The organism is Streptomyces sp. CB02009 (assembly GCF_001905825.1).
Lineage (GTDB): Bacteria > Actinomycetota > Actinomycetes > Streptomycetales > Streptomycetaceae > Streptomyces.
In genome coordinates this window covers 1016017-1073687 of record NZ_LIVV01000002.1, presented here as the reverse complement: position 1 = coordinate 1073687, position 57671 = coordinate 1016017, and the positions used below count along the sequence as shown (strand labels likewise).

Genomic DNA, 57671 nt, shown 5'->3' with positions numbered 1-57671 from the left:
TGGTGCGGCTCGCCGACGACGACCACGTCCTCCTGCTGCTCGTCCACCACAGCGTGAGCGACGGCTGGTCGAGCGAGGTGCTCCTCGGGGAGGTGCTGCGGAGCTACGCGGCCAAGGTGGCCGACGCACCGGACCCGCTCCCGGAACTCGCCGTGCAGTACGGCGACTTCGCGCTCTGGCAGCGTGAGCGGCTGAGCGGTGAGCGGCTTGCCGCCGAACTCGCGCACTGGGGACGCGAGCTCGGCGGGGTCGAGCCGCTGGAGCTGGCCTTCTCACGGCCCCGGCCGCCCCGGCAGACCTTCGAGGGCGCCGGCTACGCCTTCTCCGTGGACCGGCGGCTGCTCGACCGGCTGACCGCCCTCGGCGACCGTCAGGACGCCACCCCCCACATGGTGCTCCTGGCCGCGTTCCAGGTCCTGCTGTCGCGCTACGCCGGGCGGCGCGACTTCGCCGTCGGATCACCCGTCGCAGGCCGTCCGGAGCCCGAACTGGAACCGCTGGTCGGGATGTTCGTGAACGTGCTGGCGCTGCCCGCGCGGCTGGAGGGCGACCCGTCCTTCTCCGAACTGGTCCGCCGCACCCGCGAGACCTGCCTCGACGCGTACGCCCACCAGGAGCTGCCGTTCGCCCAGCTGGTCAGCGAGCTGAACGTGCCCCGCGACGTCTCGCGGCCCCCGGTCTTCCAGGCCGTCCTCGCCGTGCAGAACTACGCCGTCCAGCGTGACGACACCGCTCTCGCACTGCCCGTGGACGTCGAACCGTTCGGCGTCCGAGCCAGTGGCACCCGCTTCGACCTCGAACTCTTCCTCCAGGAATGGCCGGAGGGCCTGTACGGCTCCTTCAACTACAACACCGACCTGTTCGCCGAGGAGGACGTCGCCGTCCTCGCGTCCCACCTCGGACGGCTCCTGGCCGCCGTGGCCACCGCGCCCGACGTCCCCCTCTCCGGCCTCGACGCCGTCACCGACGAGGAGCGGGCGTTCGAGACCGACCGGTTCAACCGCACCGCCGTCGACCGGCCGGCCACCACCCTGACCGCCCTCTTCGCCGAGCAGGCCGCCCGCACGCCGGACGCCGTGGCCGTCGCCGTCGAGGACCGGCCCGCCCTGACGTACCGCGCCCTGGACGCCCTGGCCGGCCGGATCGCCGCCCGCCTCGCCGCGGAGGGCGTCGGCCCCGGCGACCTGGTCGCCGTGAGCGCCGAGCGCTCGCCGGAGCTCGTCGCCGGGCTCCTCGGGGTGATGCGCACCGGAGCCGCGTACACCCCCCTCGAACCGGACTACCCGGCCGAGCGCCTGGCCTTCCTGCTCGCCGACAGCGACGCCCCGGTCCTGCTCACCCAGCGCGGGCTCGCCACCCCCGACGGCTGCACCGCCCGCGTCCTGCTCCTCGACGACCCCTCCGAGTGGCCGCGCGCCCGCGCCGTGCCCGCAGGTCCGCGGCCGGACGACACCGCGTACCTCATCTACACGTCCGGCTCGACCGGTCGTCCGAAGGGCGTGCCCAACACCCACCGGGCCATCGCCAACCGCATCCAGTGGATGCAGGAGGCGTACCGGATCGGGCCCGACGACGCCGTCCTGCAGAAGACGCCGACCGGCTTCGACGTGTCGGTCTGGGAGTTCTTCTGGCCGCTCACCACGGGCGCGCGGATCGTGCTCGCCAAGCCCGGCGGCCAGAAGGACAGCGGGTACCTGCGCGACCTCATCGTCTCCGCCGGCGTCACCGTCGCCCACTTCGTGCCGGCCATGCTCACCGCGTTCCTCTCCGAGGAGGGCGTGGAGCGCTGCACCGGGCTGCGCCGTGTGGTGTGCAGCGGCGAGGCGCTGCCCCCGGACGCCGCCCGCGAGCTGACCTCGCGGCTGCCCGGTCTGGCGCTGGCGAACCTGTACGGCCCCACCGAGGCCGCCGTCGACGTCTCCGCCTGGGAGTGCGCGGGCCCGATGGAGACCGTCCCGATCGGTCTTCCCATCGACAACACCCGCCTCTACGTACTCGACGAGCGGCTGCGCCCGGTGCCGCCGGGCGCTCCCGGAGAGCTCCACATCGGCGGGACCGCCGTCGCCCTCGGCTACCACCGGCGTCCCGGTCTCACCGCCGCCCGCTTCGTGCCCGACCCGTACGGCCCGCCCGGCTCCCGGCTCTACCGCACGGGCGACCTCGCGCGCCGGCGCCCGGACGGCACGCTCGAACACCTCGGCCGGATCGACCAGCAGATCAAGCTCCGCGGTCTGCGGATCGAGCCCGGCGAGACCGAGGCCGCGCTCCGCGCGCAGCCCGGCATCGCGGACGCCGCCGTCGTGCTGCGTGAGGACCGTCCCGGCGACAAGCGCCTCGTCGGCTACCTCGTCGCCGCCGCGGGCGCCGACGAGCCCGACCCGTCCGCGCTGCGCGCCACGCTCCGGCGGAGCCTTCCCGACCACCAGGTGCCGAGCGCCTTCACCGTCGTGCCCGCGCTGCCCCTCACGCCGAACGGCAAGCTGGACCGGCGGGCCCTGCCCGTCCCGACGGTCCACCGCGCGGCGGGAGCGGCCGAGCCGGAGACACCGGCGGAGGTCGTCCTCGCCGAGATCTGGGCGGAGGTCCTGGGGCTGCCGCGGGTGGGCGCCGACGAGAACTTCTTCGACCTCGGCGGTCATTCGCTGCTCGCCACCCAGGTCGTGGCCAAGGCCCGCAAGCGGCTGACGGAGGCCGGGGCCCGCCCGATCAGCGTGATGGACCTGTTCACCCACCGCACGGTCCGCGAGCTCGCCTCCGTCGCCGCTCGGGACGAGCGGGAGAGCGGTCCGCGGTCCCTGCTGCACCGGCTCACCCGCGCGGTCCCCGCCGAGCGGCGGCGGCTCACCCTCGTCTGTGTCCCGTACGGCGGCGGCAGCGCCGTCGTCTACCAGCCCGTCGCCGACGCCCTGCCGCCCGACACCGAGTTGTGGGCCGTCGCCATCCCCGGGCACGACCTCGGGGTGACCGAGGAACGGCTCTCCTTCGACGACCTCGCCGAGGGCATCGCGGCAGAGGTCGGGGAACGGGTGGAGGGCCCGCTCGCCGTCTACGGCCACTGCGCCGTGGGCACCGCGCTCGCCGTCGCCGTCGCCCGCTCCCTGGAGGCGTCCGGCCGCGAGCTGGAGGGCGTGTACGCCGGCGCCCAGTACCCCTTCGCGAAGCCGCGCAGCCGCTTCCTCACCGCCCTCGGGAAGATCGCGTCGCTGGAGCCGCTGGTCGGCGACCGGACGTACGCGAACTGGCTGACCGGCATGGGCGTCGACACCTCCGAGCTCGACGAGGAGCAGGTCCGGTTCGTCATCGGCAACATGCGCCGGGACACGATGGCCGCCGAGGACTGGTTCACCCGGGCCATCGCGGAGGTCGCCGACGGCGCGCCCCGGCTGCGGGCGCCGGTCGTCTCCCTGGTCGGCGACCGGGACCCGGCCGCCGACTTCTACCAGGAGCGTTACCGGGAGTGGCTGCTGCTCGCCGAGCGCTCGGCCGTGGCCGTGCTGGACGAGGGCGGACACTTCTTCATCACCTACCGGGCCGTCGAGGTCGCGGAGGCCGTCACGCGCGTGCACCGTGCCGTCCTGGACGGCACGACCGACGAGTTGCCCGCGGCGGATCCGGAGAACTCCTGGTGGTTCCACGGCGAGACCGGTCCAGCCGTCGACGACGCCGCACCGGTGACCACCGCGTCCGCGGCCCTCGCGAAGGCCTCGGGGACCGAGGCCGCCGACGGCACGGGGGCCGCCCCCGGCCCCGCCACCGCGGTCGGCGACGGCCCAGCGCCCGGTACGGAGCCGGACGGCGGCCCGCAGCCCGGGATGGGTCGGTTCCTCCTGGTGGCGGGCGGTCAGCTCGCCTCCATCACCGGCTCCGCGCTCACCGAGTTCGCCCTTCCCCTCTGGATCCTCCTGGAGACCGGGTCGATGGCCCGGTACGCGCTGTACGCGGTCATCGCCATGCTCCCCGGCATCCTCGTCGGCCCGCTCGCCGGGGCGCTCGTCGACCGGATGGACCGGCGCAGAGTGATGCTCGTGGGCGATGTCGCCGCCGGCGCCACCCAGGCCGGGCTGCTCTTCCTGCTGCTCACCGGCCAGCTGCGGTCGTGGGAGGTGTACGTCCTGCTCGGGGTGCTCTCCGTCGCCCTGACCTTCCAGCGGCTCGCCTACGCCTCGGCCGTGCCGCAGCTCGTGCCCAAGCGGTACCTGGGCCATGCCAACGGCATCGTCCAGCTCGCCTTCGGCACGGCTCAGTTCGTCGTGCCGCTGGCCGCCGTCGCGCTGATGGCGGCGATCGGGCTGCGCGGCATCCTCGTCATCGACGTCATCAGTTACGCCGTGGCCATCGGGATCCTGCTCGTGGTGCGGTTCCCGCGCACCATGCCCTGGACACGGCGCGAGTCCCTCGTCGCGGAGATCCGCAACGGCCTCGCCCACACGTGGCGGCACCGCGGATTCCGCTCCATGCTCCTGTGGTTCGCCGGGCTCAACGTCTTCCTCTCTCCGCTCTTCCTCCTCACCACCCCGCTGGTCCTCTCCTTCGACGACCTGGGCGGAGCGGCCCGGGTCGCGGTCGCGGGCGGCGCCGGCGCGCTCCTCGGCGGCGTGGCCATGGGTTTCTGGGGCGGGCCGCGTCGGCATCGCCTGCGCGGCATGCTCGCCCTCGCCGGGCTCCTCGCCCTGGCGGGCGCCGTCACGGGACTGCGCGCGAACCTGTGGGTGGTCGCCCTCGGGGCGTTCGGCATGTCCTTCGCCCTCGCCCTGGTCAACGGGATCTACGCGACGATCGTCCAGACCAAGGTGGCGCAGCGGTTCCACGGACGGGTGTTCGCCCTCAACACGCTGGTCGCCTGGTCCACGATCCCGTTGGGCCATGGAGTCGTCGCTCCGCTCGGCTCCGCGTTCTTCGGTCCGCTGATGGAGCCCGGCGGCGCCCTCGCCCCGGTCTTCGGGCCGCTCATCGGCACCGGTCCCGGCCGCGGCATCGCCCTGATGTACGTGCTGTTCGGACTCGCGATGGCAGGACTGGTCGTCCTCGGGCTCCGGCTGCCGACCCTGGCCCGCTTCGACCGCGACGTCCCCGACGCGGAGCCGGACGACCTGGTCGGCCTACGGGAACGGGCTCGGGCCGCGGCCGACCGCCGGGCGAAGGCGGGAGGCTCGGACCACGAGAAGGAGACAGGCCCCACGGGCCTCAGGGAGAAGGCGAGAGCCGCGGCCAGCAGCGAGGAGCCGGACGCCGCGAACAGCCGGGCGAAGGCCGGTACCCGGTGATCCGCCGCCCCGGGACCGGCGCGCCCGCGGGCCCTCCCCCGGCCCCGCCCGCCACCCTGCCCGCGCTGCTCGCCCACCGGGCCGCCGTCCACGGAGGCCGTTCGGCGATCGTCAACGGCCCGGCGCGGCTGTCCTTCGCCGACTGGCGGGACCGCAGCGGCGCACTGGGCGCCGCCCTGCGCGCGGCCGGGCTCGCCGCCGGGGACCGGGTCGGACTCTGCTTCGGCACGGACCGGTGGGTGGAGTACGCGGTGGCGTTCCTCGCCGTCCTGCGGGCCGGCGGCGTCGCCGTCCCGCTCTCCGACCGGATGGCGCCCGCCGGCCTGGGACACGCCCTGACGGACTCCGGGGCCCTCCTCCTCGTGCACGCGGGCCCCGGACTGCCGGCCGGCACGCCGCCGGGCGTGCGGGGGCTCACCGAGGAGGACGCGAAGGGGCACCCCGCCGACCCCGGCCTCCCCGAGCCCGGTCCTTCGGCCCCCGCCCAGATCCTGTACACCTCCGGCACCACCGGGGTGCCCAAGGGGGTGGTGGCCTCGCACGGGAACCTGGCGCACGGCTGCACGCGCGACGAGCGGCGCCGGCCGCTCCGCCACTCCCGTACCTTCCTGCACGCGTTCCCCGTGGGCAGCAACGCGGGCCAGACCATGCTCGTCAACGCGCTCAACGCTCACGCGACCTGTGTCACCGCGCCCCAGTTCACCGCGGCACGGTTCCTCCGGGCGATCGCCGAGCACGGCGTCGGCAGCGTCTTCGTGGTGCCCGCCATGGCGATCGAACTCCTCGGCTCACCGGCCCTGGAGACCGCCGCCGAGGCCGGCGCCCTCGGCACCGTCCGCCTCGTCGGCTCGACCGCGGCGGCCCTGCCACAGCAGGTGGCGCTCGGCCTCAGCCGGGCCTTCGCGCCGGCCCAGATCGTCAACTACTACACGTCGACGGAGGCCGCCCCCGCCCAGGTCACGCTGCTCTTCGACGCGGCCCGGCCGTGGTCGCCCGGCCGGCCGGCGTCGCTGGCCGAGCTGCGCGTCACCGACGAGGCGGGCCGCCCGCTGCCGCCGGGCGAGCCCGGCGAACTGTGGCTCCGCTCCGCCAAGGCTCCACGCGCCTACCTGGGGGACGGCGACGACGGGGTGTTCCACGGCGGCTGGACCCGGATGGGCGACCTCGGCCGCGTCGACGAGGACGGCTTCCTGCACCTCCTCGACCGCGAGCGCGACGTCGTCAAGTCCGGCGCCCACAAGGTCTCCACGCTTCAGGTGGAGAACGCGCTGCACGCCCACCCCGACGTCGTCGACGCCGCCGCGGTCGGGGTCCCGCACCCGGTCCTGGGGACCGTCGTGGCCGCCGCCGTCGTCCCGCGCGGCACGGACCCGGTGGGCAGCGGCGGCGACCGCGACGGTCTGACGGCGACCGCCCTGCGGACCTTCCTCCTCGATCTGCTGTCCGCCCACGAGCTCCCCGCCACCGTCCTGTTCCTCGACTCGCTCCCCCGCAACGAGGGCGGCAAGGTCCTCAAGCGGGAGCTGCGCCGGATCCTCACCCACGACCCCCGCGAGGCCACCCCATGACACAGCTCAGCCCGGCCCAGCACGGCATCTGGCTCACCGAGCAGACACGCGACACCGGCGGCGCCTATCACCTGGCCATCACCCTCGACCTCGCCGGCCCGCTCGACACCACGGCCCTCGACCTCGCCTGCCGCGCGGTGACGGCGCATCACCCGGCGCTCGCGAGCCGGCCGGGACCGGACGGCCGCGTCCACTCCTGCGACGTGCCGGCCCCCCGGCGCGCCGACTGCGCGCCCGAGGAGCTGGAAGCCGCCCTGGCCCGGGAGCGCGCGGCACCGTTCGACGTCGACGCCGGTCCGCTCTGCCGCTTCACCCTGCTCCGTACGGGCCCCGAGCACCACGTCCTCCTGATCACCGCCCACCACCTCGTCCTGGACGGCGAGTCCAAGGACAGGCTCGTCGCCGACCTCGCCGCCGCCTACCGGGGCGAGGACCTCCCGCCGGCCGCCGGAGCCCCGGCGGACCCGCCCGCGCCGGAGGCGCTCGCCGCCGCCCGCGCGTACTGGGACGAGAAGGGATACGCCCCGGCCCCACCCGTCCTGCCCGGCCTCGTGCCGCCGGCGGACGGCGGCCTGGTGGCCGCGCTCGGCGCCGAGGTGCCGTTCCGGCTCGACGCCCGGCGCTGCGCCGCGCTCGAGGAGGCCGCCCGGAAGCTCGGCGTCACCCGCTTCGAGCTCCTCATGTCCACCTGGCACGCGCTCCTCGTCCGGTACGGGGATCCCGCACCCTCCACGGCGATCGAGTTGTCCCTGCGGACGCCCGGCGCGCCGGTGGGCGTCGGACTCGCGGTCAACGAACTGCCCCTGCGCGTCGACCCCGTGGAAGGCGGGAGCGCGGTCCGCCTGCCGTTCGAGGACTGGGTGCGCGCGGTACGGGGCGAGCTGCGGGCGCTGTACCCGCACCGGGCCGTCCCTCTCGGACAGGGCGTCCGCGGCCTCGCTCCCCGGACGGCCGTCGCCCCCCTGTCGGTCAGCTACCGGCGCCGCCCGGACGCGCCCGCCCCGGACTTCGGGGCGGTGACCGCCGGGGTGCGCTGGATCGGCTTCCCCGGCACCGTCCGCAACCTCCTCCACCTCCAGCTCGTGGACAGCGGGCACGAGATCCAGGGCAGCGCGCAGTTCCGGACCGCGCCGCCCTTCGAGCACACGCCCGGTGACGACGGCCCGGCCGCGGACGCCCCCGCCGGCGGCGACGGGTGCCTCACCGCCGACACCGTCCGCCGGATCGTCGGCCACTGGACGCGACTGCTCGACGCGGCCCTCGCCGACCCCACGACCCTCCTCGGGGAACTGCCGCTGCTCGACGAGGACGAGCTGCTCGACCAGCTCGCCGCACCCGCCCCGCGCCCGGAACTCGCCGCCCGCACGGTCCCCGCGCTGCTCGCCGCCCGCGCGGAGGAACGCCCCGGCGCGGTCGCCGTCGTCGCGGACGGCGAGCACGTCACGTACGCCGAGCTGACCGACCGGGTCGCCCACGCCGCGGCGGCGCTCGCCCGGCACGGCGCCGGACCGGGCACCCTCGTCGGCATCGGGCTGCCGCGGGGCCTCGACCAGCTCGTCGCCGTTCTCGGCACACTGGCCGCCGGGGCCGCCCACCTGCCGCTCGACCCCGCCTATCCGGCGGAGCGGCTGGCCTTCGTCCGGGAGGACGCCGCCCTGGTCCTGCGCGTCACCCGCTCCCCGGAGGGGGGCGGCGACCTCACTCCGGCCGACCTCGCCCCGGCGGTCGGCGCCGCCACGCCGTCCCTCCCACTCCCCGATCCGGGCCTCCCCGCGTACGTGCTCTACACCTCGGGCTCGACCGGCCTCCCGAAGGGCGTCGAGGTGCCGCACTCCGCCCTCGCGAACGTCCTCGGCAGCCTGGCCGAGTACCTCGGCTCGCGCCCGGAGGACCGCTGGCTGGGGCTGACCTCGCTGTCGTTCGACATCTCCGCCGTCGAACTGCTGCTGCCCCTGACGACCGGCGGACGCGTCGTGCTCGTCCCCGAGGCCGTCCACCGCGACGGACCCGCGGTGCTCGACCTGATCCGCCGCGAGGCCGTCACCCACGTGCAGGCGACTCCCAGCGGCTGGCGGCTGCTCCTCGACGCCGGCCTCGACGGCACCGCCCCCGTCGGCACCGCGCTCACCGGAGGCGAGGCCCTGCCCGCGCCACTGGCCGCCCGGCTGACGTCGGCGGCCACGCGTCTGGTCAACGTCTACGGCCCCACCGAGACCACCATCTGGTCCACGCTCGCCGAGCCCGCCCTCACCGCCGAGGGCCGCGTCTCCCTCGGTTCCCCGCTCGCCAACACCCGTGCCTACGTGCTCGGTCCCGACGCGAGGCCGGTGCCGTACGGGGTCGCCGGCGAACTGTACCTGGGCGGCGCCGGGGTCGCGCACGGCTACCGGGGGCGGTCGGGGCTCACCGCCACCCGCTTCCTGCCCGATCCGTACGGACCTCCCGGCAGCCGCATGTACCGCACCGGCGACCTGGTCAGGCGCGGCACCGACGGAGTCCTGGAGTTCCTCGGCCGCTCGGACAGCCAGGTGAAGGTGCGGGGCCACCGGATCGAGCTGGGCGAGATCGAGGCCCGGCTGGCCCGGCACCCCTTGGTCGCCCAGGCGGCGGCGGCCCTGCACGGCCCGGAGACCGACCGTCGCCTCACCGCCTACGTCGTCCCGGCCGGTTCGGCCCCGCACCCCGACGCGCTGCGGGCCTTCCTCGCCGGCTCCCTGCCCGCGGCCGTGCTCCCGGGGACGTACGTCGTCCTGGACGCCTTCCCCCTGACGCCCAACGGCAAGCTGGACCGCGCCGCACTGCCGGAGCCGGAGGCCGTCCGCCCGGAGCCGACCACCGCACCACCGTCGGACGAAGCGCTCGATCCGACCGGCGCCGCCGTGCTGGACATCTGGCGCGAGGTGCTGGAACTCGACGACCTCACACCGGACGAGGACCTCTTCGACCTGGGCGGCCACTCACTGATCATCACAGCCATCGCCGCCCGCATCCACGAGCGCCTCGGCGCCGTCGTCCCGCTGGACGTCTTCTTCGACACACCCACCGCACGCGACGTCGCCGCCGCCGTCCGTGCCCTGCGCGAGGAGCAGCCATGAGCAACGAGATCCGATACACCGTCGTCGTCAACGACGAGGAGCAGCACGCCGTCTGGCCGGAGGACGCGCCGCTGCCCGCGGGCTGGCGGCCCGAGGGCTTCGCCGGCACCGAGGAGCAGTGCGTCGCGCATGTCGACCGCGTCTGGCCCGACATCCGCCCGCTCAGCCTGCGCCGCCGACTGGCCGCCGAGCGCTCCGGCGACCGGACGGAGACCCGATGAACACGATGAGCACGCCGGAGCACCCTCGATCCCTGCCTGTGCCGGAGGCGCAGCCGTCGGACGAGAGAGTGCCGGACGCGCCGCCGTCGGAGGGGAGGGTGCCGGACGCGCCGCATCCCCCCGTTCCCCACGACTGCGCGGAGGCACTCCTGCCCCAGGTGGCCGCGCTCGTGTCGCGGTCCACCGACGGGCTGATCGGCGTACGGGCGCTCCTCGACTCCACCGAGCCGCTCGCCGCCCTCGGCGTCAGCTCGCTCTCCCTGCTGCGTCTGGTCGACGCCGTGGAGGAGACGTACGGCGTCTTCGTCGACCTCGGCGACCGCAGCCTGCACACCGACGGCCTGCGCGGGCTCACGGAGCGGCTGATCCGGCTCGGCGCGGAGGCCACCCCGTGAGCCCCTCCGCCACCGGCGCCGCTGCGGAACAGCAGGCCACGCCGAGGGAAGGCCATGTCCCGGACGAGGTCCTGGAGGTCCCCTTCGCCGGCGGCCGGTCGGGCGACGCCCCCCTCACATGGGGGCAGCGCGCCATCTGGCACGCGATCGGCCGGACCGCCCCCAACGACCACTACTTCAACCTCGGCCGGGTCCTGCCCCTCGCGGACCGGGGCGCCCCGGTGGACACCGACCGCCTCTGCACGGCGCTCTCCACCCTGCTGGTGCGGCACGAGGCACTGCGCACCCGGGTGGTGGCCGAGGAGGGTGAACCGGCACAGCGGCTCCACCCGGAGGGGCGGGCGGAGCTCGTCGTGCGCGACGAGCCCGACCCGGACCGGACCGGAGAAACGGCCGCGGCGCTGCTGGCAGAGCTGTCGGGGCACCGGTTCGACTACGCGCGGGAGTGGCCGGTGCGGCTGGGCGCGGTGCGCAGCGGCGGGCGGATCACCCACGCGGTGCTCGCCCTGTGCCACCTGGCCGCCGACGGGCATGCCGCCGAGATCCTGGTACGGGACCTCCGGCTGCTGGTCCGGCGCGGGGCGGCCGGGCCGGTCTGTCCGGAGACCCCGCTGGACCTCGCCCGGCACCAGCACGGTCCGGCAGGGCGCCGGGCGAGCGATGCCGCGCTCGCCCACTGGGAGCGTGGGCTGGCGCAGGTGCCGCCCACGATGTTCGCGGACCGGGTGGCGGAGCCCCTCAGGCCGCGCTTCTGGACGGGCCGGCTGGTCTCGGCGGCCCTGCCGCGCGCCGTGGACGCGCTGGCGGTCGCCCACGGGGTGAGCGGTTCCACGGTGCTGCTGACCGCGGCCGCTGCGCTGGTCGCGGCCGGCCAGGGACACCGGGCCGCCGCGGTGATGCCGATCGCGGGCAACCGGGCGGCGGAGCGGCGGCGGACCCTGGTCAGCACGCTGTCGCAGGACGCGCTGTTCCTCCTGCCGCTGCCGGAGGACACGACCGGCGAGGCGGTCTTCACGGATCTGCTGGCCGATGCGTGGCCCGCCGCGCTGGCCGGCTACCACGCCGCCGCCTACGATCCGGTCGGCTGGGACGCGCTGCTGGAGCGGGCGTCCCTCGACCGGGGCGCCGAGGTGCATCCGTACTGCTGCTTCAACGACATGCGCCTGGTGGACCGGGCCGTGGCCGCCGGCCCGGCACCCGCGGCCACGGAGCTGGCGGAGCTGCGCCGCCGCACCGTCATCGACTTCCCGGCGACGCAGGAGCGGGTGGCCTGCCGTTACTGCCTCCACCTGACCGGCGACGCGGCCGCGCTGACCGTCACCCTCACGGCCGACACGGCCTATCTGCCGCCGGAGGCGATCCACGCCCACCTGCGGGGCATCGAGGAGGTCGTGGTCGCGTCCGCCGCCGGCACGCCGCCTCGGCTCTCCCGGCTGGCCGGCCTCCTCGCGGGGCCGGAGGTCCGCGGGTGAGCGGCCGGCGGGTGCCCCGGCCGCTCGCCCACGCCGACACGACGTCCTGTGCGCAGGGCGGACGGATGAGGTTCCACGTGGCGGCGGGAGACGGGGCCCCGTTCCGGGGCCGGGTGGTCGTCACGGACGTGGTGGGGCAGCGGGTCGTGGCAGAGGCGGGAGTCACGGGGTCGGGCTGGACCCTCGACGTGCCGGAGACGTGGGCGAGTTCGCTGTACCGCGCGTCCTTCCACGACGCCCGTCCCGAGACGCCCGCCCCGGAGCGGGACGCCGAGCACGAGGTGTGGTTCGTCGTGCGGTCCGCGAGGCCGGGCGCCGCCTCCTCCGTACTCGTCTCCATCCCTTTCCCGACGTGGCGGGCGTACCACCGGGCGGGCGAGCCGGGCCGGAGCATCTACTACGCGGAGCAGCCCACCCGGGCCGCACGGGTGTCCCTCGACGCGCCGGGCGGCGGGCCGCCTCCGGAGCGGTGGGAGGAGCCGCTGCTGCGCTGGCTGCACCGGACAGGGCGCCCCGTCGAGTACTGCTCCGGCTTCGACCTGCACGAAGGGGGCGGACTCCTCGCGCCCTACCGGCTCCTGGTCGTCAACGGGCACGACGAGTACTGGACGGCGGAGATGCGGGACTCGGTCGAGGGGTTCGTGCGGCGCGGGGGGAACCTCGCCGTCTTCGCCGGGAACACCGCCTGGTGGCAGATCCGGTTGGAGGACGGGGGCCGCACGATGGTCTGCCACCGCGACGCCCTCGCCGATCCGGTCGCCGCCGTGGACCCGGCGCGGGCGACCGTCGAGTGGTCCAGCTCCCCCGTCGACCGGCCGGAGAACACGATGACCGGCGTCAGCTTCCGGCAGGGCGCCGGGGCGTGGGGCGACGGCATGGCCCTCATCGGCCGCGAGGCGTACACGGTCCGCTTCGCCGACCACTGGGTCTTCGAGGGCACCGGGCTGCGCGACGGGGACACCTTCGCGCGCGGGGCGCTCGGATACGAGACGGACGCGGCGGAACTCGACTGGTCGGCCGGGGTGCCGCGGGCCACCGGCCGTGACGGGACGCCCCGGTCGTTCGCCGTGCTCGCCACCGCCGACCTGCGGCACTGGCGGACGTACGGGCAGGGCGGTTGGGCGACCATGGGCGTCTTCCGCGCCGGGGCGGGCACCGTCTTCAACGCCGCGACCATCAACTGGGGTCGCGCACTGCACGATCCGGTGGTCGACCGCGTCACGCGCAACGTCCTCGACCGGCTCTCGGGCGCCGCCCCGGTCCCGCGCTGGCACTCCATCGGCCCGGCGCCCCGGCTGCGGGCGCTCACCGCGTGCGAGGGGTTGCTCTTCGCCGTGGCCGAGGACGGCCGGACGCTGCTCCACCGCGAGCCGTCCGAGCAGAACCTCCCCTGGACGCCGTGCCCGCCGGCTGACGGCTCTTCGCCCGCACTGCGCTGTCTGACCGCCCCGCGCGAGGCATCCCACCCGATGCCGCTGGCCCTGCTGGCGGTCACCGCGGACGACCGGTTGGTGCACCGGGCACCGGTGCCGGGCCCCGCCCCGTGGCTCCCCGCCGGTCGGGTGCCGACGGGGACGACGGCCCTGGCGATGTGCGACAACAGCCTGTTCGCGGTCACGCCCCACGACGACACCCTTCACGGGCGCCCGGCCGGCGACTTCGACGCGCCATGGCGACGGCTGGGCCCTGCGGGCAAGGCGTCGACGCTGACCGTTCTCGGGGCCCGGCTCCACGCGGCGACCCCCGACGGCCTCTTCACCCGTCCTCCCAGCCTCAGCGAAGCACCGTTCACCCCCGCCACGCCTCCGGTGCCCTTCCCGCCCGTACGGGCCCTCGCTGCCTACGCGGGACGCCTGCTGGCGGTGACCGAGGACGACAGGCTGATCAGCCATCCAGGGAGGTGAGAAGGGGGACTGATCCCGAGATGAACGTCGGCCGTACGACGACGGCCACGTCCTCGGCAGGAGATCCGCCGAGGATACGGGGCTACCCGGCGGGAACTCAGGAGGTGGGCCAGTCCACCTCCTGCTTCAGCCGGACCTCGGTCACGCTTACGTGCTCAGCTGCTCCGAACGCCCGGACCATGACGCTGTTGCCGATGTCGGTGACCTCCAGGGCCAGGTGGCCGGATCCCACCCGGAGGTCGAGCCTCACGACGGGCCTGCCGGCGAAGTTCGGCATGCGATGGATGCGGGCTTCGGGGTATCGCAGGACCGTCAGCCTGTCCCGCAGGCGCGCATACGTGCCCGTCTCCGTCCCGGAGAACGCCTTGCTGATCCGCAGCTGGTGCCTCTGGGCGGCGCACTCCTCCGTCGGGTGCAACGGCAGGGGGTCCACCAGGACGGGCATGGTGCTGTCGGGAGTCGGTTCCGATGCCACGCGGCCTGCGGCACGGAGGACCCTGGGTTCGCAGCTCTGCGCGATGAGATCGGCCAACTCCAGGAACCGTGCCTCGGCCTCGGAGACTCTCGGCAGGACGGTGACGGCGCGGGTCGGGCCGTACACGGCAGCGGTGCGAGCGGAGGCGACGGACTTGGCGGCCGGTGCGGGGGCCTTGGTGGCGGCGGTGGCGCCCTGGGTGCCGACGGCCACGAGGAGGACGCTGCCGACTGCGGCGGTGATCAGGGGCTTCGGAAGGAGAATCGATCGCATGTCCACACCCTGCGGGCCGGCGGACACCGGCCGCGTGAGTCGTCGTACTCATTCGGCGCAGGTATCGAGTCTCATCCGGGCTGAGGCTGCCGAGGGGGCGGCCGACCGCGACGGATCGTTGAACTGGTCCACTTCAGCGGAGCGCACTCCGCGTCGGGCGGTGCACACTGCACGTCGACCAGACCGTGCGAGACGGTCTGTCAGCCGAGCCTGGATCACCTGTACACCTGCTTTCACAGCTGCCCCAGCGACGACACCAGCCTGAGACCGGAACAGGTGTGTCCTGGCCGAGGCTTCGCGTACCTCGACAGCATCGGCGGCGGCCTCCCGCCACGGGAGCCCGGCTCGGTGTGTCCCTCATCGGGATGGCAACACCGTCGAGGAACTGGCTCGAACCGCAATCTCCGTCTGGATTTCGCCTGAGTACCCGTACTCAGGCGTGCGGACGTCCGAGGGGGCAGGCTTCCACGCACAGCAAGCGATCGACAGGGGGCAGGACATGGCACGGATCCGGACGGTACTGACGTCGGCGGCAGCCGCACTCCTCGTCTGGGGCGGAGGCGGCGGGGCGCTCGCGGCGACTTCGGACGACGTCCTGCTGCCTCACCCCGGTCCGGAAGGACTGGTGTGGGTGCAGGAGCAGTGGGGAGACGGCGGTGTCGTGTCGGCCGGCGCGTGGGACAGTCTGCCCACCGTCCTGACGGTGGCCTGCGACGGCGGAGGTTCCCTCGACGTGACGATGGATTCCCAGCTGACCCAGGTGGCCGCCTTCGCCGTGGACTGCCCCGTCGACGCACCGGGCCGCGGGTCGGTGACCCTGCCGGCGGGCGTGGTCCGTGCGGGGTCCTTCTCCATCGGCGTCGACGCCTCGTCACAGTCCGTCCGCTGGGCTCTGACCGTCACCCAGCCCGAGTAGACGACGACAGCGAGTCCGTCACCTGAGGCCGCCTCTCCCGCCGGGCGCAGGGCCCGGCGGAGACGGCGCTGGTGCCGTGCGACCCGCAGGTCGCATGGTCGGCCTCACGGGCCTGGATGGCGACTGGGTCGGTTGTTCAGGGCGCTCAGGTCTGAGGAGCCTTGTCCTCAGGAGGCCAGCTCCAGGGCGTGGGGGTCGGTTCCGGCCCCTCCATGGTGCTGCGGAACTTCTCCTTCAGGCTCTTCGGCGGCGCTTCCTTCTCTTCTCGTTCGTGCACGAGCCGGGCCGTCGACACACGTATGTGACACGCGCGGTGCCGCTGCTGCACCCGCACGATCCATGAACCGTCCTGAGCGAGCAGGGCGTGGCGAGAGGGCTCGTCCCCCCGGCGCGCATGCCTGGCGATCATGCTCGGCACGTGGTGGAGCGCCGCATTCTCGGCAGCCGCAACAGCCTCGGCCTGGTCCGGGCCGATCAGGTGCGTGCCTGTCAGACCCCATCGATGGAGCTTGAGCTCCGAACCGTCGGCACGCACGGTGGTCCGGGTGTCCTCCTCGATGAGGACGTACCAGTCAGCAGTCATGATCGGACCCTACCGACTGGTGCGGGAGCTGCGGCTTCCTGTCCCGTGCCAGGCAACCCCCCACACGGGCGTCACCGGTCCCGCGGTGCCAGACTGAAGGCATGACGCAGTCGGATCGGCAGCTCGCCCGGCGGCTGGAGACGGCCATCGGAAACCTGCTTGAGCGGCGCGCCGAGACGGCCTCGATCTGTCCGTCCGACGTGGCACGCGAGGTCTACGACGGAGACGACGACGGATGGCGGGATCTGATGGAGCCGACCCGCCAGGCGGCCTGGCGCCTGGCGGCGGCCGGTGAGGTCGAGGTGACCCAGGGCGGACGACCTGTCACGGAGAACGAGGCACGGGGGCCACTTCGCATCCGCCGTGCACGCCACTCGGACTAGCGCCGGTGTTGCCTACGTACAGGAGGCGAACCGGTCGGATGCAGGGGATCGGTTGAGCACGGCTGGGGCCGGCCGGCCCGAGCCCGGTCCCACTCTCATGATCCGGAGAAGCCGGGCTTGAAGGCTCGTCCTGGGAGACTGGGAACGACTGGTAAAGATTCCCACCATGAACTCGTTGAACGACACCACTTGGGTGAGAACACGGGCGGACCTCGTCGCCTACGTCCAGCAGCTCAGCCAAGAGGCCCTGAATCCGGCCAACGGTTGGGAGAACCGGTCCCTCGACCGCTACCTCGAAGCCCTCGGCGCGTGGACCGACGACATGGACGGCTGGTTCCTCAACCGTGGAGAGCGGGCTCCCGAGCAGCCCGACTGGAGCTTGATCGCCGACATGCTCAGGGCCGCGTGCTTCTACGAGTAGGCATCGCAGCCCCGTCGTACATCCCGAGTCCCGTCATGCATCCCCAGGGTCTCCTGATCGAGCGCCCCTCAGGCGAGGTCCGCCTCGATGGCCAGGCGGACCGCGTCCGGGCGGTCTCGGAGGCCGGCCTTGGCGAAGAGGTTGTTGATGTGGGTCTTGACCGTGGCCTCGCTGATGAACAGCTTCTCGGCGATGCCCCGGTTCGGCAGGCCGAGGCCGATCAGCGCGAGTACCTCGCGTTCCCTCGGGGTGAGGTCGTCCGGCAGGTCCCGTTTCGTCGGCGTGGGGGCCTTGGCCCGTGCCGTGGCGAGCAGGCGGTCCTGGACCTCGCGGTCCAGGACGGACTGACCGGCCGCGGCAGCTCGGATCGCCCGCGTGATGTCGCGGCGTCCGGCGTTCTTCGTCAGGTATCCGCGGGCTCCCGCGCTCAGTGCGCCGAGGATGGAGTCGTCGTCGGCGAAGGTGGTGAGCACGACCACCGCGACCTCCGGGTGCTGCTCGGCCAGCAGCCGTGTGGCCTCGGTCCCGTCCATCACGGGCATCCTCAGGTCCATCAGCACCACGTCCACCGGTCCGGCCGCGACCGCCTGGAGGACCTCGCGGCCGTTCGACGCCGCTGCCACGACGTCGATGTCCTCGGCCAGGGCGAGTACCGCCGCGAGCGGCTCGCGGACGGCCGCCTGATCGTCGGCCACGACCACTCTCAACCGCTGCCGATCCGTGTCGTCGCTCATGCCGGGATCACTGCCTCCACTTGCCAGCCGTTACGGTGCGGTCCCTCGGTGATCGGGCCCGCGCCGAGCGTTCCGTTCAGGAGCGCCACCCGTTCGCGCATGCCGATCAGGCCCATTCCGCTGCCCACGCCCGCGCTCACCTCGCGGGTCGCCGGCCCGTTGCGGACGCGGAGCGACACCACCTCCGCGGTGTACGTCAGCTCGGCCCGCACCTCGCCGCCGGGAGCGTGCCGGGCCGCGTTGGTGAGGGCCTCCTGCGCGATCCGCAGGAGGTCCTGCGTCACCCGGGCCGGCACGTCGCGCACCGTACCGTTCACGGTGAGGGCGTCGTGGTGGCCCGAGGACTCCAGCATCGCGGTCAAGGTCTCCCGCAGGGGCAGGGCGTCCTCGCGCAGCGCATGCACGGTCCACTGCGCCTGCCTCAGGCTGTCCTTGACCAGTCCGTGCGCCTTGTCATGTGCCTCACGGACCTTGTCCAGGTCGCCGGTGTCCATCAGCGCGTCCGCCAGTTCCAGCTGCATGTTGATCCCCGCGAGCGAGTGCGCCAGCACGTCGTGCACGTCCCTGGCGATCCGGCTGCGTTCGCTGAGCACGGCCGTACGTGCCTCGGCCCGGGCCGCGCGCTCGGCAGCCTCCGCCGCCTCGATGGCCGCCTGTACCGCCTGACGTTGTGTGCGGTTGAGGATGCCCATCACGACCGGCAGACCCGTCAGGAGTCCGAACACCCACGGCAGGGCTTCGTACCCCGGTCCGAGGCGGAAGAACAGGACCGCGCCGCACAGGAGACTGCACAGTCCTGCGAGCACGAGGGCCGGCCGGGTCTCCAGCCGGTAGCCGATGTGACCGGAGAGGAAGAACGCGAAGAGGTAGCCCGTACCGCTGTTGCTGACCCCGATCAGAGCGGCTGCCGCGACGACGCCGACGGTGAGCCAGACCAGTACCAGACGCGGGGGGACCCTGTGCTCGGGCAGACGCCTGGCCAGCAGAGCGGCGGCGTTCACCACGAAGAGAACGGCCACGGCCAGGCCCTGGCCGGTGAACCCCATGGGCCGGATCGTCACCGCGCCCACGACGACCACCGCGAGGCTCGCCACCCACTGCACGCGGGGGTCCTGTCCGGGAACGCGACGCGCACCCGCCCCCGGGCCGAGGTCCGACCTGGGAGGCGGGGCGTTGCGGTCTGCGGGCACGAGCCGAACATACTGCACGTTCAGGCCGCTCGATCGAGCACGGCCACGGGGTGGAGCGCCTTGTGCGTCCTGCTGCGCACGTAGATGGTGGCCACGCGGGTCACCACCTCGGTGAGTGCCATCAGGACGAAGGCCGCCACCCATGCCTGCTGCCCGGTGATGTGGTGCGTGAGGCTGAAGCGGGCGACGTCGTCGGCCCCGCCGGCGTGCTCGACCCACACCTGGAAGCCCATCCTGGCCCCCATGCCCACGACCCACAGGATCGCCGACACGGCACCGGCCTTGATCAGGAGCTGTCCGTCGAGGGCCCGGATGCGGGTGTAGACACCGCCGGCGACGCCGAGGACGGCACCGATCGCCATCAGTGCGGCGATGAGGACGAGGTCGTTGCCTCCGGTGGGGATGGTGTCCAGGTAGGAGTACGCCACGAAGGCCACGATGGCCAGCGGGAGCAGGAACGTCTTACGGTCCAGACGGCCCTCCCGCAGCTGTCGGAAGACGACCAGGATGAGTGCCGCGTCGGTGATCCACTCGGTTGCTGTCATGCCCTCCAGACTGCTGCGCCGCAGCTCGCGGCACCTGCACCCAGGGGTGGAACCCTGGGTGGAACCAGGGTGGAGAGGCACCGACAGGACGCGGGTTCACCACGGAGCGTGCACCGCCACTCCCTGTGCGTTCCCAGCGGAGGTTCGACCAGGCGCGCGCCGAACCCGGTCGGAGGGAATCCCGGTGTCGCTGCCGGCAGTCTTCGCCCTACCCTGCGGCCCATGTACAAGCCTCGACGGGACGATCGACGCCTGGCTGACCGCAGGTTCCCGGCGCCGGCCCGGGGCCGGACGTTCCGCATCCCTACCGTGGGTGCGGACGTGGTCCTGGTCGGGTACTTCTCGGCCAAACAGAAGGACTTCGAGACAGTGATGGCATCGGCGGCCACGACGTTGGCGGCGCACGGCGCTCAGGTCGTGGCGCAGATCGTGCAACGCCGCGGCGTCTCGGACGGCGGGGCCCGGAAGATGGGGCTGCCCTACTCGTCCAGAACCCTGCTGACCTACGGGAAGGTCCGCGAGGTCGCTCTGCGGTGCGAGGAGACCGACGCCGCCGCAGTAGTCTTCACCACCCCGCTGACAGAGCGCCAGCGGCGAACGCTGACAGCCATGCTGGGCCGCCCCGCTACGAGCATCTCCGACGTGCTCACGGCAGGCTGACAAACCTTCGGGACGAAGTGCGTGTCGCACGTCCCGGCTTGGCGTCACGTTCAGCTCGACGACGGCCGAGAGGCCGTACTCGGCTGAGCACGAGGAAGGGCAGCACCATGATCTTCTTCTTACCGGTGGTACTTGTGGCCGCCCTCGCATCCGTCGTCTTTCTCCTGGCCCAGTCCGCCAGGATCGCCTTCACGAAGAGCAGGCGGTGGCCCGGGTGGTGGCGCGCGCTCGCCGGCTGCGCTCTGGCGAGCGGTGCCACAGCCGTGGCGTCGTACGCGATGGGGGCTCTGGTGCTGATGTCGACCGTGGCCGTGGCGCAGGACGGCGGCGCGGACTCGGCGCCGTTCCCTTACAACCACCCGTGTCGCGCCAAGCTGCAGGGGGCGGTGGACTACGAGGTCGACTTCCGCAGCCTGCGCACGGTGTGCGTCATGGGCGACGGTGAGCGTCAGGACGTCGAGGACGTGCCGCAGAGCGTTCGGGTCACGGCCGCCGCGTCGGCTGCCGGTACCGCGTTGCTCGGGGGAATCGCGCTGGCCTCTCGCGAGCGTCTCTCCGCGCGGGCCGGACATGTGCCGGGCACTCCGGGAACCCCGGCTCCCCGGAGTTCACCCAGCGGACGCCGAAGCTCCTGACGGCGTCCATCCCCGCATCATCGAGCTGTACGAGGAGGGTGAGACCATCGCTGCCGCCCTCGGCAGACTGGGCGAGAACGGCACCTTCGGCGAACCCGCGACCCACGGCCGCGTCGAACGCGCCGTCCTGCGGCTTCTGCGCTCCGGCACCGCGTGACGGGCGGGGTCGGCCGTACGTTCGGGGCCGCCGCAGCCGGTCCAGCGCGCACCCAGACGGCGTTGTCAGCGGTGTCGTCACTTCGAGAGGACGTCTCCGCACCACGCGCCGGCCCCCACCCGCTCCAGCGGGTAGGCGAGGGGCGGGCGAGAAGGGCGCTTCGTCAGGCGGAAGCGCAGCCGCGATGACGCTGCCGTGTACGGCGGTGAAATGCGGGCACGCGGACACCCAGGGCGGAATTCAGCGCATCCGCTCAGCACGACGTTATACACAAGGGAATTCGGCGAGGAGTTGCTCCCGCTGTCTTCCACTGGCCGAGGAGTTGTTTTCGCGTGACTGAACACATGTGGAATTACAAGTCGACGTCGGGCCACCTGGCCGGTACCGATCTGACCGGATACAAGGTCGAGGCGACCGACGGCAGCATCGGCAAGGTCGACAAGCACTCCGACGAGGTCGATGACTCCTATCTGGTGGTCGACACCGGCGTGTGGATCTTCGGCAAGGAGGTCCTGTTGCCGGCAAGCACCATCGTGAGGGTCGATCCGGAGGCCGGGAAGGTCTTCGCCGACCTCACCAAGGAGCAGATCAAGAACGCCCCCGAGTTCCACCGGGACAAGCACCTCGGCGACGCCGGCTACCGGGAGGACCTGGGCATCTACTACGGTACCGGCGCCCCCTTCGGCGGCCGCCCCGCCTGATCGACTTCCTGTACGACGAGGCCGGGCCCGACACCCTGGGGTGTCGGGCCCGGCCTGCAAGCCGGGTCGCTTCAGTGCCGGCCGGGCTCCCCGTGCTCACGACCGGTCGTCGGGCAGGTGGAGGTCGAGAACGCAGATGTCATCCCGCCTGTCCTGCCCCAGGTCGGCGAGACGGCGGGCGAGGGAGTGGTGTCCGCCTTGCTCCACCAGCCGGGCCGCCTTGTCGGCGAGGCGGTGGAGACCGGTCTCGATGTCCTCGGCCGGTTCCTCCACGAGGCCGTCCGTGTACAGCAGAAGGTGGTCCCCCGGCTGGAGGACGACCGTCGACTGGCCGTACCGCGCGTCGTGCGTGGCGCCGAGGAGACAGCCGTCGGGTTGGACCAGGAACTCCGCGCTTCCGCCCCGGATCAGGAGGGGCGGCAGATGCCCCGCCCGAGCCCACGTCAGGCACTGGTCCGATGGCCGATAGCGCCCCATGATCATGGTGGCAGTGGCGCCCTGCTCGTTCGACGCCGGGTGGAGAAGCAGGGCGTTGAGCCTGCTGAGGACGTCGGGCGGAGGAGAGCCGGTGACGGCCATCCCCTTGGCGGTGAAGCGGAGCTGGGCCATGGTGCCGACGGCCGGCATTCCGTGCCCGGCAACATCACCCACCACGAACAGGGCGCACTCGTCGGGAAGTTCGATGGCGGAGTACCAGTCACCGCCGACGTTGAGGCCGCGATCGGCCGGTAGATAGGCGACATCGACGCACAAGCCGGCGAGATCCAGGGACTGCGCGGAGACAGGGAGCAGTGCCTCCTGGAGACGGGCGCCGAGAGCTCGTTCGGCCTTGAGCATGCCTCGCTGGAGAAGGTTGTGGCGTTCGCTGTCGCGCAGTGCCAGTTCGGCGTCCTTCAGCACACTGAGGTCCTGGAAGACGCCGTGCACCTCGACGGGGGCACCGTCCGCGTCACGCTCGGCCTCGGCGACGATCCGCAGGTGCCGGAGACCGTACGCGGTGGTGATGCGAAAGGTCTGGTCGATGGGTGCGCCGTCACCGAGGAGCCGCTGGACGCCGGCGCCGAGGGCGGGCAGGTCCTCGGCCGCCAGGTGCTCGGGCAGCTCTTCCAGCCGCATGGGGCCGAGGGCGGGGTCGCGACCGAAGATGATGTAGACCTGGTCGGACCAGGTGATGACGTCCGTGATCAGGTTCCAGCTCGCCCAGCCGAGGTTGCCCAGACGCTGCACCTTCGACAGGAGGCGCGCCTCGCGCTCACTGGCGTCGTGACGAATCCAGGACACCACGAGCCGTCCCTCGAATCGTGAGGAGCGAACCGAGTACACGGACTGCCGGGGGACGCCGGCGTTCACCTCTTCGTAGGCGAACGGTTCGCTGACGAAGGCGGTACCCGTCACCAACGTGCTCAGATAGCCCTCCCACACGGCGGTTCCGGCAACGGTGGGGTACGTCTCCAGGATCCGCCGGCCCACGAGCTCGGTGCCGCGTCGCCCGACCACGTCGACGGCCTCGGGAGAAGCCGCGTCGATCCTGTAGTCCTCCACCTCGCCGCTGTCCGACCTCAGCGGTGTGAGGAGGACCGCGGGCCCCGACAAGGCATCGAAGACTGCCTGAACGGTGGTCACGCCCTCGTCCGACCCCTTGACCTCGCGTGGCGCGCCGTCTCCGCTGAGGGGCCCACCGCACAAGCGGACCGCTCTCCGCAGCAGAGTCCTGGTTCGTGCGTCGAACGGCCCCGCCACACTGCGCAGGAATCCGATGACCGTCGTCATCGGCGCCGAGGCGGGCACGGGAAGCCAGGCACGCGAGGGCCAGCGGTCGGGTGGGTCCCCGATGAGCCGATGCCCCGCGATGTCCTCCGCGAGGTCTTCGAGCCACACCGCCTCCTGGGCGCCGATGACCTCGTGGGCGGCGATGCCGCTCAGCGGAGGCACGTGGCTCCATTGCTCGGCCAGCTCGCCGTCGACACCGGCGCTGCCGATGAGGCGCAGGCTTCCCGCCGCGGCGGCGTAGATCATCACGGCGTCCACGTATTCGGCGTCCTTCAACGCCGACCTGAGGAGTCGCGCGACATCGTCCCCGGTACGGGCCTCCGCCAGGCTCTGGGCCAGTCGCGCCAGCAGGGCACGTTGCGCCGCCGATCGATCGTCGCCGACGACGTACCGACGGGCACTGAACGCGGACTGGGCCGGCTCTCGTGGCAGTAGCGCGTCGGACCCCGCGGATCCCACAGGCGCGGCACCGTTTCCTGTTCCCAGCCTCCCCAGGGTGATCCAGCATTCCTCGAGAAGGCTCCTGCGGCTCTCCTCCGCCCGCTCGAGCAGCAGCTGGTAGGCGGCCTCCGCGGACACGCCCGCTCTCGCCATGACCACGCCTTTGGCACGTTCGAGGACGGCCAGCCTCGAGGCCCCGCTCTCCAGGTCCACGACCTCGGCGCGCAGCCTGGACACGACCTTGGACAGCGCCAGCACCTCGGGGGTCACCCCGCTCGCGCCGGAGGCCGCGCCTTCGCCTTCCATACGTGTGAGCATGCCACGTCAACGGCGCCCTGCGCCCCTGCTGCCTCTCTGCCGCGACGAAGATCGCCTGGTGGCGGTGGCAACCCCGCGCTCGTGCGGCCCGTCGGCTGACGGGCTCCTCAGCCCTTGTCGCGCAGGCGCAGTCGTCAGGAGCGCGCCAGCCGGGCCGCGAGGTAGGGCGCGGTGGCGCTGCGCCGGGACTTCGCCACTTTGGCCGGCGGGCCGGCCGCGACCACCCGCCCGCCGGCGTCGCCGCCGCCCGGGCCGAGGTCGATGACCCAGTCGGCGGTGGCGATCGTGTCCAGGTCGTGTTCGACGAGGACGACGGTGTTGCCTGCGTCGACGAGGCGGTGCAGCTGTCGCAGCAGGAGCGCGATGTCCGAGGGGTGGAGCCCCGCCGTCGGCTCGTCGAGCAGGTACAGGGCGTGCCCGCGGCGGGCTCGTTGCAGTTCGGTGGCCAGTTTGATGCGTTGCGCCTCGCCTCCGCTGAGTTCCGTCGCGGGCTGGCCGAGCCGGAGGTACCCCAGTCCCACCTCGCGCAACGTCTCCAGGCTCCGGGAGGCCGCGGGGACGGCGGACAGGAACTCGGCGGCGTCGTCGACGGACAGCGACAGCACTTCCGCGATGTTCTTTCCGCGGTAGGTGACTTCCAGCGTCTCCGCGTTGTACCGGGCGCCTCCGCAGGTCGGGCAGGGCGCGTATGTGCCGGGCAGGAAGAGCAGTTCCACCGCGACGAATCCTTCGCCCTGGCAGGTCTCGCACCGCCCCTCGGGCACGTTGAAGGAGAACCGCCCGGCCGAGTAGCCGCGCGCCGTGGCTTCGTCAGTCGCCGCGTACAGCTTGCGCACCGCGTCGAACATCCCCGTGTACGTGGCGAGGTTGGACCGGGGCGTCCGGCCGATGGGCCGTTGGTCGACCCGGACCAGCCGGTCGAACGACTCGACCCCCGACGCGTCCTGGACGTCGACCTCCAGCTGCGCTTCGGCGGGCTCCTCGGGTACGAGTCCGAGGTGGCGGCGGACGACCTCGGCGAGCACCTGCGTCACCAACGTCGACTTCCCGGAACCGGAGACGCCCGTCACCGCCGTCAGTACACAGAGCGGTACGTCGACGGACACGTCGTGGAGATTGTGCCGGGAGACGCCGCGCAGGTGCAGCCAGCCGTGCGGTGCGCGCGGGCGGCGACCGAGCGGCTGGACGCGCCCGAACAGGTACCGGCCCGTGGCCGACTCCCCGACCCGCTCCAGACCGGCGACCGGGCCGCTGTACAGCACGTGTCCGCCGCCCTCGCCCGCACCGGGGCCGATGTCGACCACCCAGTCCGCCCGCCTCACCACGTCCATGTCGTGCTCGACGACGAAGAGCGAGTTTCCCGCCGCCTTGAGGCGGTCCAGCACCTCCAGCAGTGGTTCCGCGTCGGCGTGGTGCAGTCCTGCGGAGGGTTCGTCGAGGACGTAGACCACGCCGAACAGCCCGGAGCGCAGCTGGGTGGCGATCCTCAGGCGCTGCGCCTCGCCCGGCGACAGGGTCGTCGAGCGGCGTCCGAGGCTGAGATACCCAAGGCCCAGGTCGAGCAGCACCTCGATGCGCGCGACGAGGTCGCCGCAGATCCGGACCGCGACCTCGGTCGTCTCACCGGATCGGGCGGTCGACGTGGTGGCGTCGGCCTCGGCCCGCCCCGCGACGGGCCGCAGCAGCGCCGCGACCTCGGTGAGCGGCATGGCGTTGATCTCGGCGATGGAATGTCCGGCGAAGGTCACGGCGAGCGCCTCGGGCCTCAGTCCGCTGCCGTCACACGCGGGGCAGGGCACGCTCTTGACGAACCGGAGCGCCCGTTCGCGCGTCTTCTCGCTCATGGAGTCGGCGAGGACGTGCATGACGTGCTTGCGGGCGCTCCAGAACTTCCCCTGGTATCCGTAGTCGACGCGGCCCTCCTCCGGCTCCACGTACACGGAGGGCTGCTCGTCGGTGTACAGCAGCCAGTCCCGGTCCCTCTTCCTGAGCCTTCGCCACGGTCGGTCGATGTCGATTCCCAGGCCGTTCACGACACTGCGCAGGTTGGCGCCCTGCCAGGCGCCCGGCCAGGCGGCGATGGCCCCCTCCCGGATGCTCAGGGAGGGATCCGGGACGAGCAGGTCTTCGGCGACGTCGTGCACGGCCCCCAGCCCGTGGCACTCGGGGCAGGCGCCGGCCGTGGTGTTGGGGGAGAACGACTCGGCTTCCAGCCGTGCGGCCCGGGGCGGATAGGTGCCGGCTCGGGAGTACAGCATGCGCAGCAGATTCGACAGCGTGGTGAGGGTTCCGACCGTCGAACGCGAGCTGGGCGATCCACGTCGCTGCTGCAGGGCCACGGCCGGCGGCAGCCCGGTGATCTCCTGCACGTGGGGTGCGCCGACCTGTTGCAACAGCCTTCGGGCGTACGGTGCGACGGACTCGAAGTAACGCCGCTGGGCCTCCGCGTAGAGCGTGCCGAACGCGAGCGAGGACTTGCCCGAACCGGAGACGCCGGTGAAGGCGACCAGCGCGTTCCGCGGAACGTCGACGTCGACGTTCCGCAGGTTGTTCTCGCCGGCGCCCCTGACACGCACGAAAGGGTCGGTCGCGTCCTCGTTCACCGTTCCTGACTACCTGATCGCGCCGCGAACCGCGCGACAGCCGCCGCCACCCGGGCCCGCTCCTGAAAAAATCGAGGCTGCTTCGCCGAGTGCCGACCGGGGGCGTCACCGGTCCGCATCGTTCGATGTTCAGGTTTCGCGAATCCGGAATCGCAAATCGTATAATTCAGGCATGGAGTCGGTGAGGCCTCGGACCCGCTGGACGTTCGTCACGAACCACGCCCGGATCCTCGCCATGGTCCTGCGCGATCCGCAGGTCCGGCTGCGTGACCTGGCCCAGTGCTGTGGGCTCACCGAGCGGGCGGCCGGGGCCATCGTCGGCGATCTGGAGCACGCGGGGTACCTCACCCGGGTACGGCATGGTCGCCGCAACCACTACAGGGTCACGCCCGGAACCCACTTCCGCCACCCGGCCGAGGGAGACCACGAGATCGCGGACCTCCTGCACCTGCTGGCCCACCTCGCCCCGACGTCCGCGGCGGCCGCCCCGTCCTCCCCCGGCGGTGACCACCGCCGGCCGCCCCGTCCGGTGGACCGACGCACCGACGCGGGACCGGGGCCTGCCGTGCCTTCGCCCCCTGCCGGCCGCTCTTCCCGAGTACCGGGGTCCACAGGGAGCCGGCCATGACCTCTCCTTCGGACGACCGGGCGCCGCTCCCTCCGGCGGCGCGCACCAGCAGCGCCATGCGCCCTTCTGCCGACGGGGTCGTGTTCGAGCCGGGGCCCCTGCGTGGGCTGGCCCGCGTGCGTGGTGCGATCGACGCGGAAGACAGCGGAGGACTGCGGAGGGAGCTCGTCGCGGCTCTGGAATGCAGCCGCGACGGCCTCGACGTCGACCTCTCCGCCGTCACCTTCTGCGACACGACCGGCCTGCACACCCTGCTGGACCTGAACCGGCTGGCCCTGGAATCCGGGAAGTCACTTGTGCTCAGCGCCCTCAGCCGACCGGTCGCCCGGCTGCTGCGTCTGAGCGGGGTGGAGCATGTACTGACCGTCCGCGCCTGGCCGCCCCCGCGCGTCCGGCAGGGCCGAGAGCCCGCAGACCGGGAGGCCACCGCGGCGAGTGACCGGACAGGCCTGGGCGAAGTCCTGGCGGCGGCCGAGGGTGCCGCGCCGGTGCGCTCTCTCGACGTGGTGGCGCGCAATCTGCGCGACCGGTTCGACGCCAGATACGTGTCGTTCCTGTTCCTCGACACCGTCGGCCGGCGCCTCCTGCGGGTCCACGACACAGCGGCCGAGCCGCCGCAGCAGCCCGCCGAGCAGGTCCCCCTCGCCGGCAGCAGCGTCTACGACGACGTGCTGCGCTACCAAGAGCTGATAGTGGCCGCAGACGGTACGGCCGGGAAACGGGTGCTCGCCCCGGTCACCAACCGCGGCGACGTCATCGGCGTCCTGGAACTGTTCCTCGCCCAGGTCACACCAGAGGTGTCCACGCAGGTCCAAGAGGCCGCCCACGCGCTCGCGTACATCATCGTCACCGACCGCCGGTTCACCGACCTCTACCACTGGGGCAACCGCACCACCCCCCACGTCAGCCTCTCCGCTGAGATCCAGCGCCAGCTCCTGCCTTCCGCCGCGTGCTGCGAAGCCCCCGAGTTCACCTTGGCCTGCGCCCTGGTCCAGGCCTCCGAGATCGCGGGCGACACCTACGACTACAGCCTCGACACCCACACCCTGCACCTGTCGATCACGGACGCCATGGGCCACGACGTCGACGCCGCGCTCATGGCCACCCTTCTGGTCAACGCCTCCCGCGGCGCCCGCCGCGCCGGCAGCGACCTCGCCGAACAGGCCCGCCAGACCCACCAGGCCCTCCTCGACCACGGCCGCCACACCTTCGCCACCGGCCAGCTTCTGCGCATCGCCCTGGACGGAACCAGCTCCCGCATCGTCAACGCCGGCCACCCCTGGCCCTACCTCCTGCGCGACGGCACGGTCACCGAGATGCCCCTGACCATCGACATGCCTTTCGGGGTCCCCGCCCAGGGCGCCTACCAGGTCCATGACCTCGACCTGCGCCCTGGTGACCGCCTGCTGCTCCACACCGACGGCATGCGGGAACGCGAAGCCGAAGCGGTGGACCTGCCCGCCCTCCTGCGCAAGACCGAAGCCGAGCACCCGCGTGAAGTCGTACGCACCCTGGTCGGCGCGGTCACCGACGTGTACGGCGGCCGCCCGCCGAGAGACGACGCCACCGTCCTCTGTCTGGACTGGCACGGGCCCGCGTGAGCCCGGGAAGACGGCGCCGGTGCCGACGCTCCGGCGCGTACCTGACCGTTGTACTACTCCTCGACGGTCACCCGAACCGTCTGGACCGTGGTGTCCGCCGCGTCCGGTACGACCATGCCGGCGTCGACGCCTCCGCGCAGGTAGCGCAGTACGCCGGCATGGAGCCTTTCGCCGGGCAGCGCGGCAGGGATGCCGGGGGGATAGGGGGTGAGCATCTCGGCGCTGACGCGGCCGGCGGCCTTGTCCCACGGGACCTGCTCGACGCGCCCGAAGAAGGCGTCTCGCGGCAGTACGGCCTGCTCCAGCCGCAACTCAGCGGGGTCGGGAACATGCGGCCGGGGTGCCGGGCGCAGCTCGTCGACGTGATCGACGAGGTCACCGAGGGCGGCGATCAGCGCGTCGGCAGTGGCGGTGTCGTCCGCGTGGGTGAGCTGGGCGCTGGTGCGTCGGTGGTCGGACAGGTGCAGGTTGACGTGGTGGTGGGATCGGATCCAGTCGGCGATCCGATAGCCGCTGGTGCCGAGCGCGGTGACGTCGATGATGACCTGGAGGGGGTCCAGGTCGGCCGCGCGGCCGGGCCCGCAGAAGTCGTCGCGCCCGTGGACGTGGAGCCCGTCGATGTCGGCGATCCGGGCCCGTGCGGACGTCGCAAGGGCGAGCGCGTCGTCGTAGAGGGCGTGCCCGTGCTGCACCATCTGGCGGCGCCAGCCGTCGAGGGCCGCGTAGACGAGGACGGAGGGGCTGGTGGTCCCCAGCAGGTCCTCGCGGCTCTTCAGGGTCTCCGGTGCGATCAGGTCACCCTGCAGATGGAACACCGAGCTCTGTTCGAGTCCTGAGCCCATCTTGTGCACGGAGGTGACACAGACGTCCGCGCCGGCGTCCATCGCCCAGGTCGGCAGCTCTGGATGGAACGGCAGATGAGCGCCCCAGGCTTCGTCGACGATGAGGGGCACACCGTGCTCGTGGCACGCTTCGGCGATGGCGGGAAGGTCTGAGCAGGTGCCATAGGGCGTCGGAGTGGTGACCAGGGCTCCCCGCGCGTCGGGATGGTCGGCGAATGCGGCGCGGAAGGACTCGGCGGACGGCGGATGGGCGAGATGCCGCTCCGCGTCCCACTGAGGATCGACCCAGACCGGCACGATGCCGGCGAGGACGAGTCCGGAGACCACCGACTTGTGGGCGTCTCGTCCCACGAGCAGCTTCTCGTGGGGCCCGGCCGCCGACAGCATGGCGGCCTTGACCGAGAGTGAGCTGCCGCAGGTCGAGAAGAACGTGTGCTCCGCGCCGACGGCGTCCGCCATCAGCTCCTGGGCTTCCGCGATCACGCCCTGGGACGACGTACGGTCGTCCAGGCCGCTGATGGCGAGGACATCGGACCGGAACACGCTCTCGCCGAGGACGGCCCGCACGCGCGGATCCGCGCCGCGCCCCTGCTTGTGGCCGGGCGGTGTGAAGGGCGTCTGGTTCGTTGCGTGGTACGCGGCCAGCGCGTCGAGCACGGGTGCCTTCGAATGGTCCATGGACAGCGGGTTCCCCCAAAAGGGGCGAAAACACCTTGCTGTCAGTCCACGGCTGTCGTGTCGGGAGCCGCGCCACGAGGGGGGAAGGCTTGGCTTCAGACTTCCTGGGCCCGGTGGAACAGCCGATGCAGTCCGTGCCGACGCAGCGCGGCGCGGGCCGCGTTCGCCCCTGGTGCTCCGTGCACGCCGCCTCCGGGGTGCGCCGCCGCGGAGGCCAGGTAGAGGCCTTCGACGGGAGTCTCGGGGCGTCCTGTCCCGGGCGTGGGCCGGAAGATCGCCTGTTGATGCAAGGCGGTGGTCCCGTTGTTGACGGCGCCGTTGTGGAGGTTCTCGTCCAAGGCCTGGAGGGTGGGGGGCGACAGGATCCGGCGGGCGCCGATCAGCGCCCGGAAGCCGGGGGCGAAACGTTCCACCTGCTTCTCGACGCGGTCGGCCATCGCCTCCTGCTCGCCCGCCGACCACTGGCCCGTGATGCCGTCGGGCCCCGCGTCGGAGATGATGCGCTGCGGTACGTGGGTGTAGGCCCACGCCGACTCCGTACCGGAGGGCGAGCGGCTGGAGTCCGCGGTCGTCATCTGGCCCATGAGCGCGAACGGCGCGTCGGGCACGTGCCCCATGGCGAGCTGCGCCGCGAACCGGGTCAGTCCGTCCACACCGTCGGCCACATGGACCGTCCCCGCGCCGGTCGCTCCCCGAGCCGTCCACGGCACGGGGCCGGTGAGCGCCCAGTCGACCTTGAAGGTCGCGAAGTCCCAGTGAAAGCGTTCCAGGTCACGCACGAGACGGGGCGGAAGGTGCTCCTCACCGACGAGCTCGCGATACAGCGCCGGGGCCGAGGTGTCGGCCAGTACGGCCCGTTGTGCGTCGACCGTCTCACCGCGGGCCGTCCTGATCCCGACCGCCGTGCCCGCACGCACCACGACCGACGCGACGCGCTCCCCGCAGCGCAGGACTCCCCCACGACGCCGCAGGCGGCGCACCAGCGCGGCGGTCAGCGCGCCGGCTCCGCCGACGGGGACGGGAAACCCTTGGCTCTGGCCCAGCATCGACATCAGCCAGCCGAAACCGCCGCTGCCCGCTGCCTCGGGTGTCAGGTCGGCGTGCAGCGCGTTCCCGGTCAGCAGGAGCCGCCCGCCCTCCCCCGCGAACTCCTCCTCCCCCAGGCGTCGCACGGGCAGCGTCAGTTTGCGCGCGAGGCGGAGCCCGCCCGCGGCACGGAGTTCCCTGGCCAGGCGGAGCCCGGCGCGGACCGGAGGGAAGGGCGTGAACAGGGCCTCCACGAGGTCCGGCCCGATCCTTTCCCATGTTCCGTACATGCTGTCCCAGGCCTCGGCGTCGGCTCCGGCGAACTGCGCCAGCCCGGCCGCGGTGTCCTGGACCCTGCGTTCGAGCACCGCGCACCGGCCGTCCAGGAGAGGGTGCGCCAGCACGCGCGGAGCATGGCTCCAGCGCAGTCCCTCGGCGGCCAGATCGAGACGCGCGAGGACCGGCGAAGCGGCGGCGAGCGGATAGAAGGCGCTGAAGACGTCGGAGACGTAGTCCGGGTGCACCCCGCGGTCGCTGCGCACCGCACCGCCGGGCTCGTTCTGGGCCTCCAGGACGGCCACCGTCCATCCGGCGTCGAGCAGGAGATTCGCGGCCACCAGCCCGTTCGGCCCCGCGCCGATGACGACCGCGTCAGGCATGACCGCTCCTGTGGTGATCCTGCTCCACGGTCCTGGCCAGGCGAGCCAGCATGCCGCGGTGCCGGAGCTGGAGGGCTGCGTCACTGACGGGGTTGTGCAAGGTTCCGCCCAGGCCGCGCAGCGGGTGCTCGTCGCAGACGACCAGGGTCTCCTCGCCCCACGGCTTGAGCTGCAGAAAGATCCTTGCCGTACCGAGAGCCCCGAACGCCGCCTCCAGTTCCAGCTCACGGCCGGGATCGACATGCCGGACCGTGGTGGTCCCCTCTCCGGACCAGGGGCCCAGCCGGACGGTGTAGCCGAGCCGGGACCCGACCTCCGGCCAGGAAGAGTCGAGTGGCGTGGAATCGGACGGACCCACCACCCACTCGCCGTAGCGGCTCGGGTCGGCGAGTACGGCCCACACGTCGCTCGGGGGGCGGTGGACAAGCCGATGGCGGACGGCCATGAGGATCCTCTCCCTACGGGAACAACTGCCTGAACATGGCGAACCTGCTCTGCTGGGGCCCGGACGTGGGGCCGGTGCCTGAACGAGGGCCCGGGCCCTCGCGCTCCCCGGGCACGACGGACCTCTCGCCGCATCGCGCCCCGGTGATGGTGCGGCTGCCCCGAAAGCACCGCATCTCACGCAGGCGTCCAGGGCAATCCATGTCCACGCGCGCGTGCCCTCGTTCGCGGCGTGGCGCACGGCCGGTCCCGGGGTCCGAGGGCCACGGCGGCCCGCCGTACACGGGGCATGTCGTCGGCCGCGCCGGGGACGTACTCGCCCGACAGGGGATCGCAGTGGCTATCCCCCACGTCAACCGCATCGGCTACGACACCGACGCCAGGGGGCGGGGCCGACGAGGATTCCCCGTCAGCCCGGCGTTGCCTGCTTGAAGGAACTCGTGAAGGGCAGGTGCGCTGACGACGGCACCCCGCCCGCTGGTCAAAGCAGGGGAGGGGCCCGCCGCGCGGTCGCCGACGGTGTCGGCGTGTGGGACGTGGGACGTGGAAGGACGGTGCGGCCATCCGTTCGCGGCCGGATCCCCGGCCGACGGCCCCCTCGGAAGGAGACAGCCATGACCCCGAATCCCGGAACCCGGCCGACGCCGGCATCCTCCGCGTGCCGGTTGCTGCTCGTGCGGCACGCGAAGGCTGTGCCGAAGAGGCAGCCGGTCGAGGACTTCGACCGTCCGCTGAGCAGACGCGGAGAGGCCGACGCGCCCCGGACCGGCCGGTGGCTCGCGGAGTACGGTTCCACGTGCGACCTGGTGTTGTGCTCCCCGGCCCGCAGGGCACGGCAGACCTGGAAGCTCGCGGCCCCTGCGCTGAAGGAGCCTCCGCCCGTCGTGTACGACGAGCGGCTGTACAACGCGCCCCCGAGCATGCTGGTCACCGTGCTGGCGGAGCGAGCACCCGGCCTCTCCTGCGTGGCGCTGGTAGGCCACAACGCGGGCATCCACCAGCTGGCCGCCGCCTTGTGCGGGAGCGGATCCCGGGACCTGCTGGAGCGCGTCAGGGCGAGATTCCCGACTGCGGGTGTGGTCGTGGTGGACGTGCCGGGCGGCTGGAAGGGAGTGTCTCCGGGCAACGGGACTCTTGCGGCCTTCTGGTCGCCGGCCGACTGAGCGCTCCTGTACGTGGCGGACACGGGATCGGCTTCGGCCTGAAGGAGATTCGACCGGCCCTCTCACACACCCGGCGGGCGTAGTACGGGCCTGGGCGGGTAGCCGCGCCTCTGCATGGCCGATCGGACATCCCGCACGGCTCGACACACGGTCTTCCAGTAGACGATTCGCGGGCCGCGGGCACACGAGGAAGGCGGTCCGGACAATGACCGGTGACGGCTCGTACGAGCGCGACCGTACGTACATCAGGACCCGGATCACGGCTGACGGGCAGGACGGCTACCCCGTGGAACCCGGGCGCTACCGGCTGATCATCGCCCGCGCCTGCCCGTGGGCCAACCGGAGCGCGATCGTGCGGCGCCTGATGGGCCTGGAGGACGTGCTCTCGATGGGAATCGCCGGCCCCTTGCACGACGAGCGCAGTTGGACCTTCCACCTCGACCCCGAAGGCCGGGACCCCGTCCTCGGCATCGAAAGGCTCCAGGAGGCGTTCCTGCTGCGCGAACCGGGCTATCCGAGCGGTATCACCGTGCCCGCGATCGTCGACATCCCCACCGGCCGGGTGGTCACCAACGACTTCGAGCGGATCACGCTCGACCTGGGCAGCGAGTGGGCGGACCACCAACGCGAGGGTGCGCCGGACCTCTACCCGGAGAGGTGGCGCGACGAGATCGACGACGTGGCCGACAAGGTGTACCGCGATGTCAACGACGGCGTCTACCAGTGCGGGTTCGCCGACAGCCAGAAGGCGTACGACGAGGCCTTCCGAAGGCTGTGGGAACGACTGGACTGGCTGGAACGACGGCTCGGAAACCGGCGCTACCTCGTCGGTGACACCCTCACCGAGGCCGACGTCCGCCTCTTCCCGACCCTCGTACGCTTCGACGCCGTCTACCACGGCCACTTCAAGTGCAACCGGCAGAAGCTGACCGAGCTCCCGGCGCTGTGGGCCTACGCACGGGACCTCTTCCAGACGCCCGGTTTCGGTGACACGATCGACTTCGCGCAGATCAAGGCGCACTACTACGTCGTCCATCACGACATCAATCCGACCGGAATCGTCCCCCTCGGCCCGGACCCCCGCGGCTGGCTGTCGCCGCACGGGCGGGAGGAGCTCGGCGGACATCCGTTCGGCGACGGCACGCCGCCCGCTCCCCCGCCGCCATCGGAGCGCGTGCCATCGCCGGACTCGACGACTGTCGATGCCTGAAGTCGAAGCGACGGCGCAGAGCTGCCGACGAAGTCGGCTGGTCGACAGCGCGGCGCCCCTGCCGTTCCCTGAGCTGCCCGCCCCTCCGTGCTTGGCTGCGGTGCCCTGTTCCACCGGGCCATACGCGCCCTGAACGAGGGGGCACGGCGCGGCGGCTTCGACCCGCGCCAGTTCGCCGAGAAGGCCGCACTCGACCAGGTCGCCTGGGCAGCTCCTCTCCGCCGCATCGATGCCGGCCGCGTGGGCAGACGACGGAACGCGGCTCATCCTGACCGGTTCACGCTCTCGTGAACCTTCCGACCTTCCAACTGTCCGACCTTCCAACTGTCCGACGTCCTTCCCGAAGGGGGACCCCATGACTCGTACCGTCGCGCAGGTGATCGTCGACGGCCTCACTGACCTCGGCGTCGGCCACGTCCACGGCGTGGTCGGCGACGCCCTCAATCCCGTCACCGATGCCATCCGGACCACCGAGGGAATCGACTGGATCGGCTTCCGCCACGAGGAGGCCGCGGCCTTCGCCGCCGGCGCCCGGGCCCAGCTCTCCGGCGACCTCGCGGTCTGCATGGGCACTGTGGGCCCGGGCTCGGTGCATCTGCTCAACGGGCTGTACGACGCGGCCAAGAGCGGTGCTCCGGTTCTGGCGATCTGCGGCCAGGTGCCGCTGTCGGAGCTGGGCGGCGACTACTTCCAGGAGGTGGACAACGACCTCCTCTTCCGGGACGTGGCCGTGTACCGGGCCACCGTCACCTCCCCCAGCCAGATGCCGCGGCTCCTGGAGTCGGCGGTACGGGCGGCGGTGACCCGGCGGGGCGTGGCCGTGCTGACCGTGCCCGGGGACCTCGGCGACCAGAAGGTCGACGAGGACCGGCCCGCGCGGTTCGCGCTCCCCCGCCCCGCCGTGACCCGTCCCGACGACCCGGCGCTCGCCGAGGCGGCGGAGGCGATCGCCGCCGGCTCCCGGGTCACGCTCCTCGTGGGGCGCGGCGCGCAGGCCGCCCGCGCGGAGGTACTGCGCACCGCCGAACTCCTCGCGGCCCCCATGGTGCTGACCCTGAAGGGCAAGGAGGGCTTCGAGGATGACAATCCGTACGAGGTCGGCCAGACTGGCCTGATCGGAAACCCGGGCGCCGCCCACGCCATGGACACCTGCGACACGCTGATCATGCTGGGCACCGACTTCCCCTATCGGGACTGGTACCCGAAGGACTGCCGTGTCGTGCAGATCGACGTGCGCGAGGAGCACCTCGGCCGCCGCGTCCCGGTGGAGGTCGGTCTCACCGGCGACGTGGCCGCGACCCTGCGGGCTCTGCTGCCCCTGCTCACCCCGGTCCCGTCGCGGGACCACCTCGACGAGGCACGCGAACGGTTCGGACGCTGGCAGAAGGGCCAGGAGGACCTGGCCGACCCCGCCCACGACACGCGCCTGCTCGGACGCGTGCGGGCGATGTTCGACAACCGTGTGGAGCAGATCCGCCCCGAGGCCCTGGCGGCCGCGGTCGACCGGCACGCGGCGGACGACGCGATCTTCACCTCCGACACCGGCATGACCACGGTGTGGCTGTCGCGGCTCGTACGGATGCGTGGCACCCGCCGGCTGATCGGCTCCTACAACCTGGGGTCCATGGCCAACGCGATGCCCCAGGCCATCGGAGCCCAGCTCTGGGCTCCCGACCGCCAGGTGGTCGCCTTCTGCGGCGACGGCGGCCTCGGCATGCTGCTGGGCGACCTGATGACCATCCGCTCGGAGCAACTGCCGGTCAAGCTCGTCGTGTTCGACAACCGCAGTCTCGGCATGGTCAAGCTGGAGCAGGAGCAGGCCGGGCTGCCCGCATTCGGTACCGTGCTCGACAACCCCGACTTCGCCGCGGTCGCCGAGGCCCTCGGGCTGACCGGCATCCGCGTCACCGAGCCCGGCGAGCTGGACGAGGCCGTGCGCCGGGCGCTGGCCCTTCCCGGCCCGGTGCTCCTGGACGTCGTGACGAATCCCGACGAGGTGGCGGTGCCGGGCAAACCGACGGTGTCGCAGGGCTGGGGCTTCGCCATCGCCAAGATCAAGGAGAACCTGCCGTAGGTCGGGGAGTGAGCGTCCGGTGGGACATGTCACGCTGGGCCGCTGCCTGGAGCTGACCCTCAGCCCAGGCAGCGGCCCTGTTGTCGACCGGCTTCCCCGGCAGGCCCTGTTGTCGACCCGCTTCCCATGCGGCCGCGAGGGCGAGCGCCGCCCGTCACGTCGGCGCCCCGCCGCCGATCGCGGCGCCGAGGCAGCCTGCTCCGAACACGACGAGGGCTGCTCTAGGGTTCACCCTTGCTGCCGGGCGCGGACGGGTTCTCGGTCCGACCTGGTCTCCGTGGGCGCCGACGGTGTGGTGCGGGGCCAGGTCCAGGCGTACCGCAGGATGAGGGCGAGAACGATCACTTCCAGTGCGACGCCGAGGCCGTAGAAGTACGTCCAGGACTCGCCCACCGCGTTGAACGCCGCGAAGGGGACCTGTACCGAGGCCACGACGAGGTTCGTGACGCGGTTCGCCCGGGCGGGCAGCGTCATCGACAGCACGACCATGAGGATCGGGATCGCCATGAGCGCGAGGAAGATGGTCAACAGCGACTGGCTGATGTCGAACTCCCAGACGACGCCGCTCTCGATGTCTTCGATCACGCCGGGCTTGAAGAAGGCGAGAATGTCCACGTAGGCGTAGAGGAACATGAAGCTCGTCCACGCTGCGGCGAGCTTGGCTCGCACCGGGATGCGCGGGTCTTCCAGTCTGGCGGTGGGTCGACGTGTTCCCATCGTGGGCTCCGTTGTCGTGGTGGGGTCGATGGATCCACGATCGCTGCGCCCGGCGGGCGGGCACATCGGCGTCGAGGCCGGACCCGCCCCGGCCGTCGGAAGGAGCGGCGTCTCGTTCTTTCGGTCGGTCCCCGGCGCCTCGGCGGTCCCTAGACTGGCTGTGTGACCACCAACGCCCTGAGCTCGCTGTGGGCCGAGCCCCGCGCCACGGACGCTCCCGGACGGGTGTCGCGCGACTGGGTGCTGGTCGGGGTGTTGATCGTGGCGGCGCTGCTCGAGGGGGTCCTCCGGAACGATGTCGCCTGGCGGCCGTTCGCGACGATCGTGGCCGTCGGACTCGCGCCGGTGGTGCTGTGGCGACGCACCCATCCGCTGGCCTGCGTCGTGGTGGCCTTCGGCACCGTGATGGCGTTGGGACTGGCGAGCCTGCTGGGCGGGGCCCCGAGCGTGGGCCTCGACACGATGATCTACATCCTGGTGCTCGTCTACGCACTGGTCCGCTGGGGCTCGGGGCGCGAGATCGTGATCGGCCTGGCGGTGGTGGCGGTCGCTGCGGGAATCGGCACGGTCGCCGACTACACCGGGCCGGCCGACCTCGTCGGCGGGTTCGCCATCCTGGCGGCGGCGGCAGGCGGAGCGGCGTTCCGCTACCGCGCCGAGAGCTGGCGCCGGGCCTTGGACCAGAGCCGCAGCGAGGAGCGGGTGGCGCTGGCGCGCGAGCTGCACGACATGGTCGCCCACCACGTCTCGGCGATCGCCGTGCAGGCGCAGGCGGGCCGGGCGACCGCCGGGCAGCGACCTGAAGCGGCGCTCGAGGCGCTGGCCGTCATCGAAGGGGAGGCGTCGCGGACGCTCGCGGAGATGCGGGCGATGGTCCGGGTGCTGCGCGACGGGGCGCCGGCGGAATACGCCCCCCAGCCCGGCGTCGCCGACCTGGGGTCACTCGCCCGACGCGCCCCTGTCCCGGTCGTCGACGTGGAGTTGCCTGACGACCTGGCCGGACTCGGACTCCCGCCCCAGGTCGACGCGGCGGTCTACCGGCTGGCACAGGAGGCGCTGACCAACGCCCTGCGGCACGCCCGCAATGCCTCGCGTGTGGAGATCCAGGTCGTCGAAGGCGCGGGAAGGCTGCGACTACGCGTGACCGACGACGGACAGGTCGACCCGAAGCGGTCGGTGAACCACGGCTTCGGGCTGGTGGGGATGACCGAGCGCGTGCAGCTGCTCGGCGGCACGCTGCGTGCCGGGCCGGCGCCCGAGGGCGGGTGGACGGTCGACGCCGAACTCCCGACGGAGGTACGCCGATGACGGTGCGCGTGCTGGTGGCCGACGACCAGGATCTGGTACGCACCGGCCTGTCGATGATCCTTGACGCACGGCCTGACATCGAGGTCGTCGGCCAGGCCGCCGACGGCAACGCCGCCGTCGAGATGGCGCTTCGGCTCCGGCCCGACGTGTGCCTGGTCGACATCCAGATGCCCGGGCTCGACGGCATCGAGGTGACCAGGCACCTCGCAGGGCGGGGCGTCCCGGACCCCATCGCGGTCGTGGTGATCACGACATTCGACCTCGACGAGTACATCCAGGGCGCGCTCAGGGCCGGCGCCCGCGGCTTTCTGCTCAAGGACGCCGGGCCGGAGCTGCTCGTCCAGGCCGTTCACGCCGCCGCCGTCGGCGATGCCCTGATCGCACCGAACATCACCCGACGGCTGCTGGCCACCCTCGCCGCCAGGGAACCGTCGAGCCGAAAGACCCAACCGGTCGAGCCGCTCACCGCACGCGAGGAGGAGGTACTCACACTGGTCGCCCGTGGCCGCACGAACGCCGAGATCGCCGCCGAACTGTTCATCGGCTTGACGACCGCCAAGACCCACGTCGCCAGTCTGCTGACCAAGATCGGCGCCCGGAACAGGGTCGAGATCGCGATGTGGGCGTACGACACCGGCCGGGTGGGGGACTGAACCGAACCCGACATGCGTGCGCGACGACGGTTCCGGCCGGGTGGCTGCATGGCGGCGGACGCGCCACCGGTGCCAGGCGCGCCGCCTCCGTGTCCGTACCCGCTCGGGTGTGTGTCGGCCACCGCGCGGTGGTGTATCAGACGGGTATCAGCCCAGCTCAGAGGCGTGCCGACAGCCCTCAGGCGGCACCCGGCAGTGCGTGCGGGTGAGGCATGATGGAGGGCCTGCCCTGTCCCGTGTCCGAGAGATCTACATGTCTGATTCCGTGTCGGCGCCCGCGCCCGCTCCTGCGCCCGTGACCGTCCTGCTGGTCGAGGACGACGAGGTGATCCGGCGGTCCGTCGCGATGGCCCTTGAGCGTTACGGCTACCACGTGCTCGTCGCGGCCGACGGACTGACCGGGCTCGAACTCTTCCGGGAGGGACGGCACGACCTGGTGCTGCTCGACGTGATGCTGCCGGGCCTGGACGGCATCGGGCTGTGCCGGCGCATCCGGGAGACGGCCTCGGACCCGATCCTGATGATGTCGGCGCGCGGCGACGCCCTGGACGTGGTGTCCGGCCTGGAGGCCGGGGCCGACGACTACGTGGTGAAGCCCGTCGACACCGCCGTCCTGGTGGCGCGCATCCGTTCGCTGCTGCGCCGGGCCGCGTTCGTACCCCCGGCGCCCGAACCCGCCGACCCCGCGGTGCCGGCCGGTCCGCTGCTCTTCGGCGACCTCTCCCTCGACCCCGCGGCCCTGGAGGTTCGCAGGGGCGGCGAGCGGATCGCGCTCGCCCCGACCGAGCTGCGGCTGCTGCTCCAGTTCGCCGCGCACCCCGGGATCGTGCTGGACCGTCAGACCCTGCTGCGCGAAGTGTGGGACTACGGCTGGGACGGCGACACCCGGGTCGTCGACCTGTGCGTGCAGCGACTGCGCAAGAAGGTCGGCGCCGAGCGCGTCGAGACCGTCCGGGGCTTCGGCTACAAGTGGAAGCGGTGAGCCGGGGTTCCCGGGGAGCAGTCACGGGCCTGGTACCGCGCTCCCGCTCGCTGCGCTGGAAGATCGTCCTCCTGGTGGCGCTCGCCTGTGCCTCGATGGCGCTGACGGTCGGCGTGCTGGTGCACGACTCGGTGCTGCGGCGCTCCCTGCACGAGGGCGCGGGCAAGGCCCAGATGGCGCTGGCGACGGCCTTGGAGAACGCCGCGGCAGCAGGTGAGGAAGGGCCCCGGGTGTCCCCCGAGGAGCTGCCCGAGGCCCTGCTGAGGCAGGTCGAGCACGGCGGCGAGGCCACTCTCTACGAGGACGGGCCCCCGGCCCCCGTCTTCTGGGCGGCCCGTCAGGAGGGCGGGAAGCTGTACGCGGTCGAAGTCGACATGACCGCCGACCTGCTGACCCGGCAGGCCCTGGACCGTCACATGTGGAAGTACTCGCTGCTCACCCTGGGCATCGTCGTCCCCGCCACGGCCCTGGCGACGGAACTCCCCGCCCGGCGGCTGCGCCGGGTGGCCCGCACGGCCCGGCGCATCACGGCGGGCGACCTCGACGCCCGGACGGGAACGGTCCGCGGAGGCGACGAGGTCGCCGAGATCTCGGCCGTGGTCGACTCGATGGCCGACAGCCTCCAGCAGCGGATCGACACCGAACAGCGGTTCACCGCCGACGTCGCACACGAGCTGCGCACCCCGCTGATGGGCCTGGTCACCTCGGCGGAACTGCTGCCCGAGGGCGAGGTGACGGACATGGTCCAGAGCCGGGTGCGGGTGCTGCGCGACCTGGTGGAGGACCTCCTCGAGGTCTCCCGGCTCGACGCGGGCGCCGAGACGTCCCAGCGGAGGCCGGTCGACCTGGCCGCCCTCGTCCGGGACTCGGTGGCGCGGACGGGTCTCGCGGCGCGGGTGACCGAACGGGAGGCGGCAGTGGTCGAGTCGGATCCCCGGCGCCTGGACCGTATCGTCTCCAACCTCGTCGTCAACGCCCACCGGCACGGCGAGGGCCGGGTGGACGTCGCGGTCGCCGGCCGGACGGTGACCGTCCGGGACCACGGCCCCGGCTTCCCTGCGGACCTGCTGTCCCACGGCCCCCAGCGGTTCCGTACGGGCTCGGCCGAGCGGGGGCACGGGCACGGCCTGGGCCTGACGATCGCGTCCGGCCAGGCGAGGGTGATCGGGGCGACCCTGGACTTCGCCAACGCCCCGGACGGAGGGGCGGTCGCGACCCTGAGCCTGCCCCAGGACGGGTCGACGTCCGAAGTGTGACCTGCCCCAGCTGTACCGGGACGGCCTGCCCGCCGGCGCACGACCCTCGCCGTCCCAGGACGGTCGCCGTCCCAGTGCGGTCGCCCGTCGGTACGCCCTGCCCCCTCAGGCACTCCCTCCCCGTCGCCCCGCCGGGCCCCGCCCCGCCCGCCGATGCGTCGGACTCCCCGGCCCGCGCGCGTCCGCCCGCCGATGCGACTCGTCGGCCGGCCCGCGTCCGCCCGTCACCGCCCCGCTGATACACGACCGATGGGTTCCCGAGCCCGGGCCGCGCTCTCCCGACCGTGGGGCGGAGACCTCGTCCCCGGAGTCTTGCTGCCGTACCGATCCCGTACCGCAGCTCCTGGAGGCGGCCCGTGTCCCTTCCCCGTACCCCGCGTCACCGCCTCGTCAGCGGTGCCCTGTCCCTGGCCCTGCTGACGGCCCTGGGCATCGCCGTCGTCTCGCCCTCCGGCGGGCCTCCGGCGACGGGAGGCGAACGACTGCCGGTGTCCGACATCGGCCCGCTCCCTTGGCCGCAGGACGGCCAGAGCGCCGTAGACCTCGAAGGGACCGGTTCGCTGGGCGAGCGGGGCGGGCGGCGGCCCGTACCGATCGCGAGCCTGACGAAGGTGATGACCGCCTACGTCGTCCTCGAGGAGCACCCGCTGCGGCCCGACGAGGAAGGCCCCCTCATCGAGGTGGATCCGACGGCCGCGCACGAGGCGGGGGTCGGCGGCGAGTCGACCGTCCCGGTACTGTCCGGCGAACGCTACTCCCAGCGCCGACTCCTGGAACTGCTCCTCATCCCCTCCGGCAACAACGTCGCCCGCCTGCTGGCCCGCTGGGACTCCGGCAGCCAGGAGGCCTTCGTGGCGAAGATGCGGCGCGCCGCCGGACGGCTCGGCATGAAGGACACGGTCTACACGGGGGCGAGCGGCATCGAGCCGACGACCACGAGCACCGCGGCCGACCAGGTGCGGCTGACGCGGGCCGCGATGGAGGACCCGGTCTTCCGGGCGGTCGTCGCCACCCGCGAGACCACCGTCCCGGGCCTCGGGACGATCACCAACACCAATCCCCTGCTGGACACCCCGGGCGTCCTCGGTGTGAAGACCGGCTCCAGCACCCCGGCGGGCGGGAACCTCCTGTGGGCCTACGAGGTGCGCGTCGGCGGCAAGCCCCGGCTGCTGGTGGGCGCCGTCCTGCACCAGCGGGCGAACACGACGCCCGCCGAGGGGCTCCGGGCCGCCGTCGACGCCAGCCGCGGCCTGCTCACCGCCGTCCGCGGCCGGCTCGCCGCCGCCGGAACGGAAGGCGGGGAACGATGACGGCGACGACACGCGAGGACCTTGCCGCCGAGGCGCCGGACGGTACGGCGGCACAGACCAGTCCCTCCCCCGCGCCGGACGGCACGGCAGCGCAGGCCGTTCCCTCCCCCGCGACGGACGGCACGACGGTCGGCCCGGACCACGCTCCCGGAGCCTCGGCCGACGCGGCGGACGCCGGGGCGCGCCTCAGGTGGTGGCGGCGCCGCGGGGCGGCGGTCACGGGTTGCTCCGTCCTCCTCGCGGTGAGCGTCGCGGGCCACGGGCTGCTTCCCGGACTGCCCGGACGGCTGAGCAGTCTGGCCGAGACCCTGCTGCCCTGGAGCGCGCTGGCCGTGCCCGTGCTGGTGGCCGCAGCCCTGCTGCGGCGGGCGCGGGTGGCAGCGGCGGTGGCCCTGGTGGTGCCGGCGGTGGCCTGGCTGGCGACGTTCGGCGGAGCCCTGGCCGACAAGACGTCCCCCGGTGGCGACCTCACGCTGGTCAGTCACAACGTCAACCAGGACAACCCCGACCCCGGCGGTACCGTACGGAGCCTGCTCGCCGCCCGGGCGGACGTACTGGCCCTGGAGGAGCTGAGCCCGGCCACGGCGCCCGCGTACGAGCAGGCCCTGGCGGAGGCCTACCCGTACCACTTCTACGAGGGCACGGTGGGGCTGTGGAGCGTCCATCCGCTGAGCGACGCGCGAGCCGTGCCGATCATGCCGTGGACGCGGGCGATGCGGGCCACGGTGGACGCGCCGGGCGGGCCACTGGCCGTGTACGTCGCCCATCTGCCGTCCGTACGCGTGGGCGCGAGCGGATTCACCGCCGGGGCGCGCGACGAGGCGCTGGGTCTGCTGGTGTCGGAGGTACGGGCCGAGCCCGTCCGGCGCGTCGTCGTCCTGGGCGACCTCAACGGCTCCACCGACGACCGCGCACTGCGGCCCCTCACCGACCGCCTCGTCTCCGCACAGGCCGCGGCGGGCGCGGGCTTCGGCTTCACCTGGCCGGCGCGCCTGCCGGTGGTCCGGATCGACCAGATCCTTCTCGGGGGCGTCCGGGCCGCTTCGGCATGGACCCTCCCGGCGACGGCCAGCGACCACCTTCCGGTAGCGGCCCGGATACATCTCTCCCCGGACCCCGCTCCCCGATGACGGGTGGGTGGCGGTCGCCTGCGAACGGCCCCCCTTCCTCATGGAACTGGTGCCCCAGGGCCCACTCCTTGGAGTGATGAACGTCAGGCGGACCCATCCGGCCTTCGGAGCGGTCCGAAGCACGACTGGAAGACGTCGGCTCCTCCCGGTGAGTGTCCGGGACGGGAGGGTCCGGCGGATCCGCCGGATCGACCGCACCCCGCGCAAGGCGGAGTCATAGGTGCGGACGAGACGGGCGGGGAGGGCGGAGGACAGCGGAGGCTGTCCTCCGCCCTTCTTCCGTCTACGGCGCACGGCTCCCCGGAAGGCATGCGGAGACAGCAGCGCAGGCGGAGGCGCAGGCGGAGGCAGTGGTGATGGCGGTGGCGGTGGTGGAGGCAGTGGCGGATCAGGCGAGCGGGCGGTCCGTGGCCCTGATCGGTGAAGGGAGTTCGGTGGCTCCGCGCAGGAAGCGGTCCGCGGCCGCGGCCGCCGCCCTGCCTTCCGCGATGGCCCACACCACGAGGGACGGGCCGCGCCCGGCGTCACCTGCGACGAACACGCCGGCGGACGCCTCCTCCTGCCGCGCCGTCAGGGAGCCCGGCAAGGCCGAGAAGTTCGGAGTCCGTGCGAACGTTCCCTCCGATGTGGCCACGAGACCCAGCGGGCCGACCAGGCCCGGATCCTGCCCCGGGCCCCGGAAGCCGAGTGCGAGCAGCACCAGTTGGGCCGGGAGTTCTCGAGTTGCGCCGGGGAGAGGGCGCCTGTCGTCCGGCGCGACCGCGTTCAGCACCATGGCCTGCACCGCTCCTGAAGGGTCACCGTCGAAGCGGAGCGTGAGGGAGGAGAAGGCCCTCGGGTCGGTGCCGTCACGGGCCAGTGCCTCTTCGTGGGCGTGGGACATCCGGTAGATCCTCGGGTGGACGAGTGGCCATGGCTCGTCGGCCGTACGATCCTGGCCGGGCTGGGGGTTGATGTCCACCTGCACGACGGACGCGGCGCCCTGGCGCAGCGCCGTGCCGAGGCAGTCGGAGCCGGTGTCCCCTCCTCCGACGATGACGACGTCCTTCCCCCGCGCGGAGAGCTCGGGGGGCACGGGGCGGGACCGTGTGGCGCGGTTGGCCGCGGTGAGGTACTCCATGGCGTGATGAATTCCGCTCAGTTCCCTTCCCTCGCAGGGGAGTTCCCTCGGCAGGGTCGCTCCGGTGGCGACCACCACGGCGTCGTACGCGGCTTTCACACGATGCGCGTCCAGGTCGCGGCCGACGTCGACACCTGGGCAGAAGGTCGTGCCCTCCTGCTCCATCTGATCGATCCTGGCGTCGAGGCGGTCCTTGGACATCTTGAAGTCCGGGATGCCGTAGCGCAGGAGACCGCCGACACGGTCGGCTCTCTCGTAGACGGTGACCGCGTGCCCGGCACGGGTGAGTTGTTGAGCGGTCGCGAGTCCCGCCGGACCGGATCCCACGACGGCGACCGATCGACCCGAGATCCCGGCCGGCCGCAGGGGGCGCACATGTCCGCGTGCCCACGCCTCGTCGGCGACCGCCTGCTCGATGTTCTTGATCGTCACCGAATCACCGGTCAGGGCGAGCACGCAGGAGTCTTCGCAGGGGGCGGGGCAGAGGCATCCGGTGAAGTCGGGGAAGTTGTTCGTGGCGTGGAGGCGCTCCGACGCCGTGGCCCAGTCGCCGTGGGCGGCGTAGACGTTCCATTCAGGGATGAGGTTGCCGAGCGGGCAAGCGCCGTGACAGAAGGGCACGCCGCAGTCCATGCAGCGCCGCGCCTGGTCGGACACCAGCGGCAGCAGCGGCTGGCCCTGGTGCACCTCGTCCCAGTCCCGAGCACGTTCGCCGGGGGGTCTGGAGGGTGTCGGTCGCCGCGGTATGCGGAGGAAGCCAAAGGGGTCGGTCATGGTGCCCTCGGCAGGGCTGTTCGGAAACCGGTGCGTATCCGCCTCATCGTACGTCTGCCGGGGACGATCGGACCTCTTCTGGCCGGCTGCGAGGCGCCTGCGGATCCCCTAAGCCGTCGCACCGGAGCGCTTCACACGTCGCTGTCTCGCTGCCCGTGCGGCCGGGCAGCGCCAGAAGTTCCGCATTCGGCACAACTCTCGAGCCTTCGGTCACGAATCCCTTGTGTGAGCGTTTGCCGCAGACCTCAGGTCGGGGCGTCGGACCAGCCCCTGAACGTCCGGGCTCTGCGGCAGGCACCGGACATCGTCCAGGGAGAGACCTCATGGGACCCGATCCGCTCGACCTGACGGCGACCCCCGTCGCTGTGGCCCCGGCGCCTGTCGACGAGATCGACCGGGAGGCGGACGAGGTCGACCGGGAGGCGGTCGAGGGTGTTCTGAGCCGGCTCATGGCGGAGGTCGCCCAGCTGGAATCCGTGCCGCCGGACGGCGACTTCTTCCACGAACTGGGAGCGGACTCGCTGCTCATGGCGCACTTCTGCGCCAGGGTGAGGAAGCAGCCCGGAATGCCACCGGTGTCCATGAAGGACGTGTACCAGCATCCGACGATCCGGAGCCTGAGCGCGGCCCTGATGGAACCGGCCGCCACGCGCCCGAACGACGCCCCGGAGACGACGGACAAGGCGACTGTCATCGCGCCCGTTCGTGAGAGGCCCGCCACGGTCTCCGCCGGGCTGGGCCGACCGCGCGTCGTTCTCTGCGGCCTGTTTCAACTGCTGAGCTTTCTCGGCTACGCGCTCCTCATCGCGGCCATCGTCACGCGTGGGTACACATGGATCGCGGCGGGCCACGGCCCGGTCGACGACTACCTGCGCTCCCTGGTCTTCGGCGCTGTCGTGCTCGTGACGCTGTGCGCCCTCCCCATCGCGGCGAAGTGGCTGCTCATCGGGCGGTGGAAGCCGGGGCTGATCCGTGTCTGGAGCCTCGGCTACATGCGGTTCTGGCTGGTCAAGACACTGGTGCGCGCGAACCCGCTGGTGCTGACGGTGGGGAGTCCGCTCTACTCGCTCTACCTGCGCGCGCTCGGTGCGCACGTGGGCCGCGGCGTCACCGTCCTGTCCCGCAGCGTGCCCGTCTGCACCGACCTCCTCTCCATCGGCGACCACACCGTCGTCCGCAAGGACGCGCTGATCAGCTGCTACCGCGCCCGCGACTCCCTGATCGAGACCGGTCCCGTCACCCTCGGCCGGAATGTCGTCGTCAGCGAGGCGACGGTCCTCGACATCCGGACGACGATGGGTGACCACTCCCAGCTCGGGCACGCCTCGTCGCTCCATGCCGGGCAGTCGGTTCCCGCCGGTCAGCGCTGGCACGGGTCACCGGCACAGCCTTCCGACAGCGACTTCCAGGGCGTCGAGGCGACCCGCTGCGGCCGTGTCCGGCGCGCCGTGCACGGAAGCGGGCAGATCCTCTTCGCCACGGCGGTCGCCGCGCCCCTGGCCGTCGGCGGGCTGGACGCCATCCTCTCCAAGACCCCGCAGGTGGCGGCGGTACTGGAACCAGGGTCGGCGGCCCTCTCCGGCCTCGGCTTCTACACGGGCCTGCTCGCCGTCACGGCCCTCGTGTTCTTCGGCTCGATTCCGGTCGCCCTGCTGGTCCTGGCCGCGGTGTCGCGTCTGGCCGGCAGGCTCGTCGTCCCGGGCCGCGTGTACCCGCTCTACGGGTTCCACCACGCGATCCACCGGCTGTCGACGATCCTGACCAACCGCAGGAGCCTGACCCGGCTCTTCGGCGACAGCACAGCCGTCGTGCACTACCTGCGCTGGCTCGGGTACGACCTCTCCCGGGTGGAGCAGACCGGTTCGAACTTCGGGACGGTCGTCAAGCACGAAAGTCCCCTGATGAGCCACATAGGCAGGGGGACGATGGTCGCCGACGGCCTCTCGCTCATGAACGCGGACTACTCCAGTACATCCTTCCGCCTGTCCCCCACCCGTATCGGGGCTCACAACTTTCTCGGCAATGTGATCACCTACCCCACGCGTGGGCGGACCGGAGACAACTGTCTGCTGGCCACCAAGGTCATGGTGCCGGTCGACGGGCCGATCCGGGAGAACGTCGGCCTGCTGGGTTCCCCCAGCTTCGAGATCCCGCGCTCGGTGCTCCGCGACAGCTCGTTCGACGACATCCGCAGCGGTGACGAGCTGCGCCTCCGCCTCGCGGCGAAGAACCGCCACAACGCGATGACCATGGCCTGGTACCTGATCAGTGCGTGGTTCTACTTCTTCCTCGTCACGCTGCTCTTCGTCGGCGCGGCGGACCTGTACGGGTCGGCGGGCGTGTGGGCGTTCGCCCTGGCCAACGCGGTCCTGCTGCCGTTCACGATCGCCTACTACGTGCTGGTCGAGCGGATCGTCACCCTGTTCGCCCCGCTCGGGCCGTTGTTCTGCTCGATCTACGACGTGCGGTTCTGGAGGCGCGAGCGGTACTGGAAGGTCCCCTCCGAGGCGTATCTCCGGATCCTGAACGGCACACCGTTCAAGAACGTCGTCTGGCGGCTGCTGGGAGTGGGCGTCGGCAGGGGTGTCTTCGACGACGGCTGCAGCCTCCCCGAACGGTCCATGGTGACCATCGGCGACGGCTGCACGCTCAACGCGGGCAGTGTCGTTCAGTGCCACTCGCAGGAGGACGGTGCCTTCAAGTCGGAGCCGAGCGAGGTGGGACCGGGGAGCACGCTGAGCGTCGGCGCGTTCGTCCACTACGGCGTGGCCATCGGGGCGCGCGTGCTCCTGGAGACCGACTCCTTCCTGATGAAGGGCGAATCGGTACCTGACGGCAGCCGGTGGGCGGGAAACCCCGCCCGCCCGATGGACGACCTTGAGAACGGAGGCGGGTTCCGATGACGGTCACACGTGACGCGCTGCCCGAGGGCACGCCCTCCGCGACCGGATGGACCACGATTCCCCGCTGGACCACGGCTCCGGGCGCGGGCGTGGACGACCGGGCGGACGACCTCCCGGACGGCATGGCGATCAGGCTGCGGGAGCAGGCGACGGAGCTCGGCGTGCCGATGTCGGCGCTCCATCTCGCAGCGCACGCCAAGGTCCTCGCGGCACTCTCCGGAGATCGTGTGGTGACCGTCGCCCGTCTGACGGCGCCGGGACGGTACCTGCCGTGCCGGTTGGCCGTCGCTCCAGGCAGTTGGCGGGACCTCGTCCGTGCTGCCGCGCGTGCGGAAGAGCTGCTCGGAGACGGCGAAGTCCTCCGACCGACGGACACGCCCGGTACGAGCCCCCAGCACCGCCCCGACGTTCTCTTCGATCCGGACGGCCACGAGGGTCTGAACGGACACGGGCCGGCCCTCCTGTCCGGTGCGATCCTGTGCGTCACCTTGCGGCAGGACGCCCGCCGGCCCGTACTCGCGTCGCGCTTCCGTACGGACGCGCTCGACGGCGACGCCGTGGCGCGGATCGCCTCGTACCACGTCAACGCCCTCCGCTGCATGATCGCCGACCCGGGCGCTCGCCACGACACCCAGTGTCTGCTCTCGGACTCGGAGATCCGGTTCCAGGTCGACGGCCTCGCCGGGCCGCGCAGGCCGCTGCCGGACGCGAGGTTCCACGAACTGTTCGAGGAGCGCGCCCGCCGGCACCCGGACAGGGTCGCCGCGGTGCATCGCGGGCGACGGTGGACCTACCGTGACCTGAACCTGCGGGCCAATCGCCTCGCACGCGCCCTGCTCGACCAGGGGGTGAAGCCCGAGGAGACCGTCGCCGTGGTGCTCCCGCGCGACCTGTACTGGATGGCCGGCGTCCTCGCGATCTTCAAGGCGGGCGGCACCTATCTGCCCGTCGACCCCGACTACCCGCCTGACCGCATCGCCACGATGCTGCGGCGCGCCGCCTGCCGTTTCGTCCTCACCGAGCCCGGCAGCACCGGGCACCTGGGGCAGGCGCTTCAGCCGCCGGGCGAGCCGGCTGTCGTCGACGCCTCCTGCGTCGCGGAGAGCGGGGGCGACGGTGGTGACCTCGGAATCCCCGTACCGGCCGATGGCCTCGCGTACGTCTTCTTCACGTCAGGGTCGACCGGCGAGCCCAAGGGCGCGATGGTCGAGCACGCCGGCATGCTCAACCATCTGCTGGCCAAGACCGAGGATCTGCGCATCGGCGCGGGATCTGTCGTGGCGCAGACGGCGTCGCAGTGCTTCGACATCTCCCTCTGGCAGCTGCTCGCCGCCACGCTGGTGGGCGGACGGACGCTGCTGGTGGAACAGGAAGCGGTCCTGGACGTCCACCGCGTCCTCGACCTCCTCGACGAGGAGCGGGTCAGCGTGCTCCAGGTCGTGCCCTCCTATCTCGACGTCATGGCCTCGGCCCTGGAGCGCGCGCCTCGCACGCTGCCTGCGCTGGAGCGCGTGTCGGTGACCGGCGAGGCGCTGCGGACCGAACTGGTGAGACGGTGGTTCCGCGTCCAGCCCGGCATCGGCCTCGTCAACGCCTACGGGCTGACCGAGACGTCCGACGACACCCATCACGACGTGATGCACGCCGTACCCCGGGACGGCCGGGTCACCCTCGGGCGACCGATCCACAACGTGCGCGCCTACGTGGTGGACGACCATCTCATGCCCGTCCCCCTCGGGGCTCCCGGGACCATCGCCTTCTCCGGCATCTGCGTGGGGCGAGGCTACGTGAACGACCCGGACCGTACGGCCGAGTGCTACCGGCCCGATCCTCACCGGCCCGGAGAGCGTCTGTACCTCGGAGGAGATGTCGGCCGCCTGCTGCCCGACGGAAGGCTCGAGTTCCTGGGGCGCCGCGACGCGCAGGTCAAGATCCGGGGATTCCGGGTGGAGATCGGCGACGTCGAGGCCGCTCTGCTGCGGGTGCCAGGAGTACGCGACGGCGCAGTCGTGGCCACCGGACAGCCGGGACAGGGCCGGCAGCTGGTCGCCTTCCACAGCGGCGACCCTGATCTCGGCTCCGACCGCCTGCGTGACCTGCTGGGCGACCTGCTGCCCGCCTACATGGTGCCGTCCCTGTGCCACAGGCTGGATCCTCTTCCCCTGACTCCGAACGGAAAGACGGACCGCACAGCGCTCAGCTCCCTCGCCGAAGCGTTCGCACCCGGTGACACGCGTGGCGACGCTCCCCGTCCGGGGACCGAGGAACGACTGGCCGGGATATGGGCGGCGGTGCTCGGCATGCGGCCTTCCGCGATCGGGCGGAGCGACGGGTTCTTCGACCTCGGCGGCACCTCCCTGACGGCCGTACAACTCGCCGTGGCACTGGACCGGGTCGTGTCGCTGCGCGATCTGACGGCGGCTCCCACGCTGTCGGCCCTTGCCGCCCTGATCGACGACCGCACCGGGGGTGACCGATCCGCCGACGGCCGCGTCGACGCGGAGACCGCCTGAACGCACGACCCATCTCAGGAGACCGACATGAGGACCACACTCTTCCCACGGCACGCCGCACCGGCACCGCCCGCCCTGCCGGAGATCGAGAGCACGGCGGGAGACGCGGGAGCGGCCGCGTGGGCGGCGGAACACCACGCCGACGTGCTCGCCGCCGTCGCCGAGCACGGGGCAGCCGTCGTCACCGGCCTCGGTCTGCGCACCGTCCCCGACGTCGTGGCCGTGCTCGCGAAGCTGCACCTGCACCCGGCGCGGGAGACCGAGGGCTTCGCCCACCGCACTCCCTACGCCGACGGCGTCTACTCGTCCGCCGCCTGGCCGCCCCAGCGGCCCATGTGCATGCACCACGAGCTGAGCTACGCGGGGCAGTATCCCGGGCTCCTGTGCTTCGCCTGCCTGGAAGCCCCCACCGCGGGCGGAGCGACCGCGCTTGCCGACGCCGCCGCCGTGCTCGAAGCCCTGCCCGCGGACGAGGTGGCTCGCTTCGAGGAGGAGGGCTGGATTCTCACCCGGGCGTACCACGACGAGATCGGTGCCAGTCTCTCGCAGGCGTTCGGCACCGACGACGCCGGCGCGATCGACGCCTACTGCCGGAGCAACGGCATCGACACGGACTGGCAGCCGGACGGGTCGCTGCGCACCCGGCAGCACCGCAGCGCCGTCGTGCGGCATCCGGTCACCGGTCGACGCTGCTGGTTCAACCAGATCGCCTTCCTCAACCAGTGGACGATGGATCCGGAGGTACGTGAGTTCCTCGTCGAGGAGTACGGCCTCGACGGGCTGCCGTTCAACACCCGCTACGGCGGCGGCGACCCCATCTCAGCCGACACGGTCGAGACGATCAACAGGGTGTACGAGGCCCACACGGTCCGACGGCCGTGGCGGGCCGGCGACCTGATGCTGGTCGACAACATCCGTACCGCGCACAGCAGGGAGTCCTACGAGGGACCCCGCCAGGTCGTGGTGGCGATGGCCGATCCGAAGCGCCAGGCGCCGCCCGCCGCGGAGACCAGGAGCGCAGCGTCATGAACGCCGTCCAGCCGCTGTCCGATCGCACCCGGCCCGTGGAGGCCGTCTCGGTCCCGCCGTTCGCCGTCGTCCCCGGGCGGCAGGTCAAGCAGGTCCTCGACGGCAGGGAACCGACGGTGAGGGACATCGTCGAGTCGGCCTACCACCTGCACTCCGCGGGACGTACGGTGAACCCCGCCTCGACGTTCCTGCGCTTCCCCGACCGGTCGACAGCGCGCATCATCGCCCTGCCCGCGTCGCTGGCCGGTGACTCCCGTGTCGACGGACTCAAGTGGATCTCCAGCTTCCCCGAGAACGTCAGGTCGGGCATCCCCCGGGCCTCCGCGGTCCTCATCCTCAACGACCCGGCGACCGGCTACCCCGTCGCCTGCATGGAGAGTTCCGTCATCAGCGCGGCCCGGACGGCGGCGTCCGCCGCTGCCGCGGCGGACTGGCTCAGCCGAGGCCGCCCGCGGGCCAGGCGTATCGGATTCATCGGTACGGGCCTCATCGCACGCTACATCCACACCTACCTCCGCAGGACCGGCTGGTCGTTCACCGACATCGGCCTTCACGACCGCTCCCACGAGAGCGCCGCGGGATTCCGGCTCTACCTGGAGCAGTCCGGCGCCGACGGAGACATCACCGTTCACACCGACCCCGAACAACTCGTGCGTAACAGCGATCTGCTGGTCTTCGCCACCGTGGCGGCCACCCCGCACATCAACGCGCCCTCCTGGTTCGACCACCACCCGGTGGTCCTCCATGTCTCCCTGCGCGACCTCGCCCCGCCCGTCCTGCTGTCCGCCACCAACATCGTCGACGACCCGGACCACTGCCTGCGCGCCCAGACGTCCCCGCACCTCACCGAGCGACTGACCGGCAACAGGGACTTCGTCCGCGGCACCCTGGCCGATGTGATGGCCGGCCGGGTGTCCGTGCCGCCGGACGCGACCGTCGTCTTCTCGCCGTTCGGTCTCGGCGTCCTCGACCTCGCGGTGGGCAAGTACGTCTACGACCGGCTGGCGCAGTCCGGCGAACTCGCCATCGTCGAGGACTTCTTCGACGAACTGGGCCGGTTCGGATGAGAGACCCCCCGAGGCCTCAGCCGCCCGGCCTTCGAGCCCGAAGAGGAGAGCACCGTGCCCGTCATCACCGCACCCCACGACTTCAACGAAGACGATCTCTTCGTGGACCTCATGCCGACGCTCGGCCGACCGCTCTTCCTGAAGTGCGAGGGCTTCAACTTCGCCGGCTCCATCAAGGTCAAGGCCGCCGCCGAGATGGTCGCCTCGGCCGAACGAAGAGGCGTTCTCACCCCTGAGTCGATTCTGGTCGAGTCCTCCTCCGGCAACCTCGGCGTGGCACTCAGCGTCATCGCCGCGAGCAAGGGCTACGCGTTCGTCTGCGTCACCGACTCGCGATGCAACCTCACCACGCGTCTGATGATGGAAGCACTCGGCGCGCACGTGCACATCGTGTCGGACAACAGCGAGGGCACGCTGCTGGCCGCCAGACTCAACACCGTCCGCGACCTGTGCGCTTCCGACCCCCGCTACACCTGGCTGAGCCAGTACACCAACCCGGACAACTGGAAGGCTCACTACCTCCGGACCGCGCCCGCGATCGCCCAGGCCTTCCCCCGTATCGACGTCCTGTTCGTCGGTGTCGGCACCACAGGCACTCTGATGGGCTGCGCGCGGTACTTCCGGACCTGGAACCGGCCCGTGCGCATCGTCGCCGTGGACACCGTCGGATCGGCGATCTTCGGCGACCGCCCGGGGCGTCGGATGATTCCCGGACTCGGCATGAGCATGCGACCGCCCCTCCTCGACCCGAGCTACGTCGACGAGGTGGTACGGGTGGAGGAGTCCGAGACGATCCGCACCTGCCGGGCCATGGCCACGCGTGGGTTCCTCTTCGGGGGTTCCACCGGGACGGTCGTCAGCGGTGCGACGGGATGGCTCGACGCGCACCGCGAGGAGGACCTCACCTGTGTGGCGATCTCCCCCGACCTCGGCGAGCGTTATCTCGACACCGTCTACCAGTCGAACTGGGTGCAGGCCCTCTACGGCGAGGGCGTCCTGGACACGGATGCTCCGGCTACAGCGGGGACGGGCTCGTAGTCCAGCCCTCACCTCGCGCCCAAGGTCCGAGCGCCCTCCCGGCGCTGGTGGTCCGTCATGCCTCGTGGAGGACGACGGACCACCACCGCTGTCGTCCGCGGCAGCGGACGCCTCGGGGACGACGGAACCTCCGGATGGCTCCTGTGTACGGCAGCGGGCCGTCCATCGCCCCTCGTGGTCCGAATACCTGCCGAGAGCCCGGATCCACGAGAGAGGCGAACACCATGGTCACCTTGGCGTTGATCGGGTTGCTGGGCGGGCTCATCACCGCGGTGTCGCCCTGCATCCTGCCCGTACTCCCCGTCGTGTTCCTCGCGGGTGGACCGAGCACGGACGCCCCCGCACCGCGCCGACCCTCACTCGTCGGCGCGAGCGGCGCGCCGGCCGACGGCACGCACCCCGGCGAACCGCCGTCCGCCGCCCGGCCCCCGCGCAACCGCCGCCCCTACGCCGTCGTCGCCGGGCTCGTCCTCAGCTTCGCGTTCTTCACCCTGCTCGGCGTGACGATCATCTCCGCCCTCGGCCTTCCCCAGGACATCCTCCGGTACGTCGGACTGGCCCTGCTCGTCCTGATCGGCCTCGGCCTGATCCTCCCGCCCGTCGAGCGGATCCTGGAGAAGCCCTTCGCCCGCATCCCGCAGCGGCAGGTCAACAAGGAGGGCAGCGCCTTCGCCCTCGGTCTCGGCCTGGGCCTCCTCTACGTTCCCTGCGCCGGACCGGTCCTCGCCGCGATCACCATCGCGGGAGCGCGCGGCGAGATCAGCGCCGACATCGTCGTCCTCACCGCGGCGTTCGCCCTCGGCACCGCGATCCCGCTCCTGCTCTTCGCCCTCGCCGGACGGCGCGTCGCCGAACGCGTGGCCGCCTTCCGCACCCGCGCCCGCAAGCTCCGCGTGATCTCGGGCATCCTCATGATCGCGCTCGCCTTCGCCCTCGCGTTCGACGTCACCACCGCCCTGCAACGCGCCCTGCCCGACTACACCCGTGCCGCGCAGCGCACCGTGGAGGACAGCGACGCCGCCCGCCGGCAGCTGTCCGGCCTCTACGACGACTCCAACAAGGAACTGTCACGCTGCGAGGACGGCGTCGACGAACTCCGCACCTGCGGCCAGGCGCCGCCCCTGGCCGGAATCTCCACCTGGATCAACACCGCGGGCGGGAGTCCCGTCGACCTCGCCGCTCTCCGGGGCCGGGTGGTCCTGATCGACTTCTGGACCTACTCCTGCATCAACTGCCAGCGCAGCATCCCCCACATCAAGGACTGGGATCGCGCCTACCGCGACAAGGGCCTCACCGTCCTCGGCGTCCACTCACCGGAGTTCGCCTTCGAGAAGAGCCCGAAGAACGTCGCGGACCAGACCCGCAAGCTCGGCATCACCTACCCGGTCGCCCTCGACAACGAGCTCGACACCTGGGACAACTACCGCAACCGGTTCTGGCCGGCCAAGTACCTCATCGACGCTCGGGGAAACGTCCGCTACCTCACCTTCGGCGAAGGCCGTTACGCCCAGACGGAGAGCCTGATCCGGGACCTGCTGCGGCAGGCCGACCCGACAGTGGTCCTCCCGCCGCCCACCGACCAGGCCGACGACCGCCTGACCGCCGACCGCACGCCCGAGACGTACCTGAGCACCCACCGCATCCGCGGCTACGCCGGCACCCCCGAACTCGCCGAGGACAAGCCGGTCGCCTACGCCTACCCCGCCGACGGCGTCCGTCCGAACGAGATCGCCCTCGCCGGGACCTGGACCGCCGGCTACGAGCACTTCACCTCGGGCAAGGACGCCCGCCTCGCCCTGACCTACCACGCCCGCAACGCCAACCTCGTCCTCGCGGGCGAAGGCTCGGTCACCGTCCTTGTCGACGGCGCGCCGGCCCGGACGATCCGGGTCCACGGAACGCCGACCCTCTACCGGCTGACGGACCACGACGAGGCCCGCGACACACGCCTCGAACTCCGTCTCACACCCGGGCTCCAGGCCTTCGCCTTCACCTACGGCTGACGAACGCGGCCCAGCGCCCCGGCGGCCTCCGGCACGACCTCGCTCGTGCGGAATCAGGTGCGGACGAGACGCGCGGCGCCGAAGGAGACGTCGAACCGGTCGCACCAGATGCTCACGCTGGTGTACGCCGACCAGTCGAGGTCCGCGGGGAGCTGGTAGTTCTGGTCGCCCTTGTTCCCCTTGAGCTTGGCGAGGTTGACGTACTGCCCCTCGTCGAAGACGAACCAGCCGGCCCTGCCCTCCTTCACCGGCGCGTCGCTCAGCCTCACCCTGAGGTCGGGGCCGTTGCTCGTCTCCAGCCCCTCGAAGCGCAGCGTGTGGCTGCCGTCCGCCAGGCGGACGATCTTCACGGCTCCGGACGTCGCGTGCTCGTGGCTGATGAACGTGCCGTGTGCGACGGTCACGGGGGCCGTCGGCACCCGGGGCGACGACTCACCCGCCGACGCCGTCCGCGGTGCGGCCGAAGGCAGTGCCTCGTCGACGGTCTTGTCCACCCACAGCGCCCAGGGTCTGAACCACACCAGCCCCGCCACGACGAACGCCACGGCCACCGCGCCGGCCGCCGCCCACCTCTGCCTGTTCATGACGCGCCCCACGACGCACCTCCTTCGTTCTCCCGCCCCACCGGCTCATCCAAGCGAGGGTGCCCGGCCGGGGGAAGCCCGGCCCCGATGACGAAAGCCTTACGGCGTGGCGGCACAGGGCCGGACCCGACCGCCGAGCCGCCGTGCCGCCGTGCCGCCGTGCCGCCGACGTGGGCTCGACGCCGACGCGGAGCCTCCACCGGGATGACGGAAGTCTTACGGCGCGGCGCGCACG

Annotated in this window: 43 protein-coding genes and 1 pseudogene (1 of these 44 running past the window's edge); 31 read left to right on the top strand and 13 right to left on the bottom strand. The window is 72.2% G+C overall.

The genetic code is table 11. From position 1 onward, the window contains the following. The 7 genes from AMK27_RS11860 to AMK27_RS11830 form a co-directional block, all read left to right on the top strand. On the top strand, positions 1-5264 hold the 3' portion of the coding sequence (locus AMK27_RS11860; protein WP_079188357.1) for a non-ribosomal peptide synthetase/MFS transporter. 538 nt of this gene lie to the left of the window's left edge; the window shows 5264 of its 5802 coding nt (coding positions 539-5802); its start codon lies beyond the left edge, outside the window; the stop codon is at positions 5262-5264. Further along, positions 5261-6832, top strand: a complete 1572-nt coding sequence (locus tag AMK27_RS11855; RefSeq protein WP_241847434.1) for a class I adenylate-forming enzyme family protein — start codon at positions 5261-5263, stop codon at positions 6830-6832. Before AMK27_RS11860 ends, AMK27_RS11855 begins: the two co-directional genes overlap by 4 nt. Beyond that, complete coding sequence (locus AMK27_RS11850; protein WP_073905323.1) at positions 6829-9927, top strand: non-ribosomal peptide synthetase; 3099 nt, start codon at positions 6829-6831, stop codon at positions 9925-9927. The genes AMK27_RS11855 and AMK27_RS11850 overlap by 4 nt, the downstream gene beginning before the upstream one ends. Continuing rightward, positions 9924-10148: an MbtH family protein gene (locus AMK27_RS11845; RefSeq protein WP_073905321.1), complete on the top strand. Its 225-nt coding sequence runs from the start codon at positions 9924-9926 to the stop codon at positions 10146-10148. Before AMK27_RS11850 ends, AMK27_RS11845 begins: the two co-directional genes overlap by 4 nt. Continuing rightward, the gene (locus AMK27_RS43600) at positions 10145-10543 is read left to right on the top strand and encodes an acyl carrier protein (protein ID WP_241847433.1); all 399 of its coding nucleotides are present in this window, start codon (positions 10145-10147) and stop codon (positions 10541-10543) included. The genes AMK27_RS11845 and AMK27_RS43600 overlap by 4 nt, the downstream gene beginning before the upstream one ends. A gap of 71 nt (positions 10544-10614) precedes the next feature. Beyond that, entirely contained in the window at positions 10615-12015 is a 1401-nt protein-coding gene (locus tag AMK27_RS11835; RefSeq protein ID WP_073906068.1) for a condensation domain-containing protein, read from the top strand. A 65-nt stretch (positions 12016-12080) separates the two neighbouring features. Beyond that, entirely contained in the window at positions 12081-13919 is a 1839-nt protein-coding gene (locus AMK27_RS11830; RefSeq protein WP_073906070.1) for a N,N-dimethylformamidase beta subunit family domain-containing protein, read from the top strand. 97 nt (positions 13920-14016) lie between these two features. Here the strand turns inward: AMK27_RS11830 and AMK27_RS11825 are convergent, their stop codons facing one another. After that, a complete protein-coding gene (locus tag AMK27_RS11825; protein WP_143204847.1) occupies positions 14017-14667 on the bottom strand; it encodes a hypothetical protein in 651 nt (216 codons plus the stop codon). Between the two features lie 499 nt (positions 14668-15166). On the opposite strand from AMK27_RS11825, the gene AMK27_RS11820 reads away from it, so the two are divergent. Beyond that, entirely contained in the window at positions 15167-15583 is a 417-nt protein-coding gene (locus AMK27_RS11820; RefSeq protein WP_241847432.1) for a hypothetical protein, read from the top strand. Positions 15584-15728: 145 nt separating this feature from the next. On the opposite strand, the gene AMK27_RS11815 is transcribed toward AMK27_RS11820, so the two are convergent. Further along, complete coding sequence (locus tag AMK27_RS11815) at positions 15729-16166, bottom strand: hypothetical protein (protein ID WP_073905317.1); 438 nt, start codon at positions 16164-16166, stop codon at positions 15729-15731. A gap of 101 nt (positions 16167-16267) precedes the next feature. Here AMK27_RS11815 and AMK27_RS11810 point away from each other — a divergent pair, with 101 nt between their 5' ends. Together AMK27_RS11810 and AMK27_RS11805 are read left to right on the top strand one after the other, a co-directional pair. Beyond that, entirely contained in the window at positions 16268-16549 is a 282-nt protein-coding gene (locus AMK27_RS11810; protein ID WP_073905315.1) for a DUF3253 domain-containing protein, read from the top strand. Positions 16550-16724: 175 nt separating this feature from the next. Then, a complete protein-coding gene (locus AMK27_RS11805; protein ID WP_198955839.1) occupies positions 16725-16970 on the top strand; it encodes a DUF7660 family protein in 246 nt (81 codons plus the stop codon). A 68-nt stretch (positions 16971-17038) separates the two neighbouring features. On the opposite strand, the gene AMK27_RS11800 is transcribed toward AMK27_RS11805, so the two are convergent. Genes AMK27_RS11800 through AMK27_RS11790 form a run of 3 tightly spaced genes read right to left on the bottom strand, consistent with a single transcriptional unit; the run spans position 17039 to position 19439 of the window. After that, positions 17039-17704 (bottom strand): response regulator transcription factor, encoded by a 666-nt coding sequence (locus AMK27_RS11800; protein ID WP_073905311.1) that lies wholly within the window; start codon positions 17702-17704, stop codon positions 17039-17041. Beyond that, positions 17701-18912, bottom strand: a complete 1212-nt coding sequence (locus AMK27_RS11795; protein ID WP_073905309.1) for a sensor histidine kinase — start codon at positions 18910-18912, stop codon at positions 17701-17703. The genes AMK27_RS11800 and AMK27_RS11795 overlap by 4 nt, the downstream gene beginning before the upstream one ends. A 2-nt stretch (positions 18913-18914) precedes the next feature. Next, positions 18915-19439, bottom strand: coding sequence for a hypothetical protein (locus AMK27_RS11790; RefSeq protein ID WP_073905307.1), 525 nt, complete (start codon positions 19437-19439; stop codon positions 18915-18917). Between the two features lie 222 nt (positions 19440-19661). Between AMK27_RS11790 and AMK27_RS11785 the strand changes: the two genes are divergently transcribed. From AMK27_RS11785 to AMK27_RS11770, 3 genes are all read left to right on the top strand, one after another. Beyond that, a complete protein-coding gene (locus tag AMK27_RS11785) occupies positions 19662-20099 on the top strand; it encodes a hypothetical protein (RefSeq protein ID WP_241847431.1) in 438 nt (145 codons plus the stop codon). Between the two features lie 107 nt (positions 20100-20206). After that, positions 20207-20734, top strand: coding sequence for a hypothetical protein (locus AMK27_RS11780; protein ID WP_073905305.1), 528 nt, complete (start codon positions 20207-20209; stop codon positions 20732-20734). 489 nt (positions 20735-21223) lie between these two features. Then, positions 21224-21592, top strand: a complete 369-nt coding sequence (locus AMK27_RS11770) for a PRC-barrel domain-containing protein (RefSeq protein ID WP_073905301.1) — start codon at positions 21224-21226, stop codon at positions 21590-21592. A 96-nt stretch (positions 21593-21688) separates the two neighbouring features. Here the strand turns inward: AMK27_RS11770 and AMK27_RS11765 are convergent, their stop codons facing one another. Both AMK27_RS11765 and uvrA read right to left on the bottom strand, forming a co-directional pair. Next, a complete protein-coding gene (locus AMK27_RS11765; protein WP_073906062.1) occupies positions 21689-24109 on the bottom strand; it encodes a SpoIIE family protein phosphatase in 2421 nt (806 codons plus the stop codon). A 146-nt stretch (positions 24110-24255) separates the two neighbouring features. Next, positions 24256-26724, bottom strand: a complete 2469-nt coding sequence (gene uvrA, locus AMK27_RS11760; RefSeq protein ID WP_073905299.1) for an excinuclease ABC subunit UvrA — start codon at positions 26722-26724, stop codon at positions 24256-24258. 172 nt (positions 26725-26896) lie between these two features. Here uvrA and AMK27_RS44325 point away from each other — a divergent pair, with 172 nt between their 5' ends. The 3 genes and pseudogenes from AMK27_RS44325 (at position 26897) to AMK27_RS11745 (ending at position 28953) form a co-directional block, all read left to right on the top strand. Then, positions 26897-27352: a winged helix-turn-helix domain-containing protein gene (locus AMK27_RS44325; RefSeq protein WP_073905297.1), complete on the top strand. Its 456-nt coding sequence runs from the start codon at positions 26897-26899 to the stop codon at positions 27350-27352. Further along, positions 27349-27708 (top strand): annotated as a pseudogene (locus tag AMK27_RS43590) (STAS domain-containing protein); the annotation flags it as partial. The gene AMK27_RS44325 and the pseudogene AMK27_RS43590, both read left to right, overlap by 4 nt. 93 nt (positions 27709-27801) lie before the next feature. Continuing rightward, positions 27802-28953 carry a PP2C family protein-serine/threonine phosphatase gene (locus tag AMK27_RS11745; protein ID WP_073906060.1) on the top strand — a complete coding sequence of 384 codons (1152 nt, stop codon included), beginning with the start codon at positions 27802-27804 and terminating at the stop codon, positions 28951-28953. 53 nt (positions 28954-29006) lie between these two features. Here the strand turns inward: AMK27_RS11745 and AMK27_RS11740 are convergent, their stop codons facing one another. From AMK27_RS11740 to AMK27_RS11730, 3 genes are all read right to left on the bottom strand, one after another. Then, complete coding sequence (locus AMK27_RS11740) at positions 29007-30473, bottom strand: aminotransferase class I/II-fold pyridoxal phosphate-dependent enzyme (protein WP_073905295.1); 1467 nt, start codon at positions 30471-30473, stop codon at positions 29007-29009. A 95-nt stretch (positions 30474-30568) separates the two neighbouring features. Then, positions 30569-32158 (bottom strand): phytoene desaturase family protein, encoded by a 1590-nt coding sequence (locus AMK27_RS11735; protein ID WP_073905293.1) that lies wholly within the window; start codon positions 32156-32158, stop codon positions 30569-30571. Beyond that, positions 32151-32603 carry an SRPBCC family protein gene (locus tag AMK27_RS11730; protein WP_073905291.1) on the bottom strand — a complete coding sequence of 151 codons (453 nt, stop codon included), beginning with the start codon at positions 32601-32603 and terminating at the stop codon, positions 32151-32153. Before AMK27_RS11730 ends, AMK27_RS11735 begins: the two co-directional genes overlap by 8 nt. A gap of 613 nt (positions 32604-33216) precedes the next feature. Here AMK27_RS11730 and AMK27_RS11725 point away from each other — a divergent pair. The 3 genes from AMK27_RS11725 to AMK27_RS11715 all read left to right on the top strand — a co-directional run bounded on the left by AMK27_RS11725 (position 33217) and on the right by AMK27_RS11715 (position 37049). Then, positions 33217-33765, top strand: a complete 549-nt coding sequence (locus AMK27_RS11725) for a SixA phosphatase family protein (RefSeq protein ID WP_073905289.1) — start codon at positions 33217-33219, stop codon at positions 33763-33765. A gap of 205 nt (positions 33766-33970) precedes the next feature. Beyond that, on the top strand, positions 33971-34975 hold the full coding sequence (locus AMK27_RS11720; RefSeq protein WP_073905287.1) for a glutathione S-transferase family protein: 1005 nt from the start codon (positions 33971-33973) through the stop codon (positions 34973-34975). 355 nt (positions 34976-35330) lie between these two features. Beyond that, positions 35331-37049 carry a thiamine pyrophosphate-dependent enzyme gene (locus AMK27_RS11715; RefSeq protein ID WP_073905285.1) on the top strand — a complete coding sequence of 573 codons (1719 nt, stop codon included), beginning with the start codon at positions 35331-35333 and terminating at the stop codon, positions 37047-37049. A 228-nt stretch (positions 37050-37277) separates the two neighbouring features. On the opposite strand, the gene AMK27_RS11710 is transcribed toward AMK27_RS11715, so the two are convergent. Continuing rightward, positions 37278-37766, bottom strand: coding sequence for a DUF6326 family protein (locus AMK27_RS11710; protein WP_073905283.1), 489 nt, complete (start codon positions 37764-37766; stop codon positions 37278-37280). A 162-nt stretch (positions 37767-37928) separates the two neighbouring features. Between AMK27_RS11710 and AMK27_RS11705 the strand changes: the two genes are divergently transcribed. The 6 genes from AMK27_RS11705 (at position 37929) to AMK27_RS11680 (ending at position 44405) form a co-directional block, all read left to right on the top strand. Next, a complete protein-coding gene (locus AMK27_RS11705; RefSeq protein ID WP_073905281.1) occupies positions 37929-39074 on the top strand; it encodes a sensor histidine kinase in 1146 nt (381 codons plus the stop codon). Then, the gene (locus AMK27_RS11700; protein ID WP_073905279.1) at positions 39071-39727 is read left to right on the top strand and encodes a response regulator; all 657 of its coding nucleotides are present in this window, start codon (positions 39071-39073) and stop codon (positions 39725-39727) included. Before AMK27_RS11705 ends, AMK27_RS11700 begins: the two co-directional genes overlap by 4 nt. 253 nt (positions 39728-39980) lie before the next feature. Next, entirely contained in the window at positions 39981-40709 is a 729-nt protein-coding gene (gene cseB, locus AMK27_RS11695; protein WP_073905277.1) for a two-component system response regulator CseB, read from the top strand. Then, positions 40706-41965, top strand: a complete 1260-nt coding sequence (locus AMK27_RS11690; RefSeq protein WP_241847430.1) for a sensor histidine kinase — start codon at positions 40706-40708, stop codon at positions 41963-41965. The genes cseB and AMK27_RS11690 overlap by 4 nt, the downstream gene beginning before the upstream one ends. A 356-nt stretch (positions 41966-42321) precedes the next feature. Next, the gene (locus tag AMK27_RS11685) at positions 42322-43275 is read left to right on the top strand and encodes a D-alanyl-D-alanine carboxypeptidase family protein (protein WP_073905275.1); all 954 of its coding nucleotides are present in this window, start codon (positions 42322-42324) and stop codon (positions 43273-43275) included. Next, a complete protein-coding gene (locus AMK27_RS11680) occupies positions 43272-44405 on the top strand; it encodes an endonuclease/exonuclease/phosphatase family protein (protein WP_198955838.1) in 1134 nt (377 codons plus the stop codon). Before AMK27_RS11685 ends, AMK27_RS11680 begins: the two co-directional genes overlap by 4 nt. A 388-nt stretch (positions 44406-44793) precedes the next feature. Here AMK27_RS11680 and AMK27_RS11675 read toward each other — a convergent pair whose 3' ends face one another. After that, positions 44794-46299 carry a glutamate synthase subunit beta gene (locus AMK27_RS11675; RefSeq protein WP_073905273.1) on the bottom strand — a complete coding sequence of 502 codons (1506 nt, stop codon included), beginning with the start codon at positions 46297-46299 and terminating at the stop codon, positions 44794-44796. A gap of 323 nt (positions 46300-46622) precedes the next feature. On the opposite strand from AMK27_RS11675, the gene AMK27_RS11670 reads away from it, so the two are divergent. The 6 genes from AMK27_RS11670 to AMK27_RS11645 all read left to right on the top strand — a co-directional run bounded on the left by AMK27_RS11670 (position 46623) and on the right by AMK27_RS11645 (position 56852). Then, complete coding sequence (locus AMK27_RS11670; RefSeq protein ID WP_079188356.1) at positions 46623-49202, top strand: Pls/PosA family non-ribosomal peptide synthetase; 2580 nt, start codon at positions 46623-46625, stop codon at positions 49200-49202. Continuing rightward, positions 49199-51715, top strand: coding sequence for a non-ribosomal peptide synthetase (locus AMK27_RS11665; RefSeq protein WP_073905271.1), 2517 nt, complete (start codon positions 49199-49201; stop codon positions 51713-51715). The genes AMK27_RS11670 and AMK27_RS11665 overlap by 4 nt, the downstream gene beginning before the upstream one ends. A 27-nt stretch (positions 51716-51742) precedes the next feature. Beyond that, positions 51743-52744 carry a TauD/TfdA family dioxygenase gene (locus tag AMK27_RS41770; protein ID WP_107425532.1) on the top strand — a complete coding sequence of 334 codons (1002 nt, stop codon included), beginning with the start codon at positions 51743-51745 and terminating at the stop codon, positions 52742-52744. Next, positions 52741-53811 (top strand): 2,3-diaminopropionate biosynthesis protein SbnB, encoded by a 1071-nt coding sequence (gene sbnB / locus AMK27_RS11655; protein ID WP_073905269.1) that lies wholly within the window; start codon positions 52741-52743, stop codon positions 53809-53811. The genes AMK27_RS41770 and sbnB overlap by 4 nt, the downstream gene beginning before the upstream one ends. A 54-nt stretch (positions 53812-53865) precedes the next feature. Beyond that, positions 53866-54849 carry a 2,3-diaminopropionate biosynthesis protein SbnA gene (sbnA, locus tag AMK27_RS11650; RefSeq protein WP_073905267.1) on the top strand — a complete coding sequence of 328 codons (984 nt, stop codon included), beginning with the start codon at positions 53866-53868 and terminating at the stop codon, positions 54847-54849. A gap of 224 nt (positions 54850-55073) precedes the next feature. Further along, on the top strand, positions 55074-56852 hold the full coding sequence (locus tag AMK27_RS11645; protein WP_073905265.1) for a cytochrome c biogenesis protein DipZ: 1779 nt from the start codon (positions 55074-55076) through the stop codon (positions 56850-56852). Positions 56853-56905: 53 nt separating this feature from the next. On the opposite strand, the gene AMK27_RS11640 is transcribed toward AMK27_RS11645, so the two are convergent. Continuing rightward, entirely contained in the window at positions 56906-57436 is a 531-nt protein-coding gene (locus AMK27_RS11640) for a DM13 domain-containing protein (protein ID WP_073906049.1), read from the bottom strand. Positions 57437-57671: the final 235 nt, after the last annotated feature.

Bases quoted from the DNA above. Each gene is read 5' to 3' on its own strand.
- AMK27_RS11850 (WP_073905323.1), top strand. From the start codon at position 6,829: ATGACACAGCTCAGCCCGGCCCAGCACGGCATCTGGCTCACCGAGCAG.
- AMK27_RS11845 (WP_073905321.1), top strand. From the start codon at position 9,924: ATGAGCAACGAGATCCGATACACCGTCGTCGTCAACGACGAGGAGCAG.
- AMK27_RS43600 (WP_241847433.1), top strand. From the start codon at position 10,145: ATGAACACGATGAGCACGCCGGAGCACCCTCGATCCCTGCCTGTGCCG.
- AMK27_RS11830 (WP_073906070.1), top strand. From the start codon at position 12,081: ATGAGGTTCCACGTGGCGGCGGGAGACGGGGCCCCGTTCCGGGGCCGG.
- AMK27_RS11825 (WP_143204847.1), bottom strand. From the start codon at position 14,667: ATGCGATCGATTCTCCTTCCGAAGCCCCTGATCACCGCCGCAGTCGGC.
- AMK27_RS11820 (WP_241847432.1), top strand. From the start codon at position 15,167: ATGGCACGGATCCGGACGGTACTGACGTCGGCGGCAGCCGCACTCCTC.
- AMK27_RS11815 (WP_073905317.1), bottom strand. From the start codon at position 16,166: ATGACTGCTGACTGGTACGTCCTCATCGAGGAGGACACCCGGACCACC.
- AMK27_RS11810 (WP_073905315.1), top strand. From the start codon at position 16,268: ATGACGCAGTCGGATCGGCAGCTCGCCCGGCGGCTGGAGACGGCCATC.
- AMK27_RS11800 (WP_073905311.1), bottom strand. From the start codon at position 17,704: ATGAGCGACGACACGGATCGGCAGCGGTTGAGAGTGGTCGTGGCCGAC.
- AMK27_RS11790 (WP_073905307.1), bottom strand. From the start codon at position 19,439: ATGACAGCAACCGAGTGGATCACCGACGCGGCACTCATCCTGGTCGTC.
- AMK27_RS11785 (WP_241847431.1), top strand. From the start codon at position 19,662: ATGTACAAGCCTCGACGGGACGATCGACGCCTGGCTGACCGCAGGTTC.
- AMK27_RS11780 (WP_073905305.1), top strand. From the start codon at position 20,207: ATGATCTTCTTCTTACCGGTGGTACTTGTGGCCGCCCTCGCATCCGTC.
- AMK27_RS11765 (WP_073906062.1), bottom strand. From the start codon at position 24,109: ATGGAAGGCGAAGGCGCGGCCTCCGGCGCGAGCGGGGTGACCCCCGAG.
- AMK27_RS44325 (WP_073905297.1), top strand. From the start codon at position 26,897: ATGGAGTCGGTGAGGCCTCGGACCCGCTGGACGTTCGTCACGAACCAC.
- AMK27_RS11740 (WP_073905295.1), bottom strand. From the start codon at position 30,473: ATGGACCATTCGAAGGCACCCGTGCTCGACGCGCTGGCCGCGTACCAC.
- AMK27_RS11735 (WP_073905293.1), bottom strand. From the start codon at position 32,158: ATGCCTGACGCGGTCGTCATCGGCGCGGGGCCGAACGGGCTGGTGGCC.
- AMK27_RS11730 (WP_073905291.1), bottom strand. From the start codon at position 32,603: ATGGCCGTCCGCCATCGGCTTGTCCACCGCCCCCCGAGCGACGTGTGG.
- AMK27_RS11725 (WP_073905289.1), top strand. From the start codon at position 33,217: ATGACCCCGAATCCCGGAACCCGGCCGACGCCGGCATCCTCCGCGTGC.
- AMK27_RS11720 (WP_073905287.1), top strand. From the start codon at position 33,971: ATGACCGGTGACGGCTCGTACGAGCGCGACCGTACGTACATCAGGACC.
- AMK27_RS11715 (WP_073905285.1), top strand. From the start codon at position 35,331: ATGACTCGTACCGTCGCGCAGGTGATCGTCGACGGCCTCACTGACCTC.
- AMK27_RS11710 (WP_073905283.1), bottom strand. From the start codon at position 37,766: ATGGGAACACGTCGACCCACCGCCAGACTGGAAGACCCGCGCATCCCG.
- AMK27_RS11700 (WP_073905279.1), top strand. From the start codon at position 39,071: ATGACGGTGCGCGTGCTGGTGGCCGACGACCAGGATCTGGTACGCACC.
- cseB (WP_073905277.1), top strand. From the start codon at position 39,981: ATGTCTGATTCCGTGTCGGCGCCCGCGCCCGCTCCTGCGCCCGTGACC.
- AMK27_RS11680 (WP_198955838.1), top strand. From the start codon at position 43,272: ATGACGGCGACGACACGCGAGGACCTTGCCGCCGAGGCGCCGGACGGT.
- AMK27_RS11675 (WP_073905273.1), bottom strand. From the start codon at position 46,299: ATGACCGACCCCTTTGGCTTCCTCCGCATACCGCGGCGACCGACACCC.
- AMK27_RS11670 (WP_079188356.1), top strand. From the start codon at position 46,623: ATGGGACCCGATCCGCTCGACCTGACGGCGACCCCCGTCGCTGTGGCC.
- AMK27_RS11665 (WP_073905271.1), top strand. From the start codon at position 49,199: ATGACGGTCACACGTGACGCGCTGCCCGAGGGCACGCCCTCCGCGACC.
- AMK27_RS41770 (WP_107425532.1), top strand. From the start codon at position 51,743: ATGAGGACCACACTCTTCCCACGGCACGCCGCACCGGCACCGCCCGCC.
- sbnB (WP_073905269.1), top strand. From the start codon at position 52,741: ATGAACGCCGTCCAGCCGCTGTCCGATCGCACCCGGCCCGTGGAGGCC.
- AMK27_RS11645 (WP_073905265.1), top strand. From the start codon at position 55,074: ATGGTCACCTTGGCGTTGATCGGGTTGCTGGGCGGGCTCATCACCGCG.
- AMK27_RS11640 (WP_073906049.1), bottom strand. From the start codon at position 57,436: ATGAACAGGCAGAGGTGGGCGGCGGCCGGCGCGGTGGCCGTGGCGTTC.